General features: G+C 67.0%; 49 protein-coding genes and 1 tRNA gene (1 of these 50 only partly in view). 37 read left to right on the forward strand and 13 right to left on the reverse strand.

The features are described from left to right. Positions 1-4 precede the first annotated feature (4 nt). The 14 genes from AC3WRI_RS20065 to lpxC all read left to right on the forward strand — a co-directional run bounded on the left by AC3WRI_RS20065 (position 5) and on the right by lpxC (position 17781). Positions 5-1810, forward strand: a complete 1806-nt coding sequence (locus AC3WRI_RS20065) for a peptidoglycan D,D-transpeptidase FtsI family protein (RefSeq protein WP_010814775.1) — start codon at positions 5-7, stop codon at positions 1808-1810. Continuing rightward, positions 1807-3369, forward strand: a complete 1563-nt coding sequence (locus AC3WRI_RS20070; protein WP_492293939.1) for a UDP-N-acetylmuramoyl-L-alanyl-D-glutamate--2,6-diaminopimelate ligase — start codon at positions 1807-1809, stop codon at positions 3367-3369. Before AC3WRI_RS20065 ends, AC3WRI_RS20070 begins: the two co-directional genes overlap by 4 nt. After that, complete coding sequence (locus AC3WRI_RS20075; RefSeq protein WP_492293912.1) at positions 3366-4766, forward strand: UDP-N-acetylmuramoyl-tripeptide--D-alanyl-D-alanine ligase; 1401 nt, start codon at positions 3366-3368, stop codon at positions 4764-4766. Before AC3WRI_RS20070 ends, AC3WRI_RS20075 begins: the two co-directional genes overlap by 4 nt. 13 nt (positions 4767-4779) lie before the next feature. Further along, the gene (gene mraY / locus AC3WRI_RS20080) at positions 4780-5949 is read left to right on the forward strand and encodes a phospho-N-acetylmuramoyl-pentapeptide-transferase (RefSeq protein WP_010814772.1); all 1170 of its coding nucleotides are present in this window, start codon (positions 4780-4782) and stop codon (positions 5947-5949) included. A gap of 69 nt (positions 5950-6018) precedes the next feature. Beyond that, positions 6019-7530 (forward strand): UDP-N-acetylmuramoyl-L-alanine--D-glutamate ligase, encoded by a 1512-nt coding sequence (gene murD, locus AC3WRI_RS20085; RefSeq protein ID WP_492293913.1) that lies wholly within the window; start codon positions 6019-6021, stop codon positions 7528-7530. Next, positions 7527-8768 (forward strand): putative lipid II flippase FtsW, encoded by a 1242-nt coding sequence (gene ftsW / locus AC3WRI_RS20090; protein ID WP_010814770.1) that lies wholly within the window; start codon positions 7527-7529, stop codon positions 8766-8768. The genes murD and ftsW overlap by 4 nt, the downstream gene beginning before the upstream one ends. Beyond that, positions 8765-9835 carry an undecaprenyldiphospho-muramoylpentapeptide beta-N-acetylglucosaminyltransferase gene (murG, locus tag AC3WRI_RS20095; protein ID WP_010814769.1) on the forward strand — a complete coding sequence of 357 codons (1071 nt, stop codon included), beginning with the start codon at positions 8765-8767 and terminating at the stop codon, positions 9833-9835. The genes ftsW and murG overlap by 4 nt, the downstream gene beginning before the upstream one ends. Positions 9836-9857: 22 nt before the next feature. Further along, positions 9858-11291 (forward strand): UDP-N-acetylmuramate--L-alanine ligase, encoded by a 1434-nt coding sequence (murC, locus tag AC3WRI_RS20100; protein ID WP_010814768.1) that lies wholly within the window; start codon positions 9858-9860, stop codon positions 11289-11291. Next, a complete protein-coding gene (locus AC3WRI_RS20105) occupies positions 11288-12271 on the forward strand; it encodes a D-alanine--D-alanine ligase (RefSeq protein WP_011616088.1) in 984 nt (327 codons plus the stop codon). Before murC ends, AC3WRI_RS20105 begins: the two co-directional genes overlap by 4 nt. 27 nt (positions 12272-12298) lie before the next feature. Continuing rightward, positions 12299-13213: a cell division protein FtsQ/DivIB gene (locus AC3WRI_RS20110; RefSeq protein WP_010814766.1), complete on the forward strand. Its 915-nt coding sequence runs from the start codon at positions 12299-12301 to the stop codon at positions 13211-13213. Continuing rightward, positions 13210-14442 (forward strand): cell division protein FtsA, encoded by a 1233-nt coding sequence (gene ftsA / locus AC3WRI_RS20115; RefSeq protein ID WP_010814765.1) that lies wholly within the window; start codon positions 13210-13212, stop codon positions 14440-14442. Before AC3WRI_RS20110 ends, ftsA begins: the two co-directional genes overlap by 4 nt. Positions 14443-14622: 180 nt before the next feature. Continuing rightward, positions 14623-15816 (forward strand): cell division protein FtsZ, encoded by a 1194-nt coding sequence (ftsZ, locus tag AC3WRI_RS20120; protein WP_010814764.1) that lies wholly within the window; start codon positions 14623-14625, stop codon positions 15814-15816. A 387-nt stretch (positions 15817-16203) separates the two neighbouring features. Continuing rightward, positions 16204-16710 carry a peroxiredoxin gene (locus tag AC3WRI_RS20125; RefSeq protein ID WP_010814763.1) on the forward strand — a complete coding sequence of 169 codons (507 nt, stop codon included), beginning with the start codon at positions 16204-16206 and terminating at the stop codon, positions 16708-16710. A 153-nt stretch (positions 16711-16863) separates the two neighbouring features. Further along, a complete protein-coding gene (gene lpxC / locus AC3WRI_RS20130; protein WP_010814762.1) occupies positions 16864-17781 on the forward strand; it encodes a UDP-3-O-acyl-N-acetylglucosamine deacetylase in 918 nt (305 codons plus the stop codon). 64 nt (positions 17782-17845) lie between these two features. On the opposite strand, the gene AC3WRI_RS20135 is transcribed toward lpxC, so the two are convergent. Then, positions 17846-18349: a hypothetical protein gene (locus AC3WRI_RS20135; protein WP_010814761.1), complete on the reverse strand. Its 504-nt coding sequence runs from the start codon at positions 18347-18349 to the stop codon at positions 17846-17848. Positions 18350-18654: 305 nt separating this feature from the next. On the opposite strand from AC3WRI_RS20135, the gene secA reads away from it, so the two are divergent. The 5 genes from secA (at position 18655) to AC3WRI_RS20160 (ending at position 26384) form a co-directional block, all read left to right on the forward strand. Further along, positions 18655-21432, forward strand: a complete 2778-nt coding sequence (gene secA, locus AC3WRI_RS20140) for a preprotein translocase subunit SecA (protein ID WP_010814760.1) — start codon at positions 18655-18657, stop codon at positions 21430-21432. Positions 21433-21595: 163 nt separating this feature from the next. Beyond that, entirely contained in the window at positions 21596-22822 is a 1227-nt protein-coding gene (argJ, locus tag AC3WRI_RS20145) for a bifunctional glutamate N-acetyltransferase/amino-acid acetyltransferase ArgJ (RefSeq protein ID WP_492293915.1), read from the forward strand. An 80-nt stretch (positions 22823-22902) separates the two neighbouring features. After that, on the forward strand, positions 22903-23808 hold the full coding sequence (locus AC3WRI_RS20150; RefSeq protein WP_010814758.1) for an ATP-binding protein: 906 nt from the start codon (positions 22903-22905) through the stop codon (positions 23806-23808). After that, positions 23805-24251 carry an NUDIX domain-containing protein gene (locus AC3WRI_RS20155; RefSeq protein WP_011616085.1) on the forward strand — a complete coding sequence of 149 codons (447 nt, stop codon included), beginning with the start codon at positions 23805-23807 and terminating at the stop codon, positions 24249-24251. Before AC3WRI_RS20150 ends, AC3WRI_RS20155 begins: the two co-directional genes overlap by 4 nt. Before the next feature lie 93 nt (positions 24252-24344). Continuing rightward, positions 24345-26384, forward strand: coding sequence for an OPT family oligopeptide transporter (locus tag AC3WRI_RS20160; protein WP_492293917.1), 2040 nt, complete (start codon positions 24345-24347; stop codon positions 26382-26384). Positions 26385-26414: 30 nt separating this feature from the next. Here AC3WRI_RS20160 and AC3WRI_RS20165 read toward each other — a convergent pair whose 3' ends face one another. The 6 genes from AC3WRI_RS20165 to pilB form a co-directional block, all read right to left on the reverse strand. After that, entirely contained in the window at positions 26415-26603 is a 189-nt protein-coding gene (locus AC3WRI_RS20165; RefSeq protein WP_010814755.1) for a DNA gyrase inhibitor YacG, read from the reverse strand. A gap of 17 nt (positions 26604-26620) precedes the next feature. Next, entirely contained in the window at positions 26621-27379 is a 759-nt protein-coding gene (gene zapD, locus AC3WRI_RS20170; protein WP_010814754.1) for a cell division protein ZapD, read from the reverse strand. 226 nt (positions 27380-27605) lie between these two features. After that, positions 27606-28232: a dephospho-CoA kinase gene (coaE, locus tag AC3WRI_RS20175; RefSeq protein WP_010814753.1), complete on the reverse strand. Its 627-nt coding sequence runs from the start codon at positions 28230-28232 to the stop codon at positions 27606-27608. A 63-nt stretch (positions 28233-28295) separates the two neighbouring features. Then, on the reverse strand, positions 28296-29210 hold the full coding sequence (locus tag AC3WRI_RS20180; protein WP_010814752.1) for a prepilin peptidase: 915 nt from the start codon (positions 29208-29210) through the stop codon (positions 28296-28298). Positions 29211-29213: 3 nt separating this feature from the next. Further along, positions 29214-30485 (reverse strand): type II secretion system F family protein, encoded by a 1272-nt coding sequence (locus tag AC3WRI_RS20185; RefSeq protein ID WP_010814751.1) that lies wholly within the window; start codon positions 30483-30485, stop codon positions 29214-29216. A 64-nt stretch (positions 30486-30549) separates the two neighbouring features. Beyond that, positions 30550-32274 carry a type IV-A pilus assembly ATPase PilB gene (gene pilB, locus AC3WRI_RS20190; RefSeq protein ID WP_010814750.1) on the reverse strand — a complete coding sequence of 575 codons (1725 nt, stop codon included), beginning with the start codon at positions 32272-32274 and terminating at the stop codon, positions 30550-30552. A gap of 423 nt (positions 32275-32697) precedes the next feature. Between pilB and AC3WRI_RS20195 the strand changes: the two genes are divergently transcribed. Then, a complete protein-coding gene (locus AC3WRI_RS20195) occupies positions 32698-33018 on the forward strand; it encodes a helix-turn-helix domain-containing protein (protein ID WP_492293918.1) in 321 nt (106 codons plus the stop codon). A gap of 77 nt (positions 33019-33095) precedes the next feature. On the opposite strand, the gene AC3WRI_RS20200 is transcribed toward AC3WRI_RS20195, so the two are convergent. After that, positions 33096-33172 (reverse strand) — tRNA-Pro (locus tag AC3WRI_RS20200). Between the two features lie 130 nt (positions 33173-33302). Further along, entirely contained in the window at positions 33303-34232 is a 930-nt protein-coding gene (gene ispB / locus AC3WRI_RS20205) for an octaprenyl diphosphate synthase (RefSeq protein WP_058698446.1), read from the reverse strand. Positions 34233-34762: 530 nt separating this feature from the next. On the opposite strand from ispB, the gene rplU reads away from it, so the two are divergent. From rplU to proB, 4 genes are all read left to right on the forward strand, one after another. Further along, positions 34763-35074 (forward strand): 50S ribosomal protein L21, encoded by a 312-nt coding sequence (rplU, locus tag AC3WRI_RS20210; RefSeq protein ID WP_006576525.1) that lies wholly within the window; start codon positions 34763-34765, stop codon positions 35072-35074. 39 nt (positions 35075-35113) lie between these two features. Then, complete coding sequence (gene rpmA, locus AC3WRI_RS20215; protein ID WP_010814747.1) at positions 35114-35374, forward strand: 50S ribosomal protein L27; 261 nt, start codon at positions 35114-35116, stop codon at positions 35372-35374. 133 nt (positions 35375-35507) lie between these two features. Beyond that, positions 35508-36605, forward strand: a complete 1098-nt coding sequence (obgE, locus tag AC3WRI_RS20220; RefSeq protein WP_010814746.1) for a GTPase ObgE — start codon at positions 35508-35510, stop codon at positions 36603-36605. Between the two features lie 97 nt (positions 36606-36702). Beyond that, a complete protein-coding gene (proB, locus tag AC3WRI_RS20225) occupies positions 36703-37821 on the forward strand; it encodes a glutamate 5-kinase (RefSeq protein WP_010814745.1) in 1119 nt (372 codons plus the stop codon). A gap of 80 nt (positions 37822-37901) precedes the next feature. Here proB and AC3WRI_RS20230 read toward each other — a convergent pair whose 3' ends face one another. Beyond that, positions 37902-38483, reverse strand: a complete 582-nt coding sequence (locus AC3WRI_RS20230; RefSeq protein WP_010814744.1) for a CNP1-like family protein — start codon at positions 38481-38483, stop codon at positions 37902-37904. Further along, a complete protein-coding gene (locus AC3WRI_RS20235) occupies positions 38476-39159 on the reverse strand; it encodes an RNA pyrophosphohydrolase (RefSeq protein WP_010814743.1) in 684 nt (227 codons plus the stop codon). The genes AC3WRI_RS20230 and AC3WRI_RS20235 overlap by 8 nt, the downstream gene beginning before the upstream one ends. Positions 39160-39351: 192 nt before the next feature. Between AC3WRI_RS20235 and AC3WRI_RS20240 the strand changes: the two genes are divergently transcribed. The 4 genes from AC3WRI_RS20240 to AC3WRI_RS20255 all read left to right on the forward strand — a co-directional run bounded on the left by AC3WRI_RS20240 (position 39352) and on the right by AC3WRI_RS20255 (position 43463). Further along, positions 39352-41073 (forward strand): proline--tRNA ligase, encoded by a 1722-nt coding sequence (locus AC3WRI_RS20240; protein ID WP_011616078.1) that lies wholly within the window; start codon positions 39352-39354, stop codon positions 41071-41073. A gap of 5 nt (positions 41074-41078) precedes the next feature. Beyond that, positions 41079-41822, forward strand: a complete 744-nt coding sequence (locus tag AC3WRI_RS20245; RefSeq protein ID WP_010814741.1) for a lytic transglycosylase domain-containing protein — start codon at positions 41079-41081, stop codon at positions 41820-41822. Continuing rightward, positions 41819-42712 (forward strand): 2OG-Fe(II) oxygenase, encoded by an 894-nt coding sequence (locus tag AC3WRI_RS20250; protein WP_492293919.1) that lies wholly within the window; start codon positions 41819-41821, stop codon positions 42710-42712. The genes AC3WRI_RS20245 and AC3WRI_RS20250 overlap by 4 nt, the downstream gene beginning before the upstream one ends. Positions 42713-42848: 136 nt before the next feature. Continuing rightward, on the forward strand, positions 42849-43463 hold the full coding sequence (locus tag AC3WRI_RS20255) for a LysE family translocator (RefSeq protein WP_492293921.1): 615 nt from the start codon (positions 42849-42851) through the stop codon (positions 43461-43463). Between the two features lie 47 nt (positions 43464-43510). Here the strand turns inward: AC3WRI_RS20255 and AC3WRI_RS20260 are convergent, their stop codons facing one another. Both AC3WRI_RS20260 and ffh read right to left on the reverse strand, forming a co-directional pair. Continuing rightward, complete coding sequence (locus AC3WRI_RS20260; RefSeq protein ID WP_492293923.1) at positions 43511-44053, reverse strand: hypoxanthine-guanine phosphoribosyltransferase; 543 nt, start codon at positions 44051-44053, stop codon at positions 43511-43513. A gap of 56 nt (positions 44054-44109) precedes the next feature. Continuing rightward, positions 44110-45504: a signal recognition particle protein gene (gene ffh / locus AC3WRI_RS20265; protein WP_010814737.1), complete on the reverse strand. Its 1395-nt coding sequence runs from the start codon at positions 45502-45504 to the stop codon at positions 44110-44112. Positions 45505-45645: 141 nt separating this feature from the next. Here ffh and AC3WRI_RS20270 point away from each other — a divergent pair, with 141 nt between their 5' ends. The 9 genes from AC3WRI_RS20270 to AC3WRI_RS20310 form a co-directional block, all read left to right on the forward strand. Then, a complete protein-coding gene (locus tag AC3WRI_RS20270) occupies positions 45646-46584 on the forward strand; it encodes a cytochrome C assembly family protein (protein WP_010814736.1) in 939 nt (312 codons plus the stop codon). Between the two features lie 6 nt (positions 46585-46590). Then, entirely contained in the window at positions 46591-46893 is a 303-nt protein-coding gene (locus AC3WRI_RS20275; protein WP_010814735.1) for a PP0621 family protein, read from the forward strand. Then, on the forward strand, positions 46890-48995 hold the full coding sequence (locus AC3WRI_RS20280; protein ID WP_492293925.1) for a sensor histidine kinase: 2106 nt from the start codon (positions 46890-46892) through the stop codon (positions 48993-48995). The genes AC3WRI_RS20275 and AC3WRI_RS20280 overlap by 4 nt, the downstream gene beginning before the upstream one ends. A 25-nt stretch (positions 48996-49020) precedes the next feature. Continuing rightward, a complete protein-coding gene (locus AC3WRI_RS20285; RefSeq protein WP_193385846.1) occupies positions 49021-50646 on the forward strand; it encodes a sigma-54-dependent transcriptional regulator in 1626 nt (541 codons plus the stop codon). Next, the gene (gene ampD, locus AC3WRI_RS20290; protein ID WP_011616073.1) at positions 50643-51260 is read left to right on the forward strand and encodes a 1,6-anhydro-N-acetylmuramyl-L-alanine amidase AmpD; all 618 of its coding nucleotides are present in this window, start codon (positions 50643-50645) and stop codon (positions 51258-51260) included. The genes AC3WRI_RS20285 and ampD overlap by 4 nt, the downstream gene beginning before the upstream one ends. Positions 51261-51755: 495 nt before the next feature. Further along, positions 51756-54689: a ribonucleoside-diphosphate reductase subunit alpha gene (locus AC3WRI_RS20295; RefSeq protein ID WP_492293927.1), complete on the forward strand. Its 2934-nt coding sequence runs from the start codon at positions 51756-51758 to the stop codon at positions 54687-54689. Between the two features lie 145 nt (positions 54690-54834). Further along, positions 54835-56022: a ribonucleotide-diphosphate reductase subunit beta gene (locus AC3WRI_RS20300; protein ID WP_492293929.1), complete on the forward strand. Its 1188-nt coding sequence runs from the start codon at positions 54835-54837 to the stop codon at positions 56020-56022. A 207-nt stretch (positions 56023-56229) separates the two neighbouring features. Continuing rightward, entirely contained in the window at positions 56230-56751 is a 522-nt protein-coding gene (locus AC3WRI_RS20305; RefSeq protein WP_492293931.1) for a DUF2059 domain-containing protein, read from the forward strand. An 89-nt stretch (positions 56752-56840) separates the two neighbouring features. After that, a protein-coding gene (locus AC3WRI_RS20310; protein WP_492293933.1) for an AAA family ATPase crosses the window boundary here: on the forward strand, positions 56841-57384 show its start. It continues 1376 nt past the right edge of the window; 544 of the gene's 1920 nt are visible here — the first part of the coding sequence; the start codon lies at positions 56841-56843; its stop codon lies off the right edge, out of view.

Below are 57384 nucleotides of genomic sequence, written 5' to 3' on the forward strand. Positions count from 1 at the left end.
GCCGATGAGCATGGCCCGTCCCAACCCGCCCCGCCGTGACCGCAACGGCACCGCCTCGCGCCCGCGCAGCGGGCAGTTCTCGGCCAGCCCGGTGCTGGGCCTGCGCCTGCCGATGTGGCGCTCCAAGCTGGTGGTGTTCCTGATGTTCGCCGCCTTCGGCGCGCTGGCCCTGCGCGCGGCCTGGATCCAGGGCCCCGGCAACCAGTTCTACGAGGCCGAGGGCAAGAAGCGCTTCCAGCGCACGCTGGAGCTGCCGGCCACGCGCGGCAAGATCCTGGACCGCAACGGCCTGGTGCTGGCCACCAGCCTGCCGGTCAAGGCCGTCTGGGCGGTGCCCGAGGACGTGCCCAACCAGGTCGAGGCCGCCAAGATCCGCCAGCTGGCGAAGTTGCTCGGCATGTCCGAGAAAGACCTTGGCAAGAAGCTGTCCGAGGACAAGGGCTTCGTCTACCTGAAGCGCCAGGTGCTGCCTGACGTCGCCGACAAGATCGCCGCGCTGAAGATCGAGGGCATCCACCAGACCCGCGAATACAAGCGCTTCTACCCGGAAGGCGAGGCGATGGCCCACATCGTCGGCTTCACCAACGTGGAAGACCGTGGCCAGGAAGGCGTGGAGCTGGCGCGCGAGCCCGGCCTGGCCGGCCGGGCCGGCGCGCGCCAGGTGATCAAGGACCGCCTGGGCCGCGTGGTCGAGGACGTCGGCGTGCTGAAGACCCCGCGCGACGGCGAGGACATCCAGCTGTCGATCGACGCCAAGATCCAGTACCTGGCCTACAACGAGCTCAAGGCCGTGGTCGAAAAGCACAAGGCCAAGGCCGCCAGCGCGGTGGTGCTCGACGCCCAGACCGGCGAAGTGCTGGCGCTGGCCAACTGGCCCACCTACAACCCCAACGACCGTACCCGGCTGTCCGGCGAGCAGCTGCGCAACCGTGTGCTGACCGACACCTTCGAGCCCGGCTCGATGATGAAGCCGATCACGGTCGGCCTGGCGCTGCAGCTCAAGCGCGTCACGCCGTCCACGGTAATCACCACTACCGGCAAGTACAACTTCGAAGGCGCCACCATCAGCGATACCCACAACTACGGGGCGCTGACGGTGAGCGGCGTGATCCAGAAGTCGAGCAACATCGGCACGACCAAGATCGCGATGATGATGAAGCCGCAGGAGATGTGGGACATGTACACCAGCATCGGGCTGGGCCAGGCGCCCAAGATCGGCTTCCCCGGCGCCGTGGCCGGCCGCGTGCGCCCGTTCAAGAGCTGGCGCCCGATCGAGCAGGCCACCATGTCATACGGCTACGGCCTGTCGGTGTCGCTGTTCCAGATGGCGCATGCCTACACCATCTTCGCGCATGACGGCGAGCTGATCCCGGTGTCGATGTTCCGCACCAGCGGCCCCGCCACCGGCGAGCGCATCCTGTCGCCCCAGGTGGCCCGCGACGTGCGCGCCATGATGGAAACCGTGACCGCGCCCGGCGGCACCGCGCCCGAGGCGCAGGTGATGGGCTACCGCGTCGGCGGCAAGACCGGCACCGCCTACAAGCATGAAGGCCGCGGCTACAACCGCAGCAAGTACCGCGCCTCGTTCATCGGCCTGGCGCCGATGTCGAATCCGCGCATCATCGTGGCCGTCAGCGTGGACGAACCCACCGCGGGCAGCCACTACGGCGGCCTGGTGGCCGGCCCGGCGTTCGCGGCCATCACCGGCGGCACGCTGCGCGCACTGAATGTGCAGCCCGACTCGCCGATCCGCCAGCTGGTGGTCAGCGACAAGGTGCAGGAGAGCGAACCGTGGAGTTCGACCCAATGACGGCCAAGCCACTGCTCCCGCTCGAGGTCACCGCGCAGGCCAGCAATGCGCTGGCCTGGCTGCGTACCAACGTGGCCGCCGCCGCGCAGCTGACCGGAGATACCCGGCGCCTGGCGCGTGGCGATGTGTTCTTCGCCTACGTGCTCGGCAACGCGCGCCTGGCCACCGACGGCCGGCTCTATATCGCCCAGGCGATTGCCGCCGGCGCGGGGGCCATCGTCTATGAGGCCGACGGCTTCGACTGGCCCTTCAGCGACGTCGTGCCGCATCTCGCGGTGAGCCGCCTGCACCAGCTGGCCGGCCCGATCGCCGCCGGCTGGCATGGCAACCCGGTGCGCGGCCTGGCCGTGACCGGCATCACCGGCACCAACGGCAAGACCTCGTGCAGCCAGTGGCTGGCACGGGTGCTGCAGGCCGCCGGCACGCCCTGCGCGACCATCGGCACGCTGGGCACCGGCTTCCCGGGCGCGCTGCAGGCTACCGGCTTCACCACGCCTGACGCGGTGCAGCTGCAGGCCAGCCTGGCGTCCCTGCACGACGCCGGCGCGCGCGCGGTGGCGATGGAGGTGTCCTCGCACGGCCTGGAGCAGGAGCGCGTGGCCGGCACGCATTTCTCTGTGGCGGTGCTGACCAACCTGACCCAGGACCACCTCGACTACCACGGCTCGATGGCCGAGTACGAGGCCGCCAAGGAGAGCCTGTTCCGCTGGGACGGCCTGCGCACCGCGGTGGTCAACCGCGACGACGCCATGGGCCAGCGCCTGCTGGCGGCGGACGCCGCCGCCATTGGCGCGCCGCACGTGATCGAATACGGCATCGACGGCCCCGGCGCGGCCACGGTGCGCCGCCCGCGCGGCGAGTGGCTGCGCGCCACCAACGTGCGCGCCACGTCCACCGGCACCGCCTTCCATATCGACGGCAGCTTCGGCAGCGCCGAGATGGCCACACCGATGATCGGCGTCTTCAACGTCAGCAACCTGCTGGCGGTGCTGGGTGCGGCGCTGGCCAACGGCGTGGCGTGGGACGCGGCCATCGCCGCGCTGCGCGCGCTGACACCGGTCGAAGGGCGCATGGAGTTGTTCGGTGCCGCCGGCGGCCCGGATGCGCCGCTGGCCGTGGTCGACTACGCCCATACCCCGGACGCGCTGGCGCAGACGCTGGCCGCGCTGCGCCCGGTGGCGCAGGCGCGCAACGGACGCCTGTGGTGCGTGTTCGGCTGCGGTGGCGACCGCGACCCGATCAAGCGCCCGCTGATGGGCGCGGTGGCCGAGCGCGAGGCCGACGAGGTCATCCTGACCAGCGACAACCCGCGCAGCGAAGACCCGCAGGACATCCTGGGCGCCATTGCCGACGGCATGGCCGTGCGCGCGCGCGCGCGCCAGATCGAAGACCGCGCCGCCGCCATCCTCTATGCCGTCAGGCACGCGGCACCGGCCGACGTGGTGCTGGTGGCGGGCAAGGGCCATGAGGCCACCCAGGAGATCCAGGGGCGCAAGCGCCCGTTCTCCGATCGCGAACATGTACGACTGGCGCTTGCCACCCGTGGAGTATCGGCATGAGCCAGACCCCAATGACCAACTTGCAGCAAGCCGCCGGCTGGATCGCCGGCGCGCGCGTTTGCGGCGACGGCACCGTGGAGTTTTCGCGCGTGCATAGCGACAGCCGCAGCGTCGAGCCCGGCGACCTGTTCGTCGCCCTCAAGGGCGAGCGCTTCGACGCGCATGACTTTATCGCCGACGTGGTGGCGCGCGGCGCTGCCGCCGTGCTGGTCAGCCGCGAGGTCGATGCCGGCGTGCCGGCCATCGTCGCGCCGGACACGCGCATTGCGCTGGGCGAGCTCGGCGCCGGCTGGCGCCGCCAGTTCACGCTGCCGGCGGTGGCGGTGACCGGCAGCAACGGCAAGACCACGGTCAAGGAAATGATCGCGGCCATCTTCGCCGCGGCGGTAGGCGAGGAGCAGCGCCTGGCCACCGGCGGCAACCTGAACAACGATATCGGCCTGCCGCTGACGGTGCTGCGCCTGCGCGCCACGCACAAGCTGGCGGTGCTGGAGCTCGGCATGAACCATCCGGGCGAGACGGTCTACCTGGCCGGCATCGCCCAGCCCACCGTGGCGGTGATCACCAACGCGCAGCGCGAGCACCAGGAGTTCATGGTCAGCGTGGAAGCCGTCGCCCACGAGCACGCTGCCGCGATTGCGGCGCTGCCTGCCAACGGCGTGGCGGTGTACCCACTCGACGCGGAAAGCGGCGGCGCCTACGCGCCGGTGTGGCGCAATGCCGCGGGCGCGCGCCGTGCGCTGTCGTTCGGCACCTCGCAGCGCGCCGATGTGCACGCCACCGTGACGCTGGTCGACGGCGCACAGGTGATGCAGGTACGCGCGCCTGGCCATGCCTTCGACGTCCGCCTGGCGCTGCTGGGTGAGCACAACGTGCGCAACGCGCTGGCGGCCATCGCCTGCGCGCTGGCCGCGGGGGTGCACGTGCCGGCGATCCAGCGGGGCCTGGCCGGGTTCCAGGCGGTCAAGGGCCGGCTGCAGGTCAAGTACACGCCGGGTGGGACGGTAGTCATCGACGACACATACAACGCCAACCCCGACTCCATGCGCGCCGCCATCGACGTGCTGGCCGGCTTTGCCGCGCCGCGTGTGCTGGTGCTGGGCGACATGGGCGAAGTGGGCGACCAGGGCCCAGCATTCCACCAAGAAATCGGTGCCTACGCCAAGGCGCGCGGCATTGGCACGCTGTGGGCGACCGGTGAACTGGCCGTGCATGCGGTGCAGGCATTCGGCGCGGGTGGCCGGCATTTCGGCACCGCGGAAGCCCTGGCAAAGGCGCTGGAGGAAGACAGCAGGGGCATGGTGGCGCAAGTGGGCGCCGTGCTGGTGAAGGGATCGCGCTTCATGCGCATGGAACGGATGGTCGCGGCGCTGGTCGCAGACACTTCCGCACATTAAATAAGACAACACGATGTTATTGGCTCTGGCCCAGTGGCTGCAAAACGACTACAGCTTCCTCCGGGTCGTCAACTATCTGACTTTCCGCGCGGTGATGGCCAACCTCACCGCGCTTCTGATCGGGCTGGCGTTCGGTCCGTGGGTGATCCGCAAGCTGACCGAGCTGAAGGTCGGCCAGGCGGTGCGCACCATCGGCCCGCAGACCCACTTGGTCAAGGCCGGCACGCCGACCATGGGCGGCGTGCTGGTGCTGGTCTCGATCGCGGTGTCGACGCTGCTGTGGTGCGACTGGGGCAACCGTTTTATCTGGGTGGTGATGCTGGTCACCTTCGGCTACGGCGCGATCGGCTGGGTCGACGACTACCGCAAGGTGGTGTATCGCGACCCGCGCGGCATGTCGAGCCGCGAGAAATTTTTCTGGCAGACGCTGATCGGCCTGGTGGCCGCGGTCTACCTGGCGTTTTCGGTATCGGAAAGCAGCAACGTGCGGGTGTGGGAGCTGTTCCTGAACTGGGTCGAGGGCGGGCTGTCGTTGGACATGCCGTACAAGTCCAACCTGATCGTGCCCTTCTTCAAGGAGATCAGCTACCCGCTGGGCGTGGCCGGCTTCATCGTGCTGACCTACCTGGTGATCGTGGGCTCGAGCAACGCCGTCAACCTGACCGACGGCCTGGACGGCCTGGTGATCATGCCGGTGGTGCTGGTTGGCGGCGGGCTGGGCGTGTTTGCGTACGTAATGGGCAACTCGGTCTACAGCAAGTACCTGCTGTTCCCGCATATCCCGGGCGCGGGCGAACTGCTGATCTTCTGCTCGGCATTGGCCGGCGCGGGGCTGGCCTTCCTCTGGTTCAATGCGCACCCGGCGCAGGTGTTCATGGGCGACGTCGGCGCGCTGGCGCTGGGCGGCGCGCTCGGCACGGTGGCGGTGATCGTGCGCCAGGAGATCGTGCTGTTCGTGATGGGCGGCATCTTCGTGGTGGAAACACTGTCGGTGATGGCGCAGGTGACGTGGTTCAAGATCACCAAGCGCCGCTATGGCGAAGGCAGGCGGCTGTTCCGGATGGCGCCGCTGCACCACCATTTCGAGCTGGGCGGCTGGAAGGAAACCCAGGTCACGGTGCGCTTCTGGATCATCACCATGCTGCTGGTGCTGATCGGGTTGTCGACGCTGAAGTTGCGTTAATGGTTGCGCGGGTCAGGGACTGACGGCGCTTTCTATATAGATACAGGAAAACAAAGGCAGGAAATCGAAGTGTTTGGCGAGCTGCAAAAACCTCATGTGCTGGTACTGGGCCTTGGTGAGTCGGGCCTGGCCATGGCGCGCTGGTGTGGCCTGAACGGCTGCGCGGTGCGCGTGGCTGACACGCGCGAGGCGCCCGCCAACCTTGTCTTCCTGCAGGCCGAGCTGACTTCGGCCGAATTCGTCGGCGGCCCGTTCGCCGACAGCCTGCTCGACGGCATCGGCCTGGTGGCGATCAGCCCGGGCCTGTCGCCGCTGGAAGCCGCCACTGGCGCGCTGCTGGCCGCGGCGCAGGCGCGCGGCATCCCCGTGTGGGGCGAGATCGAGCTGTTCGTGCGCGCGCTGCGCCACCTGGAGGCCGAGTCCGGCTACGCGCCGAAGATCCTGGCGATCACCGGCACCAACGGCAAGACCACCACCACCGCGCTGACCGGCCGGCTGGTGGAGCGCGCCGGCAAGAGCGTGGCGGTGGCGGGCAATATCAGCCCGTCGGCGCTGGACAAGCTGTCGGCCTGCATCGCCTCGGCATCGCTGCCGGAGGTGTGGGTGCTTGAGCTGTCCAGCTTCCAGCTGGAAACCACGCACACGCTGGCGCCCGCCGCGGCGACTGTGCTCAACGTCACCCAGGACCACCTGGACTGGCATGGCTCGATGGAAGCCTATGCCGCGTCCAAGGCGCGCATCTTCGGGCCGGCCGGCAGCGAGTGCGTGCAGGTGCTCAACCGCAACGACCGCCTGACCATGGATATGGCGCGGCCCGGGAGCACGCCGCTGACCTTCGGCACCGACCTGCCGGAAACGCCGGGCAGCTTCGGCATCCTGCGCGAGGGCGGCATGCCCTGGCTGGTGCTGGCCGAACCCGATCCGGACGCGGAAGGGGAGGGCAAGCCGCGCCGCCGCAAGGCCGCCGAGGTGGCCCAGGAAGCCGTGCCGGTGCGCCACAAGCGCCTGATGCCGGCCGACGCGCTGCATATCCGCGGCATGCACAACGCCACCAACGCGATGGCCGCGCTGGCGCTGTGCCGCGCCATCGACCTGCCGATGAACGCACTGCTGCACGGCCTGCGCGAATACCGCGGCGAGCCGCACCGCGTGGAGTGGGTTGCGACCATCGACGATGTCGAGTATTTCGACGACAGCAAGGGCACCAACGTGGGCGCAACCGTGGCCGCGCTGTCTGGGCTGGACAAGCGCGTGGTGCTGATCGCCGGCGGCGAAGGCAAGGGCCAGGATTTCTCGCCGCTGGCCGCGCCGGTGGCGCAGTACGCGCGCGCGGTGGTGCTGATCGGCCGTGCCGCGGGTGAACTGCGCGATGCATTGCAGGGCAGCGGTGCCAGCCTGGTCGACGCCGGCACGCTGGAAGAGGCCGTGACCAAGGCTGCCGGACTGGCCGAGAGCGGCGATGTGGTGCTGCTGTCGCCGGCATGCGCCAGCCTCGACATGTTCCGCAACTACGTGCATCGCGCCGAGGTGTTCCGCGGCGCCGTGGAAGAACTGGCGCTGTCCCGGGGGATCCTGCCATGAGCGAAGCACAGGTCAAGCGCAGCGGCTTTATCGGCGCCACCATCGGCAATGCCTGGGGTGGCCTGCGCGACGCCGTGTCGGGCGTCAAGCCGACCCGCTCGCGCATGATGGAGTACGACCAGCCCATGCTGTGGGTGTCGATCGTGCTGCTCGCGCTCGGCCTGGTGATGGTCTATTCGGCCTCGATCGCGCTGCCGGACTCGCCGCGCTACGCCAACTATCGCGAGAGCCACTTCCTGATGCGCCATGCGTTCGCGCTGGGGATCGGGCTGTCGGTCGGGCTGGCGTCGTTCCAGGTCCCGGTCAAGGTGTGGGACCGCTACGCGCCCAAGCTCTTTATCTTCGCGCTGATCCTGCTGGTGATCGTGCTGGTGCCGTTCGTCGGCAAGGGCGTGAACGGCGCGCGGCGCTGGATTCCGCTGGGCGTGATGAACTTCCAGCCGTCCGAGCTGATGAAGCTGGCGGTGGTGCTGTACGCGGCCAACTACACCGTGCGCAAGCAGGAGTGGATGCAGACCGTGTCCAAGGGCTTTTTGCCGATGGGCGTGGCGGTGGTGGTGGTGGGCATGCTGCTGCTGCTCGAGCCCGACATGGGCGCGTTCCTGGTAATCGCCGCGGTGGCGATGGGCATCCTGTTCCTGGGCGGCATCAACGGCAAGCTGTTTGCCGGGCTGGTGGGCGTGGCAATCGGCGCGTTCGCGCTGCTGATCACGGCTTCGCCCTGGCGGCGCGAGCGGATCTTCGCCTACCTGAACCCGTGGGAAGAGAGCAACGCGCTGGGCAAGGCCTACCAGCTCACGCACTCGCTGATCGCTTTCGGCCGCGGCGAGTGGACCGGGGTGGGGCTGGGCGGCAGCATCGAGAAGCTGCACTACCTGCCCGAGGCCCATACCGACTTCATCCTCGCGGTGATCGGCGAGGAATTCGGCTTTGTCGGCGTGCTGGTGGTGATCGTGCTGTTCTACTGGCTGGTGCGGCGCGCCTTCAATATCGGCCGCACCGCGCTGCAGCTGGACCGCACCTTTGCCGGCCTGGTGGCCAAGGGCATCGGCGTGTGGATCGGCTGGCAGACCTTTATCAATATGGGCGTGAATCTGGGCCTGCTGCCGACCAAGGGGCTGACGCTGCCGCTGGTGAGCTATGGCGGCTCGGGGATCTTGATGAACTGCGTGGCGCTGGCGATCCTGCTGCGCATTGATTATGAAAATCGAGTATTGATGCGCGGAGGGAAGGTATGACCGGACCGCGCACCTTGCTCGTGATGGCCGGCGGCACCGGGGGGCATGTGTTCCCGGGGCTGGCGGTCGCGCACGCGCTGCGCGAGCAGGGCTGGAAAGTGGTCTGGCTGGGCAACCGCACCGGCATGGAAGCCACGCTGGTGCCCAAGCACGACATCCCGATGGAGTTCATCCAGTTCGGCGGGCTGCGCGGCAAAGGCCTGGTGACCAAGTTCCTGCTGCCGCTGAACCTGCTGCGTGCGTTCTGGCAGAGCATAGCCGCGCTGCGCCGGGTGCGCCCGAGCGTGGTGCTGGGCATGGGCGGCTATATCACCTTCCCGGCCGGCATGATGGCGTCGCTGCTGGGGCGCCCGCTGGTGCTGCACGAGCAGAACTCGATTGCCGGACTGGCCAACAAGGTGCTGGCCAAGGTGGCCGACCGCGTGCTGTGCGCGTTCCCGGACACGCTGCCCGGCGGCGAATGGACCGGCAACCCGGTGCGCGAGGAACTGGCGCACCTGGACGCGCCCGAAGCGCGCTATGACCAGCGCAGCGGCCCGCTGCGGATCCTGGTGGTGGGCGGCAGCCTGGGCGCCGCGGCGTTGAACGAGGTGGTGCCCAAGGCCATCGCGCTGCTGCCCGGGGGCGAGCGCCCGGTGGTCACGCATCAGGCGGGCGCGAAGCAGATCGACACGCTGCGCGCCAACTACGCGGCCGCGCAGGTGCCCGCGCAGACCCTGCCGTTCATCGACGACATGGCGCGCGCTTACGCCGATGCGGACCTGGTGATCTGCCGCGCCGGCGCGATGACGGTGTCGGAAGTGGCTGCCGCGGGTGTGGCGGCGATGTTCGTGCCGTTCCCGCATGCGGTGGACGACCACCAGACCACCAACGCGGAATTTTTGTCGAAGCAGGGCGCGGCCCTGCTGGTGCAGCAGAAAGACCTGACGGCCGAGGGGCTGGCGCAAACCATCGCCAGCCTGACCCGGCCGCAGCTGAAAGACATGGCGCGCCTGGCGCGCGGACTGGCCAAACCTGAGGCAACCCGGCGCGTCGCCGAGATCTGCAGTCAGCTGGCCAGGGACTGAAGCCTATATAAGCAGCAATCGAATGAAGCATATCGTTAAGAACATCCACTTCGTGGGCATCGGCGGCGCCGGCATGAGCGGCATCGCCGAGGTCCTGCTGAACCTGGGATACAAGGTCTCGGGCTCGGACGTGGGCAACAATGCCGCCACGCGGCGCCTGGCATCGCTCGGCGCCACGGTCATGCACGGGCATGACGCGGCCAACGTGACCGGCGCCAACGCGGTGGTGGTGTCGACCGCCGTCAGCGGCGACAACCCCGAAGTGCTGGCCGCCCGCAGCAAGCGCATCCCGGTGGTGCCGCGCGCAGTGATGCTGGCCGAACTGATGCGCCTGAAGCAGGGCGTGGCCATCGCCGGCACGCACGGCAAGACCACCACCACCAGCCTGGTGGCGTCGGTGCTGGCCGAAGGCGGGCTGGACCCGACCTTCGTGATCGGCGGCCGCCTGAACTCGGCCGGCGCCAACGCGCGCCTGGGCACGGGCGACTTCATCGTGGCCGAGGCCGACGAGTCGGACGCATCGTTCCTGAACCTGTTCCCGGTCATCGAGGTCATCACCAATATCGATGCCGACCACATGGACACCTACGGGCATGACTTTGCCCGGCTCAAGCAGGCGTTCATCGAATTCACCCAGCGGCTGCCGTTCTACGGCATCGCGGTGCTGTGCGTCGACGACCCCAACGTGCGCGAGATCCTGCCGTTCGTGTCCAAGCCGGTGGTGCGCTACGGCTTTGCCGAGGATGCCCAGATCCGCGCCGTGGACGCGCGCGCGGTCGACGGCCAGATGCACTTCACCGTGCAGCGCCAGCTCAACGGCCATACCGAGCCGCCGCTCGAGATCGTGCTGAACCTGCCCGGCCTGCACAACGTGCAGAACGCGCTCGCGGCGATCGCCATTGCCACCGAGCTGGAGGTGCCCGATGCCGCCATCGTCAAGGCACTGCGCGAGTTCCATGGCGTGGGCCGGCGCTTCCAGCGCTACGGCGAGGTGGCCACGCCCGACGGCGCCGGCACCTTCACCCTGGTGGACGACTACGGCCACCACCCGGTCGAGATGGCGGCCACGCTGGCCGCCGCGCGCGGCGCGTTCCCGGGGCGCCGCCTGGTGCTGGCGTTCCAGCCGCACCGCTTTACCCGTACGCGGGATTGCTTTGAGGACTTCGTCAAAGTGCTGGGCACCGTCGATGCGCTGCTGCTGTCCGAGGTCTACGCCGCCGGCGAAGCCCCGATCGTGGCCGCCGACGGCCGTGCGCTGACCCGCGCGCTGCGCGTGGCCGGCAAGGTCGAACCTGTTTTCGTGGAGCAGATGGAAGAAATGCCGCAGGCCATCCTGGATGCCGTCCGGCCGGGCGATGTGGTCGTGACGATGGGCGCGGGCTCGATCGGGGCCGTGCCGGGGCAGCTGGTGTCGCACCAGCAATCGACGCAATCAACGCAGGGAGGCCAGGCATGAGCTTCGTCGCCCATCCCAATATCGATCCCAAGTCGCTGGGCAAGGTCGGCGTGCTGCTGGGCGGACGCTCGGCCGAACGCGAGATCTCGCTGATGTCTGGCAACGGCGTGCTGGCCGCGCTGCAGTCGCGCGGCGTGGACGCGCACGGCTTCGACCCGGGCCTGCAGAGCGTGGCCGAGCTGGCCGCTGCCGGCTTTGACCGCGTCTTTATCGCACTGCATGGCCGCTATGGCGAGGATGGCACCATCCAGGGCCTGCTCGAGCAGCTGGGCGTGCCGTACACCGGCAGCGGCGTGCTGGCATCAGCCATGGCCATGGACAAGCAGGCCACCAAGCGCTTGTGGATGACCTATGGCCTGGCCACGCCGCGCTTTGCCATGCTGCATGCGGACACTGATTTTGATGCCGTGGCGGCCGACCTGGGCCTGCCGCTGATCGTCAAGCCGGCGCGCGAGGGCTCGTCGATCGGCCTGACCAAGGTCACTGCCGCCGACCAGATGCGCGCGGCGTTCGAGAAGGCCGCGGCGCTGGACAACGACGTCATTGCCGAGACCTTTATCGACGGCGCCGAACTGACCTGCCCGATCGTGGGCGAGGGCGACAGCGCCGAAGCGCTGCCGGTGATCCGCATCGTTGCACCCGAAGCCAACTACGACTATCAAAATAAGTACTTTACTGACGATACCCAGTACTTGTGCCCGTCGGGCCTGGATCCCGAAGTCGAACGCGAGGTCCGGGCGCTGGCGGTGCAGTCCTACCGCGTGCTGGGCTGCCGCGGCTGGGCGCGTGCCGACCTGATGCTGCGCGCCGACGGCAAGCCTTTCCTGCTCGAGATGAATACCTCGCCCGGCATGACCGGCCATTCGCTGGTGCCGATGGCGGCGCGCGCGGTTGGCATCAGCTACGAGGACTTCGTGATGCAGGTGGTGGCCGCGGCCACGCTGGACCTGCATCCCAACGAGCATTGGAAACCCGAATAACGCAACCGAACAGGACCGTACCGGACCATGTGGCATAACGCACGCCTGCTCAACCTGATCGCCTCCGCGCTGTACGCGCTGGTGGTGCTGATGGCGCTCGCGGCAGGCCTGCTGTGGCTGGCGCAGCGGCCGGTGTTCGCCATCACCCATGTGGAGATCGGCCCGCTGGACGGCGGCGCCCTGCGCCACGTGAACGCGCCCAGCGTGCGTGCCAGCGCGCTGGGCAAGCTGACCGGCAATTTCTTCACGCTGGACCTGAACGCGGCCCGGCAGGCATTCGAGTCGGTGCCCTGGGTGCGGCGCGCCAGCGTGCGGCGCGAATGGCCCAACGGCCTGGCGGTCGAGGTCGAGGAACACGAGGCGCTGGGCACCTGGGGCACGCCCGACAGCGGGCGCCTGATCAATACCTATGGCGAGGTCTTTGTCGCCAACACCGCCGAGGCGGAAGAAGACGCACAGCTGCTGGCGCTGGACGGGCCGCCGGACAGCGAGGGCGATGTGATCGAGAAGCTCGAGGTCATGCGCCAGTGGTTCAAGCCGCTCAAGGCCGAGCCGCTGGCGGTGGCCCTGTCTGGCCGCTATGCCTGGCGCGCGAAGCTGTCCAACGGCATGGAGGTCGAACTGGGCCGCGAGCAGAACGATGAGGATCGCGTGGCGATGGACCAGCGGGTCCGGCGCTTCGTCGCGGCCTGGCCGCAGGTCACCCAGCAATGGGGCAGCCAGATCGAGTATGCCGACTTGCGTTATCCCAACGGCTTTGCCATCCGCGCCGCCAATGCCCGCTTCCTGACCGAGGCGCAGATCGCAGCGGCGGTCAGGGCGGAGAAGGCGGCGAAAGCAGCGAAGGCGGCCAAGCCGGCGCCGGCGGCAGCAGCGGTTTCAGGTACTTCCAACAACAATCCGACGCGACTGAAGAGCAAGAACGCGGAGAAAACCCGATGAGCAAGGAATACAAGGACCTGTTGGTCGGTCTCGATATCGGCACCTCGAAGGTGGCGGCGGTGGTCGCAGAACTGCGCCCCGACGGCAGCTACGAGGTGATCGGGATGGGCCAGTCAGAGTCCAAGGGTCTGAAGAAAGGGGTCGTGGTCAATATCGAGGCCACCGTGCAGTCGATCCAGAAGGCGCTGGAAGAGGCCGAGCTGATGGCCGACTGCAAGATTTCGGAGGTCTTCACCGGCATTGCCGGCAGCCACATCCGCAGCTTCAACTCCAGCGGCATGGTGGCGATCAAGGACAAGGAGGTCACGCAGACCGATGTGGCGCGCGTGATCGAGACCGCCAAGGCGGTCAATATCCCGACCGACCAGCAGATCCTGCACATCCTGACGCAGGAATTCATCATCGACGGCCAGGAGGACGTGCGCGAGCCCATCGGCATGAGCGGCATCCGCCTGGAAGTGAAGGTGCATATCGTCACCGGCGCGGTCAGCGCCGCGCAGAACATCGTCAAGTGCGTGCGCCGCTGCGGCCTGGAAGTGCACGACCTGATCCTGCAGCCGCTGGCTTCGAGCCTGGCGGTGCTGACCGAGGACGAGAAGGAACTGGGCGTGGTGCTGGTCGACATCGGCGGCGGCACCACCGACATCGCCATCTTCAGCGAAGGCGCGATCCGCCATACGGCCGTGATCCCTATCGCCGGCGACCAGATCACCAACGACATCGCGATGGCGCTGCGCACGCCGACGCCAGATGCCGAGGACATCAAGATCCAGTACGGCATCGCCAAGCAGGCGATCGCCGACCCGGACGACATGATCGAAGTGCCGGGCGTGGGCGACCGTGGCACGCGCACGCTCAGCCGCCAGGCGCTGGCCGCGGTGATCGAGCCGCGCATCGAAGAGCTGTACTCGCTGGTGCACCAGGTGGTGCGCGAGTCGGGCTATGAAGAACTGTTGTCGTCCGGCGTGGTCATCACCGGTGGTACCGCGATGATGCCGGGCATGGTCGAGCTGGGCGAGGACATCTTCCTCAAGCCCGTGCGCGTGGGTGTGCCGGAGTACCGCGGCAACCTGCACGAGGTGGTGAAGAGCCCGCGCTACGCGACCGTGATGGGCCTGCTGCTGGAAGGCCGTGTGCAACGCATGCGCGGACGCAAGGTGGCGGTGCAGAGCGGGTCGGTCAAGCAGGTGTGGACCCGCATGAAGGAATGGTTTGTCGGCAATTTCTGATCAATGCGGAAATTGACGCGCTGACGATGCAACGGCGCGCAGGCAGGGCGGTCTACCGGACAGGCCTGTGTGCCGAGTGGAAGTTTTCTGGTTTTCTTTTTATTGGTTTCTTGTTCAGAAACCAGGGGTTGCGGCGGGGAGGCTGCATCGTCTGGGGACTGATTTTTCTCGGAGGCAGTGATGGACTTTGACATGATCGAAACGGAAGTGCAGGACGGCACCATCATCAAGGTGGTCGGCGTGGGCGGTGCGGGCGGTAACGCCGTGCAGCACATGATCAGCCGCGGCGTGCAAGGCGTCGAATTCATCTGCATGAACACCGATGCCCAGGCGCTCAAGCGTTCGAGCGCTTCGCGCGTGCTGCAACTTGGCAATACGGGCCTGGGCGCTGGCGCCAAGCCGGAAGTCGGCCGCAACTGCGCCGAATCGGCCCGTGATCAGATCGCCGACTCCCTGCGCGGCGCGCACATGGTCTTCATCACTGCCGGCATGGGCGGCGGCACCGGCACGGGCGCCGCGCCGATCGTCGCGCAAGTGGCCAAGGAGATGGGCATCCTGACCGTGGGCGTGGTCAGCAAGCCGTTCGACTTCGAAGGCGCGCGCCGCGCCAAGGTGGCCGAACACGGTTCCAGCGAGCTGGAATCAAGCGTCGACTCGCTGATCGTGGTGCTCAACGAGAAGCTGTTCGAAGTGATGGGCGACGACGCCGAGATGGACAAGTGCTTCCAGTGCGCCGACGACGTGCTGCACAACGCGGTGGCCGGCATTGCCGAGATCATCAACGTTGACGGCCTGGTGAACGTCGACTTCGAAGACGTGAAGACGGTGATGGGCGAGCAGGGCAAGGCCATGATGGGGACGGCCACCGTGTCGGGCGTGGACCGCGCCCGCCTGGCAGCCGAGCAGGCCGTTGCCAGCCCGCTGCTGGAAGGCGTTGACCTGTCCGGCGCGCGCGGCGTGCTGGTCAACATCACCGCCAGCCGTTCGCTGAAGCTGTCGGAAACCAAGGAAGTCATGAACACCATCCGCAGCTACGCGGCGGAAGATGCGACCGTGATCTTCGGTACGGTGTACGATGACTCGATGAGCGATGCGCTGCGCGTGACGGTGGTGGCCACGGGCCTGGGCCGCTCGGCCAAGAAGCAACAGCCGATGACTCTGCTCAAGACCGGCACGGACAACATGCCGGTGCAGATGATGGCCAACATGACCGCCGCCGCGGCCACGCACAGCTCGCCGGACTACAGCAACCTGGATACGCCGGCAGTGTGGCGCAGCTCGCGTGAGTCGGCGTCGGCTCACGTGGCGGCGCTGCAGGAAAAGGGTGTGGATACGTACGACATCCCGGCCTTCCTGCGCAAGCAGGCAGACTGAGCCCTGCCTGGCGCGGCATCGGTGCCTCCACCGGCCGCCTGACGGAACGCGTCGCCTTGTCGCGATGCACGTGCGCTCCCCATCCGCGCGTGCCTTGCATGGACTGACGTGAACCGCCGGGCTGCTGGCGGCGCCGCGCCTGCGCCGGACTGAGCTTCACCCGCATCCCGCCGGGACTGGCGTGCCGCTGGCCGCCTCCCCGGACTGGTTTCCCGCCTTCCCGGTCGGGATGTATCAGCGTCCGCGCCGGATGTCACCGGATGTGACCCGGCTTTGGCGATGCGGGCAAGGCGCCTATGATCTTGAGATTGCCCGTCTGACTGAGTGCGGGCGTCTGCGCCCCGGCATCCGGACTATTCTTCAGAAAACCCAGAAGGACCACGACTCATGATCACTGTCGGTTCCCGCGTCCCCGACGCCACGCTGCAGGAATTCTTCGAAACCGAAGGCAACGGCTGTGCGCTCGGCCCCAATGCCTTCAAGGTGGCGGACCTGGTCCGCGGCCGCAAGATCGTGGTGTTCGGCCTGCCCGGCGCTTTTACGCCGACCTGCTCGGCCAAGCATGTGCCGGGCTTTGTGCAGCACGCCGCGGCGCTGCGCGAGGCCGGCGTCGACGAGGTCTGGTGCGTGTCGGTCAACGACGCCTTCGTGATGGGCGCCTGGGGCCGTGAACAGCAGACTGGCGGCACGGTGCGCATGATGGCCGACGGCAGCGCCGAGTGGACCCGCGCGCTGGGCCTGGACCAGGACCTGGGCGCGCGCGGCATGGGCGTGCGCTCCAAGCGCTACGCGATGGTGATCGACGACGGCGTCGTCACCCGGCTCGACGTCGAGGCACCGGGCGAATTCCGCGTCAGCAGCGCCGAAGCAGTGCTGGCGGCGTTGCGTGGCTGACACAGTCATCCGGGTAAACGTGGATAATACGCAACTTGTTAAGGGGATGTTAACAGCCGGAAACAAAACCCGGCTGCAGCGCCCCTGAGGTGGTGGTAAAATCCCTTAATCATAAAAGCTGCCCGATAGATTTTTATAATAGTTGAGGCTGTCATGCTCAAACAGCGCACCATCAAATCCCTGGTAAAGACCGTTGGCATCGGCCTGCACTCGGGACGCAAGGTCACGTTGACCCTGCGTCCCGCGCCGGCGGACACCGGCATCGTCTTTACCCGCGTCGACCTGCCCGAGGCCGTCGAGATTCCCGTGGCCGCGTCGGCCATCGGCGACACGCGCCTGGCATCGGTGCTGCAGAAGGATGGCGCGCGCGTTTCGACCGTCGAGCACCTGATGTCGGCCTGTGCGGGCCTGGGCATCGACAACCTCTATGTCGATGTCGACGCCGAGGAAATCCCGATCATGGACGGCAGCGCCGCGTCCTTCGTGTTCCTGCTGCAGTCGGCCGGCATTGAAGAGCAGAACGCGCTGAAGACCTTTATCCGCGTCAAGAAAGCGGTGGAAGTGCGCGAGGGCGACAAGCTGGCGCGGCTGGAGCCGTTCTTCGGCTTCAAGCTGTCGTTCACCATCGACTTCCGCCACCCGGCGGTCGACAAGACCGGCCAGACTTTCTCGATCGACTTTGCCGACACCAGCTACGTGCGCGAGATTGCCCGCGCCCGCACCTTCGGCTTTGCGCACGAGGTGGAAGCCCTGCGCGAGATGGGCCTGGCGCGCGGCGGCAGCCTGGACAACGCGATCGTGCTGGACGAGCACCGCATGCTCAACAATGAAGAGCTGCGCTACGGCGACGAGTTCGTGCGCCACAAGATCCTGGATGCGATCGGCGACCTGTATGTGGTGGGCCACCCGCTGATCGGCGCCTATGTGGCGAACAAGTCGGGCCACGGCCTGAACAACCAGCTGCTGCGCGCGCTGCTGGCCGACCAGGAAGCCTACGAACTGGTCACCTTCGACCGCGTCGAGGAAGCCCCGGTCGCGTTCCTGCCGCAGGCGCAGCCGGCGTTTGCCTGATCCTGGCGAACTGGCGCAGAAAAAAGCCGACCCGAGGGTCGGCTTTTTCGTGTTCGGCAACGGGCTAGCGGTGATGGGCGAGCAGCGTATTGAGCGCGTCGCGCAGCGGCGAATCCGGCAGGCTGCGCGCCAGCTGGTCCAGATTGGCGAGTCCCGTGGGCGTCATGCGGCCACCGGTGCGCTGGCGTTGCACGGGCTCCACTTCCCAGTCCGCGTGGCGCGACACCTCCGGCTGCACCCGCACCCGGATCGCGGTGATATGCGAGCCGCGCTGCTGCAGCCGTGCCAGCAGCGTCGGCACTACCTGGCGCACGCGGGCAGCGGCGGCGCCGTGCGCGGCCAGCAACAGCAGCACCTGGGCGTTCGGGTCGGTGGCGTCACGCTTGACCCCGGCCACGGCCAGGCCGTCGCGCATGCCGGCGGGCAGCAGTGCCAGCACCTCGGCCTCGAGCACCGACAGCTGGCGCGCGGTCTGCATCAGCGTCGAAACCGGGCCGGCCTTGGCCAGCCAGTCGTTGAGCGGCTTGGCGGCGGGGGTCTGCAGGGCGTGATGGGTGAAGCGGCGCATGCATGCATTCTAGCAAGGGGCGCGCTGGCCGCCTTGCCCGACTGTGGATTGAAGCTGCGGCGGCCGCCCCAAACTGTGGCCAATGGGCGCACGGGCAATCACGCGGGCAATCTGCGGACCACACGCGTGGCCGACATCCGGCAGGCTTGCCTGCCCTTGCGGGACGGGGCCAGGCGCGTTCCGGCCGTGACCCCGGCACATGATAAACTCGGCGTTTTGCGCCAATCTATCCATTCCTCGCCCGGCCGCCGGAGCAGCCCGCATCCCTGGGGTGCCGCCCGGTTCCGCGCAGGTGAAAGCAATCGATGATCACCGGCCTTCTCAAGAAAGTCTTCGGCAGCCGCAATGAGCGGCTGATCAAACAATATCGCCGCACGGTGGCGCAGATCAATGCGCTGGAGCCGAAGTTCGAGCAGCTCTCGGACGACGAACTGCGCGGCATGACGGAGACCTTCCGGCAGCGCCACGCCGGCGGCGAATCGCTCGAGGCGCTGCTGCCCGAGGCCTTCGCCGTCTGCCGCGAGGCCAGCAAGCGTGTCATGAAGATGCGCCACTTCGACGTGCAGCTGATCGGCGGCATGGTGCTGAACGACAACAAGATCGCCGAAATGCGCACCGGCGAAGGCAAGACGCTGACCGCGACGCTGGCCGTGTACCTGAATGCCATCACCGGCCAGGGCGTGCACGTGGTGACCGTCAACGACTACCTGGCGCAGCGCGATGCCGAGTGGATGGGCCGGCTGTACAACTTCCTGGGCCTGTCGGTGGGCGTGAACCTGTCGCAGATGCCGCACGACGCCAAGCAGGCGGCGTACAACTCGGACATCACCTACGGCACCAACAACGAGTTCGGCTTCGACTACCTGCGCGACAACATGGTCTACGACCCGTCGCAACGCGTGCAGCGCCCGCTCAACTACGCCATCGTCGATGAAGTGGACTCGATCCTGATCGACGAGGCCCGCACCCCGCTGATCATCTCCGGCCAGGCCGAGAACCAGACCGACCTGTACCAGCGCATGAACGGCATCCCCAAGCTGCTCGAGCGCCAGATCGGTGAAGAGAAGGCCGACGGCACCGGCGTCGAGAAGCCGGGCGACTACTACGTCGACGAGAAGGGCCACCAGGTCTACCTGACCGAAGCCGGCCACGAGAAGGCAGAAGAGATCCTGTCGCAGCAAGGCCTGATCGGCGAGGGCGAGTCGCTCTACGCGCCGCAGAACATCACGCTGATGCACCACCTGTACGCCGCCCTGCGCGCGCACAGCCTGTTCCATCGCGACCAGCACTACGTGGTGCAGAACGACGAAGTCGTGATCGTCGACGAGTTCACCGGCCGCCTGATGACCGGCCGCCGCTGGTCCGACGGCCTGCACCAGGCCGTTGAGGCCAAGGAAGGCGTCACCGTCCAGCAAGAGAACCAGACGCTGGCGACGATCACCTTCCAGAACTACTTCCGCATGTACAACAAGCTGGCCGGCATGACCGGCACGGCTGACACCGAAGCGTATGAGTTCCAGGAGATCTACGGCCTGGAAGTGGTGGTGATCCCGACCAACCGCCCGGCCCAGCGCAAGGACCAGCAGGACCAGATCTACAAGACCGGCAAGGAGCGCTACGACGCCGTGGTGCGCGATATCCGCGACTGCTACGAGCGTGGCCAGCCAGTGCTGGTGGGCACCACCTCGATCGAGACCTCGGAATACCTGTCGGGCCTGCTCGATCGCGAGCAACTGCCGCACCAGGTGCTCAACGCCAAGCAGCACGCGCGCGAAGCCGAGATCGTGGCCCAGGCCGGCCGCCCCAAGATGATCACCATTGCCACCAACATGGCCGGCCGCGGTACCGACATCGTGCTGGGCGGCAATGTGGAGAAGCAATCCGGCTTTATCGAGGCGGACCCGAACCTGTCCGACGCCGAGAAGGCCGCACGCATCAAGCAGCTCGAGGATGAGTGGCATTCGCTGCACGAGCAGGTCAAGGCCGCCGGCGGCCTGCATATCGTCGGCACCGAGCGCCATGAGTCGCGCCGTATCGACAACCAGCTGCGCGGCCGTGCCGGCCGCCAGGGCGACCCGGGTTCGTCGCGCTTCTACCTGTCGCTGGACGACCAGCTGCTGCGCATCTTCGCCGGCGACCGCGTGCGCGCCATCATGGAACGCCTGAAGATGCCCGAGGGCGAGCCGATCGAAGCCGGCATCGTCACGCGCTCGATCGAATCGGCGCAGCGCAAGGTCGAAGGCCGCAACTTCGACATCCGCAAGCAGCTGCTGCAGTACGACGACGTCGCCAACGACCAGCGCAAGGAAATCTACAAGCTGCGCAACGACGTGCTGGAAGCCCAGGATGTCGGCGACATGGTGACCAACCTGCGCGAGAGCGTGCTGGTTGAGCTGTTCCGCGACCACGTGCCGGCCGACACCATGGAAGAGCAGTGGAACATCTCCGGCCTGGAAACGCGCCTGCGCGAGGACTGGGGCCTGGAAGTGCCGCTGGCGCAGACCATCGAGGGCGCGCAGAGCATCGAGGACGAAGAGCTGCTCAACCTGATCATGAAGGCGGCCGCGGAGCGCTACGATGGCAAGGTCGCGATGGTCGGCCGCGAGTCGTTCGCCGGCTTCGAGCGCTCGGTCATGCTGCAGAGCATCGACACGCACTGGCGCGAGCACCTGGCCGCGCTGGACCACCTGCGCCAGGGCATCCACCTGCGCGGCTATGCGCAGAAGGATCCCAAGCAGGAATACAAGCGCGAGTCGTTCGAGCTGTTCGCGCGCCTGCTGGACCTGATCAAGAACGAAGTCACGCGCGTGACCTTCAACGTGCAGATCCAGTCGCCGGAAGAGCTGGAGCAGGCTTCGGAAGAGATCGAGGAAGGCCTGTCGCACCTGGAGAACATCCAGTACAAGCACGACGAGTTCGCCGAAGGGCGCGAGCCGGTCGAGGAAGCGCCGTCGCCGCGCACCGGTGCGGCCATGGCCGCCGCCGAGCTGGCGCTGGCGGGCATGCCCAAGGTCGGCCGCAACGATCCGTGCCCGTGCGGCTCGGGCAAGAAGTTCAAGCAGTGCCACGGCAGGCTCAGCTGAACTGAGCCCGGCCGGGTACCCGGCATGACGTCGTTCCCGCTGTCTGGGGAGTGACGCGCAAGGAAACGACATGCCCGCCCTCCGCGGGCATGTTCGTCTGATGACAAGCAAGTTGCGAGCAGAAGCCGCAAGCAGATAACGCAAGCAGGAACGAGGAGTCCACATGCCCGTCAATCTTCCGCTGCCCCAGGCAGAGAACCTGAAATCCGTCGCCGGCGTGGAGCTGGGCTGGGCCGAGGCGGGCATCCGCAAGGCCAACCGCAAGGACGTGCTGGTGGTGCGCGTGGCCGAAGGCAGCACCGTGGCCGGCGTCTTCACCAGCAACCGCTTCTGCGCGGCGCCGGTGCAGGTCTGCCGCGAGCACCTGGCCGCTGGCAAGGGCATCCGCGCGCTGGTGGTCAACACCGGCAATGCCAACGCCGGCACCGGCGAACCGGGCCTGGCCAGTGCCCGCGCCAGCTGCGACGCGCTGGCAGCGCAACTGGGCATCGCCGCCGAGCAGGTGCTGCCGTTCTCGACCGGCGTGATCCTGGAGCCGCTGCCGGTCGACCGCCTGGTGGCCGGCCTGCCCGCCGCCATCGCCAACGCGAAGCCGGACAACTGGCTGGCCGCCGCCGAAGCCATCATGACCACCGACACGCAGCCCAAGGCCGCATCGCGCACGGTGCAGATCGACGGCAAGACCGTGACGCTGTCGGGCATCAGCAAGGGCGCCGGCATGATCCGCCCGAACATGGCGACCATGCTCGGCTTTATCGCCATGGACGCCGCCGTGGCCCAGCCGGTGCTGCAGGCGCTGGTCTCCTACGCCGCCGACCATTCGTTCAACAGCATCACCATCGACGGCGATACCTCGACCAACGACTCGTTCGTGCTGATCGCCACGGGCAAGTCGGGCGCCGTGGTCGAGCGCGCCGAAGGCCCGGCCTTCGAGGCGCTGCGCGACGCGGTGACCGCGCTGGCGCAGGAACTGGCGCAGATGATCGTGCGCGACGGCGAAGGCGCCACCAAGCTGATGACCATCCGCGTCGAAGGCGGCAAGGACGTGGCCGAGTGCCGCCAGATCGCCTATGCGGTGGCGCATTCGCCGCTGGTCAAGACCGCGTTCTATGCGTCGGACCCCAACCTGGGCCGCATCCTGGCCGCGGTCGGCTACGCCGGCGTCGATGACCTCGACGTCGGCAGCGTCAACCTGTGGCTGGACGATGTCTGGGTGGCCCGCGACGGCGGCCGCAACCCCGACTACCGCGAGGAAGACGGCCAGCGCGTGATGAAGCAGGCCGAGATCACCGTGCGCATCGCGCTCGGCCGCGGCAAGGCCGAAGCGACGGTCTGGACCTGCGACCTGTCGCACGACTACGTGTCGATCAACGCCGACTACCGCTCCTGAGCTTTCCGTCCTTCCCGTGCATGCGGGAAGGGCATCGATTCCCCTGCCAGCCGATACCGCGCCCCTAGCGCGCCCCTGCCATGTCTGACCTCGCCGCCCGCCTCGACAACTTCCTTGCCCGACTCGAACAATGGCTGCCGCCGCAACTGAGCGACGCCGACTGGCAGGAGGCCGTGGCGTTCCGCTGGCGCAAGCGGCAGAGCCTGTTCGGCAATATCGGCTACCTGCAGCCGGTGCGCCAGCTGCCGCCGATCCACCTGGACGACCTGAAGAACATCGAGCGCCAGAAGGATGCCATCGTCGCCAACACGCGCCAGTTCGTGAGCAAGCTGCCGGCCAACAATGTGCTGCTGACCGGCGCGCGCGGCACCGGCAAGTCGTCGCTGATCAAGGCCTGCCTCAATGCCTTCGTCAGGGACGGGCTGCGGCTGGTTGAGGTGGACAAGGATGACCTGGGCGACCTCGGCGATATCGTCGAGCTGGTTGCGCAGCGCCCCGAGCGCTTCGTGATCTTCTGCGACGACCTGTCGTTCGAAGAGGGCGAGTCGGGCTACAAGTCGCTCAAGTCGGCGCTGGACGGCTCGGTGGCGGCGCAGTCGGACAACGTGCTGATCTACGCCACCTCCAACCGCCGGCACCTGCTGCCGGAGTACATGAAGGACAACGAGACCTACCGCCACACCGACGATGGCGAGATCCATCCCGGCGAAGTGGTGGAAGAGAAGATCTCGCTGTCCGAGCGCTTCGGGCTGTGGCTGTCGTTCTACCCGCCCAAGCAGGACGAATATCTGGCCATTGTCGGCCACTGGCTCAGGCACTTTGGCTGCACCGACGAGGACATCGCCGCGGCGCGCGGTGACGCGCTGGTGTGGGCGCTGGAGCGCGGCTCGCGCTCGGGCCGCGTGGCCTGGCAGTTTGCGCGCGATTGGGGCGGCAAGCATGGCAAGCCCTATATTGCCGATGTCGCCGGAGACGCCAAGGCATGAGCGCGGCCACGCAGAACCCCGCGCAGACCGGCGCCAACCCGCCGCGCAAGGTGACCGAGGTGGCGGTCGGCGTGCTGGTGCAGCCCGACGGACGCTTCCTGCTGGCGCAGCGCCCGGCCGGCAAGCCCTACGAGGGCTATTGGGAATTCCCCGGCGGCAAGCTGGAGCCCGGTGAGTCGGTGGAGGCAGCACTGGCCAGAGAACTCCATGAAGAGCTGGGCCTTGATGTAACGCAATGCGAGCGTTGGCACATTCTGGAACATGACTATCCGCACGCCTATGTGCGGCTGTATTTCTGCAAGGTCACCGACTGGCGGGGCGACCCCGTCGGCCGCGAAGGCCAGGCCTTCTCGTGGCAGCGCACGCCGGTGACGGTGGGGCCGCTGCTGCCGGCCACCATTCCCGTGGTGGAGTGGCTGGCCGAGGAATCGGGCAACGGCTGACCCTGCCTTCCCGCTGTCGGGCAAGCGGCCGCGGCGCCCGCTTGCGCGCCGCCAGGGCCTGACCAGGCCCTGATCCACAGGAAAGGAACCTGCATGCTACGTGTCGATCGTATCGCCGACGACGTTTCCCTGCCTGAACTGACCCTGCGCGGCATCATCCTCGGTGCGCTGATCACGGTCGTGTTCACCGCCTCCAACATCTACCTGGGCCTGAAGGTCGGCCTGACCTTCTCGTCGGCGATCCCGGCGGCCGTGATCTCGATGGCCGTGCTGCGGCTCTTCCCCGGCGCCAACATCCTGGAAAACAACATGGTGCAGACGCAGGCCTCGGCCGCGGGCACCCTGTCGTCGATCATCTTTATCCTGCCGGGCCTGGTCATGCTGGGCCACTGGCAGGGCTTCCCGTTCTGGCAGACGCTGGCGATCTGCGCGGCCGGCGGCATGCTGGGCGTGCTGTTCAGCATCCCGCTGCGCCACGCGATGGTGGTGCAGAGCGAGCTGCCCTACCCGGAGGGCGTGGCCGCGGCGGAAATCCTGCGCGTGGGCAGCGCCGCGCCAGACCAGGCCGCGCCGGGGCAGAAGCCCCAGGCGACCGGCCTGGCCGACCTGATGGCCGGCGGCCTGGTGGCGGGGCTGTTCAGCTTTGCCGCCGGCGGGCTGCGCCTGCTGGCCGAGGGCGCCAACTTCTGGCTGTCGGCCGGGGCCTCGGTGGTGCGGCTGTCGATGGGGTTCTCGCTGGCGCTGGTGGGCGCGGGCTACCTGGTCGGAATCGTCGGCGGGCTGGCCATGCTGCTCGGGCTGGTGCTGACCTGGGGCGTCGCGGTGCCGTGGCTGACGGCCATCACGCCGCGCCCGGACGGCGCCACGCTGTCGGCCTTCGGCGTCATGGTGTGGAGCCAGCAGGCGCGCTTCATCGGTGCCGGCACCATCGGCATTGCCGCGATCTGGACGCTGCTGTCGCTGGCCGGGCCGATGCTGTACGGCATCCGCGCCTCGTTCGGCGCGCTGCAGGGCGGGCCGGCGGGGCAGGGCAAGATGCCGCGCACGCAGCAGGACATGCCGGCCAGATGGATCGGGCTGGTGATGCTGGGGCTGCTGGCGGTGCTGGTGACGGTATTCGCCTGGTTCCTCGCGCCGGCGCCACTCGATGGCGGCGCACGCTGGCGCCTGGTGATCTACGCGGTGGTGTTCGCCTTTATCTTCGGCTTTCTGGTGGCGGCGGCGTGTGGCTACATGGCCGGGCTGGTGGGCTCGTCGGCCAGCCCGATCTCGGGCATCGGCATCATCGCGGTGATCCTGGTGTCGCTGCTGATCCTGCTGGCGGGCAAGGCCGACGGGCTGCTGGCCACGCCCGAGGGCAGAAACTTCGCGATTGCGCTGGCGATCTTCACCACCTCGGCGGTGGTGGCGGTCGCCTCGATCGCCAACGACAACCTGCAGGACCTGAAGACCGGCTGGCTGGTCGGTGCCACGCCGTGGCGCCAGCAGGTGGCGCTGCTGATCGGCTGCGCGGTAGGCGCGGCGGTGATTCCGCCGGTGCTGGACCTGCTCTACAGCGCCTATGGCTTCGCCGGCGCGCTGCCGCGTGCGGACATGGACCCCAACCAGGCGCTGGCCGCGCCGCAGGCGACGCTGATGACCGCGATCGCCACCGGCATCTTCACCCGCCAGCTCAACTGGACCATGATCCTGATCGGCATCGGGCTGGGCGTGGTGCTGATCGCCATCGACGAGGTGCTGCGCCGCCGCCGCGGCGCGGCGCGGCTGCCGGTGCTGGCGGTGGGCATCGGCATCTACCTGCCGCCGACCATCAGCTCGGCGCTGGTGGTCGGCGCGGTGCTGTCGTGGCTCCTGCTGCGCAGCGAGCGCCGCCGCGCCAGCGCGCGCGGCGACGACGTCAAGCTGGCGCTGGAACATGCCGAGCGGCGCGGCACGCTGCTGGCCTCGGGCCTGATCGTGGGGGAAAGCCTGGTCGGCGTGATGCTGGCCGCGGTAATCGGCCTGTCGGGCAGGGATGCGCCACTGGCGCTGGCCGGGCCCGGGTTTGAAGCGACCGCGCAGTGGCTGGGCCTGGCGGTGTTCGCGCTGGTATGCGTGGGCTTCTACCGCCGCGTGCTGGCGGCGGCGCACTGAACCGCGAGGGACGCTGAAGGCGAGGGCGCTTCAGTCGTCCTCGTCTTCAGTCTGGTCGGCGGAGGTCTCGCCCGGCTTGCCGCCGATCACGTATTTCTCGGACGCCCAGGCGCCGAGATCGATCTGCTTGCAGCGCTCGGAACAGAAGGGGCGGAATTTGTTGTCGGGCACCCAGGCCACCTCGGTGCCGCAGGTGGGGCATTTGACGACAGCAGGCATAGCGTTCAGCGCAGGCTTCAGAAATTGCAGAGTTTCAGCAGGAACGGGATATCCGCATCGACCGAGCGTGGGCGCAGGTCGCCGTCCTGCTGCGTGAAGCGCACCCACAGCATGTACTTGTTGGCGCTCATCTCGGGGATGAAGGCCAGCAGCGAGTCATCCAGGTAGACCTGCATCAGCTGGTAGCTGCGTCCGGACAGCATTTGCTGGTAGCTGCCGCCGGTGGCGATCACCTTGCCGCTCTGGCCGGCTTCGCGCAGCAGGCGCAGCACGATGGTGGTGCCCATGCGCAGCGACAGCAGCGGACGTACCCACTTCAGGATATCGGCGCGGCGGTCTTCGGCGGGGCGGTGCTGCCAGGCATAGTAGGCCGGCAGGTCGAACTCGCAGGTGCCGCCGGGGATGATCGCGCGGCTGCGGATGCTGGTCAGCCACTCGTTGTCGGCCAGCAGCTGGCCGGCCTTGCCCACGGTCTGGTTGAGCATGGCGATGCCTTGCTCGATCTCGCCGATGACGGCGTCCAGCGCCTCCTGGTCGATCTGCGGGCTGGCGCGCAGCGGCGCCAGTGCCTGGCGCTGGCGTTCCAGTTCCTTGATCAGGTCGGTCTTGAGGTCGGCGCGGCCGGCGACGTCGATGATCTCGAACAGCGTGGTCAGCGCGACATGGTGCTGGTGGGCATGATCCTGGCCGAGAAAGTATTCCAGCCGATCGAACAGGTCCTCCAGGCGCAGGAGTGTCCTGATGCGTTCGTTGAAAGGGTATTCGTACAGAATCAAGTGCAATGTCCGTGCAGGGCGTCGGGCGCTTTCAGGAGCGGCCCGGTGCAGAATGAGGCCCGGTGCAGAATGAGGCCCGGGAAATGCCGGAAGGGGCGATATATGGCGGGCGGTTGCCGCCAGTATGCGGTGATTTCCCCGCATATTCCAGCGCATTCTATGCGAGACACGGGCCGAGGACAATGTCGCGTGCATGATGCCATGCGCTGGCGCGCCGGGTTGCGCGTTATGGATGGACCCTGGCCGCCGCCGACAGTTCACGATAGTAGCGGTCGAGCCGGTCGACCTGGTCCACCAGCGCCTCCACCGGACCGTCGTTGTCGATGACGTCGTCGGCACATGCCAGGCGCTCGGCGCGGGTGGCCTGTCTGGCCATGATGGCCTGCACCTGCTCGCGGCTGAAGCCGTTGCGCGACATCACGCGCGCCACCTGGGTGGCCTCGGTGCAGTCCACCACCAGCACGCGGCCCACGCGCTCGCGCCATGAGCCCGATTCCACCAGCAGCGGCACCACGTAGATCAGGTAGGGATGGTCGCCGGCATCGCGGATCGCGTGGGCGCGCTCGGTGGTCAGTGCACGGATCAGCGGGTGGGTGATCGCTTCAAGCCGCGCCTTGGCTGCGGGGTCGGCAAACACCAGTGCGCGCATCGCGTCGCGGTCCATGGCGCCGTCGGGACGCAGGCAGGCCGGGCCGAAGGCCTCGACCAGCGCCGGGATGGCGCGCCCGCCTGGGGCGGTGATCTCGTGCGCGAGCAGGTCGGTGTCGATGATCGCGGCACCGCGCGCGGCAAACATGTCGGCCACGCGGGTCTTGCCGCTGCCGATGCCGCCGGTCAGTCCGATTTCCAGCATGTGAGGCTCTGTTGACGATGTTGCCGCAACGATACCAGCTTCAGCGGAGATCGTCGGACACCGTCATGGCCATGCAAACAGCGGCAGCACGCCGGGGCCGAACAGCAGCACCACCACGCCGGCGAGCGCGATGAAGGGCCCGAACGGGAAGGGCGTGTCGCGTTCCTGCCGGCGCAGCGCGATATTGGCCAGCCCGAACAGCACGCCGACCACCGACGACAGCAGCACCAGCGCCGGCAGCGCCTGCCAGCCGAGCCAGGCGCCCAGCGCCGCCATCAGCTTGAAGTCGCCAAAGCCCATGCCTTCCTTGCCGCGCACCAGCCGGAACAGCCAGTAGGCCGTCCACAGCACCAGGTAGCCGGCAGCCGCGCCGATCACGGCGTCGGGCAGCGTCACGAACACGCCGCCCAGGTTCAGCAGCAGGCCCAGCCACAACAGCGGCAGGGTGATCTGGTCCGGCAGCAGTTGCGTATCGGCATCGATCATGGTCAGCGCCAGCAGCGCCCACACCAGCACCAGCGCGGCCAGGGCCTGTCCGCCGGGGCCGAAGCGCCACGCCGCCAGCGCGCTCAGCACGCCACAGGCCAGCTCGACCAGCGGATAGCGCACACTGATCGGCGCCTGGCACGCCGAGCAGCGCCCGCGCAGGAACAGGTAGCTCAGCACCGGCACGTTCTCCCACGGCGCAATCGCGTGGCCGCAATGCGGGCAGGCCGAGCGCGGCACCATCAGGTTGTAGCGGCCGGGGTAGGGCAGCGGGTCGCCGCGCAGCTCGGCGATATAGTTGGCCTCGTCGCGCTCCATCATGCGCGGCATCCGGTGGATGACCACATTGAGGAAGCTGCCGACCACCAGCCCGAGCAGCGCGGCGGCCGCCACCAGGAAGGCGGGCGGCAACGCCGCCAGTGCCTCCACCAGCGGCGCGCCGCCGGTGGAGGCCGACGAAGGGTAGGGGGAAGCAGACCACGAAGACAACATCGCTTACACCACCTGTCCCAGCTTGAAGATCGGCAGGTACATCGCCACCACCATGCCGCCGATCAGCACACCCAGCACCACGATGATCAGCGGCTCGATCAGGCTGGAGATCGCGGCCACGGCATCGTCGACCTCGCGCTCGTAGAACTCCGCCACCTTCAGCAGCATGTTGTCCAGCGCGCCGGACTCCTCACCGATCTGCGTCATCTGCAGCACCATGTTGTCGAACACATGGGTGGCCTGCATCGCGTTGGTCAGGCTGGTGCCGATGCGCACCGATTGCTCGATCTCGCGCGTGGCGTCGTAGTAGACCCAGTTGCCGGCCGCGCCGGCCACGGACTCCATTGACTCCACCAGCGGCGTGCCGGCGGCGAACATGGTGGCCAGCGTGCGGGTCCAGCGCGCGATCACGGCCTTGCGGAACAGGCTGCCGAAGATCGGCAGCTTCAGCAGCGCGCGGTCGGTGGCGCGCTGCACCTTCTCCGATTTCTTCAGCGCGCGCAGGTAGAAGGAGATGCCGGCCACCGGCGCCCCGATCACCAGGTACCAGTACTGGACAAAGAAGTCCGAGATGGCGATCACCAGCAGCGTCGGCGCCGGCAGGTTGGCGCCGAAGCTGGAGAACACGCCCTTGAACGCCGGGATCACGAACAGCATCAGGATCACGGTCACGGCAAAGGCCACCGTCAGCACCGCGATCGGGTAGATCATCGCCGACTTGATCTGGCCTTTCAGCGCGATGGTCTTTTCCATGTAGAGCGACAGGCGCTCCAGCAGCGAATCCAGGATACCGCCCTGTTCGCCGGCATCGATCAGGTTGCAGTACAGCGTATCGAAGTACTTCGGATGGCGCCGGAATGCCGCGGCCATGCTGCTGCCGGCCTCGATGTCGAAGCGGATGTCGGACAGCAGCTGGGTGAAGTTGGGGTTCACGTGGCCACGCGCGATGATGTCGATCGATTGCAGCAGCGGAATGCCGGCCTTGAGCATGGTCGACAGCTGCCGGGTGAAGTAGGCGATGTCCTTCTCGGTGATCTTGCGCCCGCGCGCGGCCTTGCGCTTCTTCAGCTTGACGATGGTCAGGCCCTGCTTGCGCAGCGTGGCGGTGACCTCGGCCTGGTTCTCGGCGCGCAGCTCGCCGGTGAAGGTCTTGCCCTTGCGGTCCTTGCCTTCCCACTCAAAGATATACTGGGTGGGTGCCTTGCGCCCCTTCCCTGATTTCGCCCGTGACGGTGCCGCCGTCCGGGCGCTCGCCGCTGGTGCACGCGTCGCCATGATATTGACCCCCGATGTAAATGACGCTTGTTCTGCGTCTTGTATTTACGTTTGTCCTGCTTCCCTAAGTATTCGTAGTCGCCAGCACTTCTTCGAGTGACGTGACGCCCTGCCTCACCTTCAGCAGCCCCGCTTCGCGCAACGATAGCACGCCGTCCTTGCGCGCCTGCTCGGCGATCTGCAATGCCGTTCCATGCGTCAGGATGATCTCCTGCATGGCCTCGGTGATCGGCATGACCTGGTAGATGCCGCAGCGGCCCTTGTAGCCGGTGCCGTTGCAGCGCTCGCAGCCGACCGGGTGGTAGGGCTGCCAGCTGCCGTCCAGGTCTTGTTCGCGGAAGCCCGCCTCCAGCAGCGCCTCGCGCGGGATCTCGCCCTCGCGCTTGCAGGTGCACAGCCGCCGCGCCAGCCGCTGCGCGGTGATCATCAGCACGCTCGAGGCAATATTGAAGGCCGCCACGCCCATGTTCATCAACCGCGTCAGCGTGGTCGGCGCATCGTTGGTGTGCAGCGTCGACAACACCAGGTGGCCGGTCTGCGCGGCCTTGATCGAGATGTCGGCGGTTTCCAGGTCGCGGATTTCGCCGACCATGATGATGTCCGGATCCTGCCGCAGGAACGAACGCAGGGCCGCGGCAAAGGTCAGGCCCGCCTTGTCGTTGACGTTGACCTGGTTGATGCCGGGCAGCTGGATTTCGGCCGGGTCTTCCGCGGTGGAGATATTGATGTCGCCCTGGTTCAGCAGGTTCAGGAAGGTGTACAGCGACACCGTCTTGCCGCTGCCGGTGGGGCCGGTCACCAGCACCATGCCATAGGGGCGCTTGATCACGTCCAGCAGCAGCGCCTTCTGCTCGGGCTCATAGCCGAGCTGGTCGATGTCGAGCTTGTCGGACGAAGATTCCAGGATCCGCATCACGATCTTCTCGCCGAACAGCGTCGGCAGCGTCGACACGCGGAAATCCACTGCCCGCTCGACCGTCTCCTTGGCGTCCTTGTCCTTGGGCAGGGCAATCAGCAGCTTCATGCGGCCGTCCTGCGGCACGCGCTTTTCAGAAATATCCAGGCGCGACAGCACCTTGATGCGGGTGGCGATCTTGTCGCGGATATCCAGCGGTGGGCGCGCGACCTCCTGCAGCACCCCGTCCACGCGGAAGCGGACGCGGTAGAAAGTCTCGAACGGCTCGAAGTGCAGGTCGGACGCGCCGCGATGGAAGGCCTCGGTCAGCAGCTTCTGCAGGAAGCGCACCACCGGGGCGTCGTCGATATTGTCGGCGGTGGTGCGGTTGCGCTGGTTGCCGGCCGCGGCCACCGGATCGTATTCGATCATCTTGCGCTCGGCCTGCACCGGCGAGATGTTCTTCAGCGTGCCCAGGGCCTCGCCGGCGGAGCGCACGTGCTTCATCAGCTTGTCGTGCTCGACCACCACCGCTTCGACCGGCAGCTTGTACTTTTCCTTGATCGCATCCAGCCCGGCCTGGTTGGACGGGTCGGACATCGCCAGCACCAGCCGGTTCTCGCGCCGGCCCAGCGGCAGCAGCCGGTGCGCGTGGAATTCACGGTTGCCGGCCAGTGCCGGCGGCACCTTGTTCAGGTTGTACTGGGCCAGGTCCAGCAGCGGCAGCTGGTATTTGTCCGCGGCAAACAGCGCCAGGTCGTGCGCGCTCATGGTGCCGCTGCCGACGATCTCGTCGATCAGCTGCGACTGCTTTTCACGCGCGGCCTGCTCCAGCTGAGCAAGCAGGGCGGGCGCGATACGCCGGCTCTGGGCCAGGGCAAGACCGAGTGTCATGGCAGGTGCGCTGTGCGGTGCGGTTAGGCGGTGGCGGATGCCACGCAGGCGGGGGCGGACGGACCCACGTCCCCGGATCGGGGCAGTTTGCCGCCGGGGTCACTTTTTGTAAAGCCGGCGCGGGCGCGGTGTTGGCGTTTGCGCGACACGGGCGCAACCCTACTTGCGCGGGGAAGAAGCGGCGTTTCAGGCAGCTTCCTTGCGCGCGGGACAGGTGCCCTTTTGAGAGGAGTCCCTGTCCCCGCCCATGTTTGCCTTGGCCTTTTCCCAACGGGAGACGCCACGTCATTTTTGATCCGATATAGAATCAAAAGTGCGTGCATAACACTGCGTGATGCCAATTTGCAGGAAGCCCTTCATGCAGTTCATCAAGAAGGCGCACAAGCCGCTGCACCTGGCGATCGAGGATGAAGAGAGAAAGGGATGACCATCATGACCGCAGAAGACCTGATGAAGGCCGTCAGCAAGATGCCCGCGCAGGAGCGCATCAAGTTTTTCACGCTGGTGGGCGAGCAGGCTTTCAAGGACGAGGACTTCTCGCACGAGGAAGTCTTTGGCCACCTCGCGGAAGCAGATTTCACCGCCGCGGAGGCGGCCGAATACCTCGAAGTTTCAATTGCCACCTTCCGGCGGCTGGTGCGCGACGGCAAGCTCGCGCCCCATGCAGTAGTGGGTCGTAGCCAGCTGTTTTCCGCGGCCGACCTGGAGGCATTCAAGCGTCAGCGCAAGGCGATCAAGGGATGAGTTGCCGGAGGATCGGGGAGGGGGGGGCAGAAAGACAAAAGGCCGAACCAACTGACGTTGATTCGGCCTTTTAAATCTGGTCGGGGTGAGAGGATTCGAACCTCCGGCCTCTACGTCCCGAACGTAGCGCTCTACCAGGCTAAGCTACACCCCGATTTGGTTTGCTGGCAAACGTCTGACCGTCTGCAGCAAAGAACGTAAGTTTAGCAGCGTTTTTTGGGGAATGGAAGAGGGCGAGGAAAATCGCCGTTCTGCCCGCTTCCGCTGCCTTCCCCGCGGTTGCGTCAGGACTGCCGTTGCAATGAGAACGCGCAGAGCTGGATCAGGGTTTCCTTCAGTTCCGACGGCGGGAACTGCCGTGCCGCCTGTTCGGCGGCTTCAGCCTCGCGCCGCGCGGCTTCGAAGGTGACGTCCAGCGCGCCACTGGCGTGGATCGCGGCAAACACGGCATCGAAATGCTCGGTGCCGCCTTGCACGATGGCGTCGCGCGCGAGCTGGCGCTGCTCGGGCGTGCCGTGTTCCAGCAGGTGCAGCAGGGGCAGGGTGGGCTTGCCTTCGCGCAGGTCGTCGCCGGCGTTCTTGCCCATCTGCTCGGCGCTGGCGGTGTAGTCCAGCATGTCGTCGATCAGCTGGAAGGCGGTGCCGATGCGGCGGCCATACTCTGCCGCCGCTTCTTCCATCCGGGCGTCGGCGCCGGCCAGCACGGCGCCGAGTTGCGCCGCGGCCTCGAACAGCTTGGCGGTCTTGTAGCGGATCACCTGCAGGTAGCGCTCGACGGTGACGTCGGGGTCGTGCATGTTCAGCAGCTGCAGGACCTCGCCCTCGGCGATCACGTTGGTCGCGTTGGACAGGATCTCCATGATGCGCATGCTGCCGGCATCGACCATCATCTGGAACGCGCGCGAATAGAGGAAGTCGCCCACCAGCACGCTGGCGGCGTTGCCGAACACGGCATTGGCGGTATCGCGCCCGCGCCGCAGCTCGGACTCGTCGACCACGTCGTCGTGCAGCAGGGTGGCGGTGTGGATGAACTCCACCACGGCGGCCAGCTCATGGTGGCGGTTGCCGTCGTAGCCCATCGCGCGCGCTGTCAGCAGCAGGATCACCGGGCGCAGGCGCTTGCCGCCGGCACCGATGATGTATTCGCCGATCTGCTCGATCAGGGGGACTTCAGAAGACAGCCGCTGGCGGATAACAGCATCGACCGCGCGCATGTCTGCAGCGACCGGGGCAAGCAAGGCAGTGGCGGAAGGCTGGGACAAGATGATCACCGTTACGCAAAACCGGACGATTATATGCGATGCGCGTGGCGTTCCACGTATGGCGCGCTTCTAAAGATTCGCGCTCAGGGTATGCGCTCAGGGTGTTCGCAAGGCGCGCAACTATAATGCAGCCATGAACAAGCCCGTGCCTCGTCGCCACCTGCGCCGCACCGCCCTTTGGGTGGCGTTTGCGGCACTGGCGGGATTCCTGCTCGCCGACCTGACCTGAGCCAGGGCGCGGTTGCATTGTGGCGATGCCGCCGCACACAGGCTATGTGCCTGTTTTCTTTGCCCTTTTCCCGGATCTCATTTATAATTCTCGGTTTCCTCCGGTAGCTGCGCTCGCTTTGCGGGTTCTGACCGGCGGGAGATAACCGGGCCGCATTGAGCCCGCCCAGGCGCCAGGCCGTGCAATTGACCGGCCGCGCAGGGCGCGCCAGTGCCGGCATACGGCGTTTTATTCACATCCGAGAGGTTCGACAATGTACGCGGTCGTAAAAACCGGCGGCAAGCAATACAAGGTTGCTGCTGGCGAAAAACTGAAAGTAGAACAGATACCGGCAGACATTGGCGCAGAAATCACGCTCGACCAGGTGCTCGCAGTGGGCGCCGGCGACCAAATCAAGTTTGGTACGCCGCTGGTTAGCGGGGCTTCCGTCAAGGCTACCGTTATCTCCCAAGGTCGTCACGACAAAGTGAAGATCTTCAAGATGCGCCGTCGCAAGCACTACCAGAAGCGTCAGGGCCATCGTCAGAATTACACCGAACTGCGCATCGAAGCGATCGTTGCCTGATCGATCGAGCGTAACCAGGTAAAGCGACAGGAGTAAGACATGGCACAGAAAAAAGGCGGCGGTTCCACGCGGAACGGCCGTGATTCCGAATCGAAGCGTCTGGGCGTGAAGGTGTTTGGTGGCCAGGCCATCAACGCCGGCGGCATCATCATCCGCCAACGCGGTACCCGCGTGCATGCCGGCGACAACGTCGGCGTGGGCAAGGACCACACGCTGTTTGCCCTGGTGGACGGCCACGTGCAGTTCGCCGTCAAGGGCCCTGCCAAGAAGCAGCAAGTCAGCGTCGTTCCGGCGGCCTGATAACAGCCTTTGCAGGATGAAGGCCCCGCAACGCTTGCGGGGCCTTTTCTTTTCTGGCGACAATGTCAGTTCGCCAGCCCGGTCGGAGGCTTCCAGCCGCTGATCCGCCGATCCATCACGGAAACCCATCATCATGAAGTTCATAGACGAAGCCCGAATCGAAGCCATCGCCGGCAACGGCGGCAATGGCAGCGCCTCGTTCCGGCGCGAGAAGTTTGTGCCCTTCGGCGGCCCGGATGGTGGCGATGGCGGCCGCGGCGGCAGCGTGTTCGCCGTGGCGGACCGCAATATCAATACGCTGATCGACTTCCGCTACGCCAGGAAGCACGTTGCCCGCAACGGCGAGAACGGCCGCGGCTCCGACTGCTACGGCGCGGCGGGTGAGGACATCACGCTGCGCATGCCGGTGGGCACGCTGATCACCGACATGGACACCGGCGAAGTCATCGCCGACCTGACCGAGCACGGCCAGCGCGTGTGCCTGGCCGAAGGCGGCATGGGCGGCTGGGGCAACCTGCATTTCAAGTCCAGTACCAACCGCGCGCCGCGCCAGCAGGTGGACGGCAAGCCGGGCGAGCGCCGCATGCTCAAGCTCGAGCTCAAGGTGCTGGCCGACGTCGGCCTGCTGGGCATGCCCAACGCCGGCAAGTCGACCTTTATCTCGCATATCTCCAACGCGCGCCCGAAGGTGGCGGACTATCCGTTCACTACCCTGCACCCGAACCTGGGCGTGGTGCGCGTGGACCACGAGCAATCGTTCGTGGTCGCCGACATTCCCGGCCTGATCGAAGGCGCCGCCGAAGGCGCGGGCCTGGGTCACCAGTTCCTGCGCCACCTGCAGCGCACCGGCCTGCTGCTGCATATTGTCGACCTGGCGCCGTTCGACGAGGCAGTCGACCCGGTGGCCGAGGCCAAGGCCATCGTCAACGAGCTGAAGAAGTACGACGAAACCCTGTACGACAAGCCGCGCTGGCTGGTGCTGAACAAGCTCGACGTGGTTCCCGAGGACGAGCGCGCGGCCCGCGTGAAGGATTTCATCAAGCGCTACAAGTGGAAGGGGCCGGTGTTCCAGATTTCGGCGCTGACCGGCGAAGGCTGCCGCGAGCTGATCTACGCGATCAAGGACCACCTGCAGGCGATCAAGGCCGAAGAAGCCGCGGCGCTGGCCGAGCCGGACATCCGGCTGGACGAGCGCCTGCACAACGTCGACCAGGGGCAGGGCGAGGCATAAGCCGGGGCCGCCGCTGGTGCCCCACCACAGAAGAATACCCACGGACAATTCGGGCGCGGCGCCCGCCGCCGGCTGCCCGGGAGACAGGATTCCCGTCATGCAATCGGTCATCGCGCAGGCAAAGCGCATCGTCGTCAAAGTCGGCTCCAGCCTGGTCACCAACGACGGCAAGGGGCTGGACCACGACGCCATCGCCCGCTGGGCGGCCCAGATCGCCAAGCTGCGCGTGGCCGGCAAGGAAGTGGTGCTGGTCAGCTCCGGCGCCATCGCCGAAGGCATGCAGCGCCTGGGCTGGGTGCGCCGCCCGAAGGAAATCCATGAGCTGCAGGCCGCCGCCGCCGTCGGCCAGATGGGCCTGGCGCAGGTCTATGAAAGCCAGTTCGGCCGCTACGGCATCCGCACCGCGCAGGTGCTGCTGACCCACGCCGACCTGGCCGACCGCGAACGCTACCTCAACGCCCGCTCGACCCTGCTCACGCTGCTGTCCCTGGGCGTGGTGCCGATCATCAACGAGAACGACACCGTGGTCACCGACGAAATCAAGTTCGGCGACAACGACACGCTGGGCGCGCTGGTGACCAACCTGATCGAAGGCGACGCGCTGGTGATCCTGACCGACCAGCGCGGCCTGTACACCGCCGACCCGCGCAAGGACCCGGCCGCGCAGTTCGTGGACGAGGCCCTGGCCGGCACCCCCGAGCTGGAAGCCATGGCCGGCGGCGCCGGCACGTCGATCGGGCGCGGCGGCATGCTGACCAAGATCCTGGCGGCCAAGCGCGCAGCCAAGTCCGGCGCCCATACCACCATCGCCTCCGGGCGCGAGGCCAACGTGCTGGAGCGCCTGGCCGCGGGCGAGGCCATCGGCACCCAGCTGCTGGCGCCGACCGGGCGGCTCACGGCGCGCAAGCAATGGATGGCCGACCACCTGCAGCTGCGCGGCCGGGTCGTGATCGACAACGGCGCGGTCGAGAAGCTCACCAGCGGCGGCAAGTCGCTGTTGCCGATCGGCGTGACGGAAGTGCAGGGCGAGTTCGCCCGCGGCGAGGTGATCGCGTGCGTCGACGCGCAGGGCAAGGAGGTGGCGCGCGGCATCACCAACTATTCCAGCGCCGAGGCGCGGCTGATCGCGCGCAAGCCCTCATCCGAGATCGAGTCCGTGCTGGGGCACCTGAACGAGCCCGAACTGATCCATCGCGACAACCTGGTGCTGGTCTGACGGGCGTACAGGCCGGGCGCAAACAAAAACGGCGGGGCTGCCAGGCAGTCCCGCCGTTTTTTATGTCGACGCCGCGCGCTTCAGCGCTTGCGCGGCGCTCGCGATTGCAGGTCGCGCACCATGGCGTCGGCGGTGCCGGCCACGGTACGGCCCTCGCAGAAGAAATCGATCGCCAGCGTGGCGGCATAGGCATTGCGCACGCCAGTCTCCATGCGGTGCCAGGTCTCGCCGTAGTCGCTGCTGTTGGGCACCCACTCGGTGGCGCCCTTGGGCAGCGTGGCGTAGAGCTTGCGCTCGAACGCATCGCAGCGCAGGCCTTCGAAGGTCACGTTGCGCGCGCCGCTCTGGCTGGTGGTGACGACCGTGTAGCGCACCACGTTGTCCTTGCCGACCGAGACCGACTTGCCGTCCACCGCGAATGACAGCGAGCCGGTGCCCGACACCGAGAACGGGATCAGGTTGGCGTCCTGAGGCGGTGCCGGCAGCATCGCCTTGGCCTCATCAAAGGTCTTGGGCGCGAACGGGTTGAGCCAGGTGCTTTCTTCCTCCGCCATCTCCTTGCCGGTGGTCTTGCAGCCGGCCAGCGCAAGGCTGGCCGCGGCAATCAGCATGCCGGCAGCGGTCAGGCCGCGGCGGCGGCCCAGGCCGGTGAAACTAGTCATCAGTGCTCCGTGAGGTGGAAACCGGCGTTGCCGGTGAATCGTGCTCGGTCGCATGCGCGGCCTCGGCATTGCAGTCGGCGTCGGCCTGCTGCGCCTGCTGGGCGCGGCTGAGCGCCTGGCTGCGCGGCCCGCCATGCCGGCCATGCATGCCGTGGGGGCCGTGCGTGCCGTGTGTGCCATAGGGACTCAGCGGCACACGCGCGTGCCGGTTCAGGAAGCGTGACAACTCCGTCAGCGCCAGCTGGTAGACATCGCGCTTGAACTCGATCACCGCCTCCAGCGGCACCCAGTAATGACTCCAACGCCAGGCGTCGAATTCAGGGTGCTCGGTGGCACGCAGATGGATATCACAGTCCCTGCCGGCCATGCGCAGCAGGAACCAGATTTGTTTCTGGCCCTTGTAGTGGCCGCGGATCTCGCGGCGGATGAACTTGTCCGGCACCTCGTAACGCAGCCAGTCGCGCGTGCGACCGACGATCCTGACGTGCTCCGGAAGCAGGCCGATTTCCTCATGCAGTTCGCGGTACATGGCCTGTTCAGGCGTTTCGCCGTACTTGATGCCACCTTGCGGGAACTGCCAGGAGTGTTCGCCGATTCGCTTGCCCCAGAAAACCTCGTTTCGTGCGTTGAGGAGGATGATGCCGACGTTCGGGCGAAAGCCTTCACGATCGAGCATGACTGCACCTCGAATCCTTTAGAATTACGCTGATTATAAAGGAAGCGCGCAGCCGGGCCCGGACCGGGGGATGCTGGTTTTCCCCGAGCGGAAGGGCAGTTTCAGGCGCGTGCCCACAATTCAGTGCCGCCGGCCCCCGGATTTTGCCGGGACGGGTTTTCCCGAGCCCGGCGGCCCAGAGAGAAATTACGGATGAAAGCCTCGCAATTCTTCATTTCCACCCTCAAGGAAGCGCCCGCCGACGCGGAAATCGTTTCGCACAAGCTGATGATGCGCGCCGGCATGATCAAGAAGCTGGGCGCCGGCATCTACAACTACATGCCGATCGGGCTGCGCGTGATCCGCAAGGTGGAGAACATCGTGCGCGAGGAAATGAACCGCGCCGGCGCGGTGGAGCTGTCCATGCCGGTGATCCAGCCGGCCGAGCTGTGGCAGGAAACCGGCCGCTGGGACAAGATGGGCCCCGAGCTGCTGCGCCTGAAGGACCGCCATGAGCGCGACTTCGCGGTCCAGCCGACCTCGGAAGAGGTAGTGACCGACATCGCCCGCTCGGAAATCCGCAGCTACAAGCAGCTGCCGGTCAATTTCTACCAGATCCAGACCAAGTTCCGCGACGAGCGCCGGCCGCGCTTCGGCATCATGCGCGGGCGCGAGTTCACCATGAAGGATGCCTATTCCTTCGACCGCGACACGGACGGCCTGCGCAAGTCCTACGAGAACATGTACGACGCCTACGTGCGCATCTTCCGCCGCTTTGGCCTGGAATTCCGCGCCGTGGCGGCCGACAACGGCGCCATCGGCGGCTCGGGCTCGCATGAGTTCCATGTGATCGCCGACACCGGCGAAGACGCCATCGTCTACTGCCCGACCTCGGACTACGCCGCCAACATGGAGGCCGCCGAGGCGCTGCCCCTGCTGGCCAGCCGCGCCGCGCCGGCCGAAGACCTGGTCAAGACCGCCACCCCGGAAAAGGCCAAGTGCGAGCACGTGGCCGAGTTCCTGGGCATCCCGCTGCAGCGCACCGTCAAGTCGATCGTGCTGGCCAAGGACACCGAGGCCGGCGCCGAGATCTGGCTGCTGCTGATCCGCGGCGACCATGAGCTGAACGAGGTCAAGGCGTCCAAGGTGCCGGGCCTGGCCGACTTCCGCTTCGCCACCGAGAACGAGATCGTCGATGCCTTCGGCTCGCCGCCGGGCTACCTGGGCCCGATCGGCGCGAAGAAGCCGGTCAAGGTGGTGGCCGACCGCACCGTCGCCAACATGAGCGATTTCGTCTGCGGCGCCAACTACCGCGACTACCACTACACCGGCGTCAACTGGGGCCGCGACCTGCCCGAGCCGGTCGTGGCCGACCTGCGCAACGTGGTCGCCGGCGACGCCTCGCCGGACGGCCAGGGCACGCTGGAAATCTGCCGCGGCATCGAGGTGGGCCACGTGTTCATGCTGGGCACGCGTTACTCGGAATCGATGAACGCCACCTTCCTGGACGAGAACGGCAAGACCCAGCCGATGCAGATGGGCTGCTACGGCATCGGCGTCACCCGTATCCTGGGCGCGGCGATCGAGCAGAACTTCGATGAGCGCGGCATCATCTGGCCGGCCGCGATCGCGCCGTTCGCGGTGGTGATCTGCCCGGTGGGCTACGACCGCTCCGAAGCCGTCAAGGCCGAGGCCGACCGCATCCATGCCGAGCTGCTGGCCGCCGGCGTGGACGTCATCCTGGACGACCGCGGCGAGCGCCCGGGCGTGATGTTTGCCGACTGGGAGCTGATCGGGGTGCCGCACCGCGTGGTGGTGGGCGACCGCGGCCTGAAGGAAGGCAAGGTCGAGTACCAGGGCCGGCGCGACGCGCAGGCCACCGCCGTCAGCGTGGCCGACGTGGTCGGCCACGTGCGCAGCCAGCTGGCGAACTGAGCCCCATGCGCGCCGCCCGCGGCATGACCGGTGCCGCCCGCCGCTGCGCGGGCGGGCTGCTGCTGGCCGTCGCGGCCATGGCAGCCCACGCCGGCGCGCAGAAGGAAGAAGACCTCGCCGATTCCGTGCGCGGCGCGCTGGCCGCCGCCATTGCCGATGACCGGCCCACGCGGCCGGTATTCGCGTCCGGCGGCGAGCGCCTGGCCTACCTGAAATGGCTGGGCGAGATGTCCGCCCGCCTGGCCTCGCGCATCCCCGAGCCGCAGGTGCGCGTGGAACTGATCGAGGTGGCCTACTACGAGGCCAAGCGCGCCGGGCTGGAGCCCGCGCTGGTGCTGGGCCTGGTCCAGGTCGAGAGCAACTTCCGCAAGTACGCGATCAGCTCGGCCGGTGCGCGCGGGCTGATGCAGGTGATGCCGTTCTGGGTGCGCGCCATCGGCGACAGCGACCCGCGCAAGCTGTTTCACCTGCAGAGCAACCTGCGTTACGGCTGCACCATCCTGCGCTACTACCTGGACCGCGAGCAGGGCGACCTGTACCTGGCGCTGGGCCGCTACAACGGCAGCCGCGGCCGCCCCGAATATCCGAACGCGGTGCTGGCGGCGTGGAAGCGCTGGCAGTATTCCGAAGCCACGGTCACCGTGGCCGGCGAGCCCGAGATCGCGCCGTCGCGCCCGCGCGCACCGGTGTCCGAGCCGCCTGCCCGCAACCCGTTCTCGTCGCAGCGCGTCGCCGCCAATCCGTCATGATCCGCGAAGCATCCGTTGCCGGCGGCAAGACCGGCTACACCGAATCCTCGCCCGAACTTGAACAATGGCTGGCCCGGCATATCGCCCAGGGCTTTGCCGCCGATGCGCTGGTGTTGTCGATGCTGCGCTCGGGCTATGACGACGCCTTTGCGCGCCAGGCCGTGGCCGCGGCATTTGCACAAGATGCCTATGGTGCCGCGCCGGCCCGGCCTGCGCCGGCGCGCTCCGCAGCTGCAGCCGGCACGCCCGCGGTCTACGCGGCCGATGGCGGGGACCGCCTGGTCCCGATCCTGTTCCGGCTGGCGTCGCCACAGGTCCAACTGTTCCAGCAGCTGCTGACCGACGACGAGTGCGATGCCCTGGTGGCGCTGTCGCGCGGCCGCCTGGCGCGCTCGCCGGTGGTCAACCCGGACACCGGCGACGAGAACCTGATCGATGCCCGCACCAGCATGGGCGCGATGTTCCAGGTGGCCGAGCACCCCCTGATCACGCGCATCGAGGCCCGCATCGCCGCCGTCACCGGCGTGCCGGCCGAGCACGGCGAAGGCCTGCAGATCCTCAACTACAAGCCCGGCGGCGAGTACCAGCCGCACTTCGACTACTTCAATCCGCAGCGCCCCGGCGAGGCGCGCCAGCTGTCCGTCGGCGGGCAGCGCATCGCCACCCTGGTGATCTACCTGAACACGCCCGAGGCGGGCGGCGCCACCGCGTTCCCGCGCGTGGGGCTGGAGGTGGCGCCGGTCAAGGGCAATGCGGTGTACTTCAGCTACCTGCTGCCCGACGGCGCGCTGGACGAGCGCACCCTGCACGCGGGGCTGCCGGTGGCCTTCGGCGAGAAGTGGATCGCCACCAAGTGGCTGCGCGAACGGCCGTACCGCAGCGACGCCTGATTGTGTTTCGCAGGAGCGCACTGCGCGGTACTGATCCCGTGCCCGGCGCCGTATCGGCATTAATTCCAAAAATTGTACCGGTACTGTACCGCTAACTGACCGTAGACTGATTTCCCTGAACGCCCTGGAGTCAGTCATGGAAGTGTCCCAACTCGCCGCCGGAACCGGTGTCTTCGCCGCGTTTGCCGGCTTTGCGCTGGTGTCGTCGATCACCCCCGGTCCCAACAACACGATGCTGCTCGCCTCGGGCGTGAATTTCGGCTTCGTGCGCACGGTGCCGCACCTGCTCGGCGTCAGCATTGGCTTTGCGCTGATGGTGGGGCTGGTCGGGCTGGGGCTGGGATCGCTGTTCCACGCCTTCCCGTGGACCTGGCAGGTGCTGCGCGTGGTGGCGACGGTCTACCTGATATGGCTGGCGTGGAAGCTGGCCACGGCCGGCGGCGTGCAGGACCAGCAGGTCAAGCGGCCGATGGGCTTCTGGGCCGCGGCGGCGTTCCAGTGGGTCAATCCCAAGGCGTGGGTGATGGCGGTGGGCGCGTGCAGCACCTATGTGCTGCACGGCAACCTGTGGCTCAACGTGCTGCTGCTGGCGGGGATCTTCGGGGTGGTGAACCTGCCCAGCGTGGCGATGTGGGCACTGTGCGGCTCGGCGCTGCGGCGCTGGCTGGCGCGTCCGCGGGTGCTGCGCGCCTTCAATATCGGCATGGCCGTGCTGCTGCTGGCCTCGCTGTGGCCGATCCTGGGCGCCTGAGGATGGCGCCGGGGCAGGCACCCGGGCGGGTGCCTGTATTCAACTGATCAAACCAGCGCGCGGATCGAGTCCAGGTTGCGCCAGTAGCCCTTGGCATCCATGCCGCACCCAAACACATAGCGGTCCGGCACGGCAAAGCCGCAGAAGTCCGGATGCATGGGCTTGATCTTGGTCAGCGTCTTCTCGCACAGCACCGCGGCGTGGAATTCCTTGGCGCCCATGTCCATGATGCGCTCGCGGATCGCGGCCATGGTCTCGCCTTCATCCAGGATGTCGTCCAGCACCAGCACCACGCGGTCCTTGACCGACTCGCGCGGGGCCACGCGCCACTGCATCTCGCCGCCCACGGTCTTGTTGTTGTAGCGCGAGAGGTGGATGTAGTCGAACTCCAGCGGGAAGGCCAGCTTGGGCAGCAGCATGCCGGTGAAGACCACCGCGCCGCCCATCACCGACAGCACCAGCGGGAAGGCATCGCCCATCTTGGCGGTGATTTCCGCGGCCATGCGGTCCAGCGACTCCTGGACTTCCGCGGCGGAGACGATTTCCTCGGAGTTGGCCCACAGCTCGCGGGCCTGTACGGCACTCATCATGATGTCTTTCCTGTTCTTTTGCGGGGGGAGGCAAGTCGGGGTGCGACGGACGGATTCTAGCGGTTGAAGAGGCCCTTCATGCCGCCCTTCATCGCGCCCATCTGGCGCATCATCTTCATCATGCCGCCGCCCTTGAGCTTTTTCATCATGGACTGCATCTGGTCGAACTGGTTGAGCAGGCGGTTCACTTCCTGCACCGGCACGCCGGCGCCCGCGGCAATGCGGCGCTTGCGGCTGGCCTTGATCAGCTCGGGCTTGGCGCGCTCGGTGGGCGTCATGCTGTTGATGATGCCTTCCATGCGGGCCACCTGCTTCTCGGCCTGGTCCATGTTGGCGCCCTGCGCCTGCTGGGCGAACTGCGCCGGCAGCTTGTCGACCAGGCTGCCCAGGCCGCCCATCTTCTTCATCTGGCCGATCTGGGCCTTGAAGTCTTCCAGGTCGAAGTCACCGGTCTTCTTGATCTTCTTGGCCAGCTTCTCGGCCGCTTCCATGTCCACGCCGCGCTGGGCTTCCTCGACCAGCGCGAGGATGTCGCCCATGCCCAGGATGCGCTGGGCCATGCGGTCGGGGTAGAAGGGCTCCAGGCCGTCCAGCTTTTCGCCGACGCCGACAAACTTGATCGGGCGGCCGGTGATATGGCGCACCGACAGCGCCGCGCCGCCGCGCGCATCGCCGTCCAGCTTGGTCAGCACCACGCCGGTCAGCGGCAGGGTGTCGTTGAAGGCCTTGGCGGTGTTGACCGCGTCCTGGCCCAGCATGGCGTCGACCACGAACAGGGTTTCGGCGGGCTTCAGCTCGGCGTGCAGGGCGGCGATTTCCTGCATCATCAGCTCGTCGATACCGAGCCGGCCGGCCGTGTCGACGATCAGCACGTCGTGGTAGTGCTTGCGCGCCCAGTCCACCGCCGCGCGGGCGATGTCCGCCGGCTTCTGGTCCGGCTGCGACGGGAAGAAGTCAGCGCCGACTTGCTCGGAAACTGTCTTGAGCTGGGCGATAGCGGCGGGGCGGTAGACGTCGCACGAGACCGTCAGCACCTTCTTCTTTTTGTTTTCCTTGAGCCACTTGGCCAGCTTGCCCACGGTGGTGGTCTTGCCGGCGCCCTGCAGGCCCGCCATCAGGATGATGGCGGGCGGCTGCACGGCCAGGTTCAGCTCGGCTTCCTTGTTGTTGCCGCTGGCCGCGTCGGCGCCGCCGATCACGGCGGTCAGCTCGCGCTGGACCACGCCGACCAGGGCCTGGCCCGGGGTGAGGCTGCTGACAACCTCCTCGCCCATGGCCTTTTCCTTCACGCGGGCAACGAATTCGCGCACGACCGGCAGCGCCACGTCGGCTTCGAGCATGGCAAGGCGCACTTCGCGCAGCATCTCGGCGGTGTTGGCCTCGGTCAGGCGCGCCTCGCCGCGCATGGTCTTGACCACACGCGCCAGGCGTTGAGTGAGATTGTCCAGCATGGCAGGAATCGGGGGAGAAGTCGGAGCAGGGCTCGGGGCTGAAATCGGAGGCAGTCTTGCACACGGGGCGGGCCTGGAACACCTGTTACACCGGTTCAAGCGGGCCGCCACCGTCCGTGGGCACTAAGGTAAACTGCGTAAATGGTCATTGTACTGTATGCCCTGACGGCACTTCTCTATTGCGGCCTGGCCTTTCACGGCTGGGCCACGCGCCACCCACGCCTTGCCACCGCTGCCGGCCCGGCAGGGGGGGCGACCTCGGCCGTGCTGGTGGCCGGCGGCGGCCCCATCCCCCCGGCGGGCGGCGCGCACGGCGAAGGGCGCCCGGCCTGGTGGCACGTGCTGATGCTGGCGGCGCTGGCCAGCCACGGCATGCTGCTGCATGAAACCATCTTCCCGGCCGAGCGCATGATGTTCGGCTTTGCCTTCGCACTGTCGGCCATGCTGTGGCTGGGCGTGGGCATCTACTGGATCGAAAGCTTCTTCTTCTCGCTGGCGGGCCTGGGCCTGATCGTGATCCCGGTGGCGCTGGTGGCCAGCCTGATGCCGCTGGCCTTCCCCGGCTCGCAGATCCTGGGCTACGCGGCGCGGCCGCTGTTCAAGCTGCATTTCATCATCGCCAACGTGGCCTACGGGCTGTTCACGCTGGCGGCGTTCCACGCCTTCCTGATGCTGCTGGCCGAACGGCGCCTGCATGGCTTCCGGCACGCGCCGGCGCGGCCGCCGGAGCAGCAACCCAGCGAATGGCTGGGCCGCTGGCTGGACCTGCTGCCGCCGCTGCTGACGCTGGAGAAGCTGCTGTTCCGGCTGATTGGCGCCGGCTTTGTGCTGCTGACGCTGACCATCGGCTCGGGCCTGCTGTTCTCTGAAGACCTGTTCGGCCGCGCCTTCCGGCTGGACCACAAGACGGTGTTCGCGCTGATCTCGTGGGCCATGTTCGGCGGCATCCTGGCCGGGCGCATCTTCCGCGGCTGGCGCGGCAAGGTGGCGCTGCGCTGGGTCATCGCCTCGTTCGGCATCCTGCTGCTGGCCTATGTCGGCAGCCGTTTCGTGATTGAAGTCGTCCTGCATCGCCTCTGATTCCCCATGGCACGTATCCTGATCCTGCTGGCCGTGGTGCTGGGCGTCATCTGGTGGCTGCGCGCCCGCGCCGAGGCGCGGCTGGCTGAACACCGCGCACGCCAGGCCCGCGAGGCCAGCGAGCGCACTGCCGCCGCCGGCCCGGCCGACGCCACCGCCGAACCCATGGTCCAGTGCGCCCAGTGCGGCGTGCACCTGCCGCAGGGCGAGGCCATTGCCTGGCGCGGCCTGCACTACTGCCGCCGCAGCCACCTGCCTGACGAAAGCCGGGCCGAGGGCAGCGACAGCAGCAGCGGCCCCCGCCCATGACAGAGCCGGCGTCGTCGGGCTGGCAGCGGCTGAACGCCTGGCGCGGCCTGGCCCAGCTGTGGCGCCAGCCCGAACCGCCTGACTTTCACTGGCGCCTGCTGCGCTATTTCTGCTGGACCCGTGTGGCCGTGGGCCTGCTGCTGGTCGGTTTTGCGCTGATGCGGCGCGGCGAGCCGGCCTCCGTCACCGCCATCACGAATGCGATCCCGCCCGTGCCGTTCGACCTCGGGGCCCTGGGCGGCATCGAGCACGCGGCGGCCATGACCATCGCCGTGCCCTATCTTGGCATCGCCCTGGCGATGCTGGCCGGCACGCTGTGGCGCCGGCACTTCCATCTGCGCGTGCGGGTGCAGGTGCTGGCCGACCTGGCCCTGCTGGCGCTGGTCTTCAGCGTGCTGGGGCGGGGCGGGCAGGCCGAGGGCCTGGCCATGATCTTCCTGCTGCCGGCACTGGAAGCCGGCGCGCTGACCAGCCTGCTGTTCGCGCTGTTTGCCGCGTCGATCTCCGCGCTGGTGGTGATGAGCGGGCCCTTCATGCACACCATCCTGCTGCGCCAGGCCGATGCCGGGCTGCTGGGCTCGGGCCTGTTCGGCCTGGTGTTCATGATCGCGGCGCTGCTGATGTATATGCTGGCCAACCGCCAGATCGCGCAGGAGCGCCTGGCGCTGGCGCGCGAGCAGGAGCTGCGCCTGCAGCAGCTGGTCAACCGGCTGATGGTCAACGACATGCAGGACGGCGTGATGCTGGTGCGCGCCAACGGCGCGGTGGTGGCGGCCAACCCCGCGGCGGTGGTGCTGCTGGGCGTGCAGCCGCATGAGCGCATCTACTCACGCCGGCTGGGTGGTGCGGCAGGTCAGGGCGGAGAAGCAGTGCTGTTCGACCTGCGCCGCATCCCGCGCCTGCAGCCGCTGATGGAGATGCTGCGCGACTGGCTGCACAGCAAGGACGACGTGCCGCGCATCCTGCAGCTGCTGCCGATGGCGTCCGGCACCGCGCTGGCCGACGGCACCATGCAGCACACCCGGCTGCGGCTGCGCTTTGTGCTGCCGGGGCTGGCAGGATTGCGCTCGACCATGGCGCATGGCCGCACCGTGCCGGCCACGCTGGATACCGCCGCCTGGAGCGAACTGTCGCCCGAAGCCGCCGGCCGCCTGCGCCTGGCCATCGCCCAGAACGAGGCCATGGCCTGGTCGCAGGAGGATGAGGCCCTGTTGCGCAACGAGATGCGCGACACCGTGCTGGTCCATATCGAAAGCTGGGAACGCATCGCCGAGCAGGTGCAGCAGGAAAAGCTGGCCGCCATGGGCCGGCTGGTGGCCAGCATCGCGCACCAGATCCGCAACCCGCTGGCGGCAATCAGCCAGGCCAGCGAGCTGCTGGGCGATTCCGGCCGGCGCGATCCCGCCGCGCAGGACCATGGCGGCGCCGATGTCGATATCGACGCCCGCCTGCTGCGCATCATCAACGACAACGTGCGCCGGCTGGACCAGGTGGTGTCAGACGTGCTGCAGATGTCGCGCCGCCCGCGCACCGGCCGCAGCACCGTGCACCTGGCGCAGGCGCTGCCCGAGATCGTCGAGCGCTGGCGCGCCGAAATGCGCTCGCGCCGCCCGCGCGCCGGCGAGACCCGCCCGGCGGGCCGGGCCGACATCAACGCCAATGCCATCCGGCTGACCGTGGACGTGGCCCAGCCGGTGGTGTTCGACGCCTCGCAGCTGCAGCAGGTGCTGGGCAACCTGCTGGACAACGCCTGGCGCTACTGCAGCCGGCTGCCGGGATCGATCCGGCTGCTGGCGCATGCGCTGGACCAGCACCATGCCGAGCTGATCGTCTGGAACGACGGCGCCGAAGTCGCGCGCGAGCACCAGCGCAGCCTGTTCGAACCGTTCTTCACCAGCAACGCCCAGGGCACCGGGCTGGGCCTGTTCATGGCGCGCGAGCTGTGCGGCGCCAATGACGCCCAGGTGCGCTACGGCGCCATCGCCTTGCCGGCGCTGCTCGAGCGCACCGGCATGCTGGCCGCCGCCGCGCGCGATACACTGCCGGCCAAGGCTTTCGTGCTGACGCTGCGCATCGAGAGTGCCGATGCGGCCGCCGCCTGACCTGTCCCAACCCAGCCACCACCCCATGCCACCCCGAATGTCCCGAGCGCCCGATCCCATCCTGGTCATCGACGACGAGGCCGACCTGCGCGAGCTGCTGGACATCTCGATCCGCCGCATGGGCCATGACGTGGTGCTGGCCGGCTCGCTCGCCGAGGCGCGCGAGAAGCTGGCGCAGCGCCGCTACAGCCTGGTGCTGACCGACATGCGCCTGGGCGACGGCCTGGGCATCGAGATCGTGCGCCAGCTGTCGGCCGCGCCGGAACGCATCCCGGTGGCGGTCATCACCGCCTACGGCAGCGCCGACAACGCCGTGGAAGCACTCAAGGCCGGCGCCTTCGACTACATCGCCAAGCCGGTATCGCTGGAGCAGCTGCGCAGCCTGGTGCTGAACGCGCTGGGCCGCCAGCAACGCGACAGCACCGATGCCGAAGCCGCCGCGGCCGAGCAGGCCGCCGACCGAGCCGCCGCCCTGCTGCCCGGCCATTCCGCCGCCATGCTGGAGGTGCGCCGTTCGCTGTCGCGGCTGGCGCGCAGCATGGCGCCGGTGGTGATCAGCGGCGAATCCGGCAGCGGCAAGGAGCGCGCCGCGCGCGCCATCCACGCGACCAGCGGCCGGGCCGCGCATCCGTTTATCGCCGTCAACTGCGGCGCCATCCCCGAGAACCTGATGGAGTCCGAGTTCTTCGGCCATGTCAAAGGCGCCTTCACCGGTGCCGACGGGGAGCGCGGCGGCTTCTTCCAGGCCGCCAACGGCGGCACGCTGCTGCTCGACGAGGTGGCCGACCTGCCGCTGCCGATGCAGGTCAAGCTGCTGCGCGCGCTGCAGGAGCGCCGCGTGCGCAAGATCGGCGCCAGCCGCGAAGACGCCGTCGACGTGCGCGTGATGTGCGCCAGCCACAAGGACCTGGCGGCGATGGTGTCGGCCGGGCAGTTCCGGCAGGACTTGTACTACCGCCTGAACGTGCTGGCGCTGCGCATGCCCACGCTGCGCGAGCGCGGTGAAGACATCCCGGTGCTGGCGCGCGCCATCCTGGACCACCTGGCGGTGCGCTACGGCGACCCGCGCCCCAAGCGGCTGTCGCCGGCGGCGCTGCAACGGCTGGTGGCCTATCCGTTCCCCGGCAACGTGCGCGAGCTGGAGAACCTGCTGGAGCGCGCCTACGCCTTTGCCGAGAGCGAAGAGATCGAGCTGGCCGACCTGGGCCCGCTGGACGCCGGCGCCGAGCGCGCCGGGCTGATGCATGCCCCCGCGCCGGCGATGGCGCCCACCAACTATTCCGCCCCCTGGGGCGCCGCAGGCATGTGGGCGCCGGTGCCGCCGGCCGCCGCGCCCGCGCCGGCCCCGGCAGAGCCGCCGCCCGTGGTGCCCGCCCCGGCCAGCGCGCCCGAACCCGAGCCCGCCGGCGATCCCGCCGAACGCGCCTGCCGCGGCATCGTCTTCCCGATCGACCTGCAAGCCAGGCTGGAAGCCGTGGAGCGCGAGCTGATCCTGCAGGCGCTGGCGCAGACCAACTTCAACCGCACCGCGGCCGCGCCGCTGCTGGGCCTGAACCTGCGCCAGCTGCGCTACCGTATCCAGCAACTGGGCATCCGCGAGGCCATGGACGCCGCCGAACGCAGCACCGTGGAAGGCGAGGGCACGTCATGAGCAAGCCCGAGCACCGCTATCTGCCAGAGGCCGACGGCTGGGTCCCCGCCGCGCGCCGCGTGCCGTCACCAAACTTTGACGAGCGCCCGGCCGGCATGCCGGTGGACCTGGTGGTGCTGCACAACATCAGCCTGCCGCCCGGCCAGTTCGGCAGCGGCGACATCGAGGCCTTCTTCCAGAACCGGCTCGATCCCAACAAGCACCCGTACTTTGCCACCATCCACCAGGTGCAGGTGTCCGCGCACTTCCTGGTCACGCGCGAGGGGGAGCTGGTGCAGTTTGTCCCGTGCACGCAGCGGGCCTGGCACGCCGGACAGTCCGACTTCTTCGGCCGCGCCCGCTGCAACGATTTCTCCATCGGCATCGAGATCGAGGGCTGCGACGACCTGCCGTTCACCCTGGCCCAGTACGACACCGTGGCCGCGCTGGTGCCGGCGCTGCTGGCCGCCTACCCGGTGCGCGCGATTGCCGGCCACAGCGACATCGCCCCGGGGCGCAAGACCGATCCCGGCCCGCATTTCGACTGGGCACGCTTTGCCAGGCAGGCCGGCGTGGCGCCCGGCATGTTGCCCTACCAGTGCCCTGGCGCGGCTGGCCAGGTGACGAATCCTTAACCTCATTCCCCATCCCCGTGCGCCCCGTTCCGGCGCACATGCCCTGCCTCGGGGTGGGGCTATCGCAACCTCGCAACAATCAAAAAAATTTTTGTGAAATGTGCAGTTGCGAACGGTCTGGCGAAAACCCTTGCGAGTATTAGGCTTGCGGGCATGTGGCGCTGCCGCATCGGCGCAACCGCCCCCGAAATAGCGCTTGTCAAGACTGGTCATTCGGATTCGTTTCACTATACTTAGCCCAGTTTCACGCGTCACACACTATATCTAGTAGTCCAACCGGGGAGCCGGCCCCAAGGGTGAGTCAGGGATCACGAAGTTCGTGCATCGTCTCGAAACCGCCCGCTAAGGCCAGCGAATCACAAGAGTCCCTGGCGAAATGTTCACGTAAAGGCAGTCTGTCCGCCCCCGACCTCACGCCGGGAGGGACGTTCTTTTCGCCGCATTTCGCCAGGGACTCTTTTGTCTCTTATTTCCAGGGTAAAAACAGGAGTTCTCATGCAAACGGCCCAGAACGAAATCACCACGGGTGGCGCCGCCGCCGGTATTGCACCGACCGCGCAGCAGACCCCCGCCAACGCCGCCAATACGAACTACCCGGATCACAAGATCATTCGACGCAACGGCGCCGTGGTGGCTTTCGAGCCGTCCAAGATCGCCGTTGCCATGACCAAGGCCTTCCTCGCCGTGAACGGCGGGCAGGGCGCCGCGTCCGCGCGTGTGCGCGAGATCGTCGAGCAACTGACTGACAACGTCGTGCGCGCACTGGTGCGCAGCCGCCCCAACGGCGGCGCCATCCATATCGAAGACGTGCAGGACCACGTGGAACTGGCGCTGATGCGCTCGGGCGAGCATGAAGTGGCCCGCGCCTACGTGCTGTACCGCGAGAAGCGCAAGGACGAGCGCGCCCAGGCCAACGCCCAGGCCGTGGCCCGCGTGCAGGAAGGCGGCATCTCGGTCAACGTGACCGATGGCGGCGTCACGCACGTGCTGGACATCGCCGCGCTGCATGACCTGATCGACAACGCCTGCAGCGGCCTTGGCAACGCAGTGAGCGCCGAGCCGATCCTGAAGGAAACCCTGAAGAACCTGTACGAAGGCGTGCCGATGACGCAGGTGTACGACTCCGCCATCCTGGCCGCGCGTACCCTGATTGAAAAGGACCCGAACTACAGCCAGGTCACCGCCCGTATCCTGCTGCACACGATCCGCAAGGAAATCCTGGGTGCCGAAGTGACCCAGGGCGAGATGTCCAGCCGCTACGCCGAGTACTTCCCCAAGTTCATCGCCCGCGGCATCGAAGCCGAGCTGCTGGACGAAAAGCTGGCCACCTTCGACCTGGCCCGCCTGGGCGCCGCGCTGGACGCCGGCCGCGACTTCCAGTTCAACTACCTGGGCCTGCAGACCCTGTACGACCGCTACTTCCTGCATATCGATGAAACCCGCATCGAAATGCCGCAGGCCTTCTTCATGCGCGTGGCCATGGGCCTGGCGCTGAACGAGAAGGACCGCGAAGCGCGCGCCATCGAGTTCTACCAGCTGCTGTCGTCGTTCGACTTCATGTCGTCCACGCCGACCCTGTTCAACTCCGGCACCCGCCGCTCGCAGCTGTCGTCGTGCTACCTGACCACCGTCTCCGACGACCTGGAAGGCATCTACGAAGCGCTGAAGGAAAACGCGCTGCTGTCCAAGTTCGCCGGCGGCCTGGGCAATGACTGGACCAACGTGCGCGCACTCGGCTCGCACATCAAGGGCACCAACGGCAAGTCGCAAGGCGTGGTCCCGTTCCTGAAGGTGGTCAACGACACCGCCGTGGCCGTGAACCAGGGCGGCAAGCGCAAGGGCGCCGTCTGCGCCTACCTGGAAACGTGGCACCTGGACATCGAAGAGTTCCTGGAACTGCGCAAGAACACCGGCGACGACCGCCGCCGCACCCACGACATGAACACGGCCAACTGGATCCCGGACCTGTTCATGAAGCGCGTGATGGAAGGCGGCGAATGGACCCTGTTCTCGCCCGCCACCTGCCCGGACCTGCACGACAAGGTCGGCAAGGAATTCGAGAAGGCCTACCTGGGCTATGAAGCCAAGGCCGCCAGCGGCGAACTGAAGCTGTTCAAGAAGCTGCCCGCGCTGCAACTGTGGCGCAAGATGCTGGGCATGCTGTTCGAGACCGGCCACCCGTGGATCACCTTCAAGGATCCGTGCAACATCCGCAGCCCGCAGCAGCACGTGGGCGTGGTGCACAGCTCCAACCTGTGCACGGAAATCACGCTCAACACCAATGAGAGCGAGATCGCCGTCTGCAACCTGGGCTCGGTCAACCTGGTCGCCCACATGGCGAAGCAGGCCGACGGCACCTACGCGCTGGATCACGCCAAGCTGCAGAAGACCGTGCGCACCGCCATGCGCATGCTCGACAACGTGATCGACATCAACTACTACGCCGTGGACAAGGCGCGCAATTCCAACCTGCGCCACCGTCCGGTCGGCATGGGCATCATGGGCTTCCAGGACTGCCTGCACGTGCTGCGCACGCCGTATTCCAGCGACGCCGCCGTCAAGTTTGCCGATACCTCGATGGAAGCGGTGTGCTACTACGCCTACCAGGCTTCGACCGAGCTGGCCGAAGAGCGCGGCCGCTACAGCACCTATGAAGGCTCGCTGTGGGATCGTGGCATCCTGCCGCAAGACTCGCTCAAGCTGCTGGCCGAAGAGCGCGGCGGCTACCTGGAAGTGGACCTGTCCAGCACGATGGACTGGGACGCGCTGCGCGCCCGCATCAAGCAGCACGGCATGCGCAACTCGAACTGCATCGCGATCGCCCCGACCGCGACCATTTCGAACATCATCGGCGTGTCGGCCTGCATCGAGCCGACCTTCCAGAACCTGTACGTCAAGTCCAACCTGTCGGGCGAGTTCACCGTGGTCAACGACTACCTGGTGCGCGACCTGAAGGAACGCGGCCTGTGGGACGAGGTGATGGTTGCCGACCTGAAGTACTTCGACGGCTCGCTGTCGCGCATCGACCGCATCCCGCAAGACCTGCGCGACATCTACGCCACCGCGTTCGAAGTGGAGCCGACCTGGCTGGTGGAAGCCGCCAGCCGCCGCCAGAAGTGGATCGACCAGGCCCAGTCCCTGAACATCTACATGGCCGGCGCCTCGGGCAAGAAGCTGGACGATACCTACAAGCTGGCCTGGCTGCGCGGCCTGAAGACCACCTACTACCTGCGCACCATGGCTGCGACCCACGTGGAGAAGTCCACCGTGTCGCGCGGCTCGCTGAACGCAGTGTCGTCGGGCAGCGACAGCGGCTCCGCCCTGGACGCAGCCGCCGCATCGGCCCCGGCTATGCCGGAAGCCGAAGGCGCGGTCTGCACGATGCGCCCGGGCGACCCCGGCTTCGAAGAGTGCGAAGCCTGCCAATAACGTAAGAGAGTAAAAGCCACCCTCGGTTTGCTCCCCTCTCCCGCTTGCGGGAGAGGGGCGGGGGTGAGGGCCGGCGCCACCACGAAGTGAAGCGTCAAATCCGACCAAACCGCCGCCCCCAAATCGAATCACGGAGAACCACATCATGCTGAGCTGGGACGACGACGTTCAAGCCACCCCGCAGGCCGCACCGCAGCCTGCCCTGCAACCCGCTGCTGCTGCCGCCACGGCCGACCAGCAAGGCGTTCTGCCGCCGGCCGCCACGCAGCCCGGCATCCTGGGCAACAACCCCAACGCCGCCGCCGCGCAAAGCAACCGCCGCGTCAACGCCGCCGACAAGCGCGTGATCAACGGCTCGACCGACGTCAACCAGCTGGTCCCGTTCAAGTACAAGTGGGCGTGGGAAAAATACCTGGCCGGCTGCGCCAACCACTGGATGCCGCAGGAAATCAACATGTCCCGCGACATCGCCCTGTGGAAAGACCCCAACGGCCTGACCGAGGACGAGCGCCGCATCATCAAGCGCAACCTCGGCTTCTTCGTCACCGCCGACTCGCTGGCCGCCAACAACATCGTGCTGGGCACCTACCGCCAGATCACCGCGCCGGAATGCCGCCAGTACCTGCTGCGCCAGGCCTTTGAAGAGGCCATCCACACCCACGCATACCAGTACATCGTGGAGTCCCTCGGCCTGAACGAAGCCGAGATCTTCAACGCGTACCACGAAGTGCAGTCGATCCGCGACAAGGACGAGTTCCTGATCCCGTTTATCGACACGCTGACGGATCCGTCGTTCAAGACCGGCACGCCGGAAAACGACCAGAAGCTGCTGAAGAGCCTGATCGTGTTCGCCTGCATCATGGAAGGGCTGTTCTTCTATGTGGGCTTTACGCAGATCCTGGCGATGGGCCGGCAGAACAAGATGACTGGGGCTGCTGAGCAGTACCAGTACATCCTGCGTGATGAGTCGCTGCACTGCAATTTTGGTATCGACCTGATCAACCAGATCAAGCTGGAGAATCCGCATCTGTGGACGGCGGAATTCAAGGCTGAGATTACTGAGTTGTTCAAGAAGGCGGTGGACCTGGAGTATCGCTATGCGGAGGATACGATGCCGCGTGGGGTGTTGGGGTTGAATGCGCCGATGTTTAAGGGGTATCTGCGGTTCATTTGCAATCGGCGTTGCCAGCAGATTGGGTTGGATCAGTTGTTCGCGAATGAGGAGAATCCGTTCCCGTGGATGAGCGAGATGATTGACTTGAAGAAGGAGCGGAACTTCTTTGAGACGCGGGTTATTGAGTATCAGACGGGTGGGGCGTTGAGCTGGGATTGAGGGTGGTTGGATTGTGAGAAAAATGGGAGCCGATGGGCTCCCATTTTTTTTGCATTTTCAGGACTTGATACCACTTTCGGGGGATGACGGTACCCGTCTGGGAATGAAAGAATACTCCTTGCTCGTGCAGGTATTCCAACAAATAAGAATCCACTGGAATCAATTTGGGCCACATCGGCCTGATTGGCAGTAGAGAAGAGGGGTCAAATGATTTCAGTAGCCCGGTTCTGCAACAGGCCGGAGCGATTCAACACGCTCCTGGCCGCGTTCCTCACAGTACTTTCCATCACGACGGGCACGCCGGCATCCGCTCTCGCCAGGGAGGCCAGCGACGCCGCAATGGTGCTAGTCCAACAGCGGCAACTAGGCGATGGCATGACGGCGCTTGCCGAGGCAGTCGCGAAGAAGACTGTCACCTATGCCAGTATCGAGAAATCAGTTGGCGCCTCCAAGGCGCAATCGTTGCTGTCCGCTGAACTGCGGAAGCTACAGTCGAAATATCAGCCGCAATGGAACCAGAATCTGGCGCAAACCTATGCGGAGACTTTCTCCGCCGATGAGTTGCGCTCGCTGACGGCTGACGGCAGGTCGTCAAAGGTCTTCGTCAAGCTGACGGAGAAGCAGAACGATATTGGCCGCAGTGTGCGTGCGCGGTCTTCGGATCTGCTTAAGAGCTTTGTGTCGGAGGCATTGTCGGCGGCGCTTAGCCAAGCGTCGGCGAGTTCCTGAGTTTGGGCGCCGGGTTGTGGAGGAGGCGGGACCCGTGCAGCACGGAGCCCCATGCTGCTGCGGTTGCTGATAGGCAGAGAGAGAATACGATGAAGATCAAGAGTGTACGGATCGAGAACTTTCGCAGTTTCCAGGACGCAACTGTTGTGCTTAACCGGTACTCATGTTTCGTAGGGCCGAATGGCGCGGGCAAATCCACGATATTGGCGGCCCTAAATGTGTTCTTTCAGGAGCGTGCCACTTCGGCTACTGACATTAGTAAGCTCATCGACGAGGACTATTTCTGCAAGAACACCGCTGCTCCAATTAGGATTACGCTGACCTTCGACGACTTGAACCAGGCAGCACAGAGTGATCTGGCTGCCTACGTCCGACAGAATGAACTCGTCGTCACGGCGGAAGCCATATTCGATCCTGCCAGTGGCGCTGGTGTGGTAAGGCACTATGGACAACGGCTCGGCATGGATGAGTTTCGCGCCTTCTTCGAGGCGGACAAGGCCGGGGCGAAGGCGCCTGAGTTGGGCCAGATCTATGATGAGTTGCGGGCCAGATTTGCTGAATTGCCAAATGTCCGTTCGAAAGACGATAAGGCGCAAGCCCTGCGGAGCTACGAGGCTGATCACGCGGGGCTAT

The sequence above is a fragment of the Cupriavidus sp. FW305-27 genome (assembly GCF_058787995.1).

Excerpts from the sequence above, each read along its gene's own strand:
- AC3WRI_RS20065 (WP_010814775.1), top strand. The coding sequence starts at position 5 with ATGAGCATGGCCCGTCCCAACCCGCCCCGCCGTGACCGCAACGGCACC.
- ftsW (WP_010814770.1), top strand. The coding sequence starts at position 7,527 with ATGAGCGAAGCACAGGTCAAGCGCAGCGGCTTTATCGGCGCCACCATC.
- secA (WP_010814760.1), top strand. The coding sequence starts at position 18,655 with ATGATCACCGGCCTTCTCAAGAAAGTCTTCGGCAGCCGCAATGAGCGG.
- AC3WRI_RS20295 (WP_492293927.1), top strand. The coding sequence starts at position 51,756 with ATGCAAACGGCCCAGAACGAAATCACCACGGGTGGCGCCGCCGCCGGT.
- AC3WRI_RS20180 (WP_010814752.1), bottom strand. The coding sequence starts at position 29,210 with ATGTTGTCTTCGTGGTCTGCTTCCCCCTACCCTTCGTCGGCCTCCACC.
- AC3WRI_RS20195 (WP_492293918.1), top strand. The coding sequence starts at position 32,698 with ATGACCATCATGACCGCAGAAGACCTGATGAAGGCCGTCAGCAAGATG.
- AC3WRI_RS20275 (WP_010814735.1), top strand. The coding sequence starts at position 46,591 with ATGGCACGTATCCTGATCCTGCTGGCCGTGGTGCTGGGCGTCATCTGG.
- AC3WRI_RS20135 (WP_010814761.1), bottom strand. The coding sequence starts at position 18,349 with ATGCGCCGCTTCACCCATCACGCCCTGCAGACCCCCGCCGCCAAGCCG.
- ftsZ (WP_010814764.1), top strand. The coding sequence starts at position 14,623 with ATGGACTTTGACATGATCGAAACGGAAGTGCAGGACGGCACCATCATC.
- mraY (WP_010814772.1), top strand. The coding sequence starts at position 4,780 with ATGTTATTGGCTCTGGCCCAGTGGCTGCAAAACGACTACAGCTTCCTC.
- AC3WRI_RS20150 (WP_010814758.1), top strand. The coding sequence starts at position 22,903 with ATGTCTGACCTCGCCGCCCGCCTCGACAACTTCCTTGCCCGACTCGAA.
- murG (WP_010814769.1), top strand. The coding sequence starts at position 8,765 with ATGACCGGACCGCGCACCTTGCTCGTGATGGCCGGCGGCACCGGGGGG.
- AC3WRI_RS20070 (WP_492293939.1), top strand. The coding sequence starts at position 1,807 with ATGACGGCCAAGCCACTGCTCCCGCTCGAGGTCACCGCGCAGGCCAGC.
- obgE (WP_010814746.1), top strand. The coding sequence starts at position 35,508 with ATGAAGTTCATAGACGAAGCCCGAATCGAAGCCATCGCCGGCAACGGC.
- AC3WRI_RS20185 (WP_010814751.1), bottom strand. The coding sequence starts at position 30,485 with ATGGCGACGCGTGCACCAGCGGCGAGCGCCCGGACGGCGGCACCGTCA.
- AC3WRI_RS20240 (WP_011616078.1), top strand. The coding sequence starts at position 39,352 with ATGAAAGCCTCGCAATTCTTCATTTCCACCCTCAAGGAAGCGCCCGCC.
- AC3WRI_RS20235 (WP_010814743.1), bottom strand. The coding sequence starts at position 39,159 with ATGCTCGATCGTGAAGGCTTTCGCCCGAACGTCGGCATCATCCTCCTC.
- AC3WRI_RS20245 (WP_010814741.1), top strand. The coding sequence starts at position 41,079 with ATGCGCGCCGCCCGCGGCATGACCGGTGCCGCCCGCCGCTGCGCGGGC.
- AC3WRI_RS20230 (WP_010814744.1), bottom strand. The coding sequence starts at position 38,483 with ATGACTAGTTTCACCGGCCTGGGCCGCCGCCGCGGCCTGACCGCTGCC.
- pilB (WP_010814750.1), bottom strand. The coding sequence starts at position 32,274 with ATGACACTCGGTCTTGCCCTGGCCCAGAGCCGGCGTATCGCGCCCGCC.
- argJ (WP_492293915.1), top strand. The coding sequence starts at position 21,596 with ATGCCCGTCAATCTTCCGCTGCCCCAGGCAGAGAACCTGAAATCCGTC.
- AC3WRI_RS20280 (WP_492293925.1), top strand. The coding sequence starts at position 46,890 with ATGACAGAGCCGGCGTCGTCGGGCTGGCAGCGGCTGAACGCCTGGCGC.
- rpmA (WP_010814747.1), top strand. The coding sequence starts at position 35,114 with ATGGCACAGAAAAAAGGCGGCGGTTCCACGCGGAACGGCCGTGATTCC.
- murC (WP_010814768.1), top strand. The coding sequence starts at position 9,858 with ATGAAGCATATCGTTAAGAACATCCACTTCGTGGGCATCGGCGGCGCC.
- AC3WRI_RS20255 (WP_492293921.1), top strand. The coding sequence starts at position 42,849 with ATGGAAGTGTCCCAACTCGCCGCCGGAACCGGTGTCTTCGCCGCGTTT.
- lpxC (WP_010814762.1), top strand. The coding sequence starts at position 16,864 with ATGCTCAAACAGCGCACCATCAAATCCCTGGTAAAGACCGTTGGCATC.
- proB (WP_010814745.1), top strand. The coding sequence starts at position 36,703 with ATGCAATCGGTCATCGCGCAGGCAAAGCGCATCGTCGTCAAAGTCGGC.
- AC3WRI_RS20155 (WP_011616085.1), top strand. The coding sequence starts at position 23,805 with ATGAGCGCGGCCACGCAGAACCCCGCGCAGACCGGCGCCAACCCGCCG.
- AC3WRI_RS20300 (WP_492293929.1), top strand. The coding sequence starts at position 54,835 with ATGCTGAGCTGGGACGACGACGTTCAAGCCACCCCGCAGGCCGCACCG.
- AC3WRI_RS20260 (WP_492293923.1), bottom strand. The coding sequence starts at position 44,053 with ATGATGAGTGCCGTACAGGCCCGCGAGCTGTGGGCCAACTCCGAGGAA.
- AC3WRI_RS20285 (WP_193385846.1), top strand. The coding sequence starts at position 49,021 with ATGCCACCCCGAATGTCCCGAGCGCCCGATCCCATCCTGGTCATCGAC.
- AC3WRI_RS20110 (WP_010814766.1), top strand. The coding sequence starts at position 12,299 with ATGTGGCATAACGCACGCCTGCTCAACCTGATCGCCTCCGCGCTGTAC.
- ftsA (WP_010814765.1), top strand. The coding sequence starts at position 13,210 with ATGAGCAAGGAATACAAGGACCTGTTGGTCGGTCTCGATATCGGCACC.
- AC3WRI_RS20160 (WP_492293917.1), top strand. The coding sequence starts at position 24,345 with ATGCTACGTGTCGATCGTATCGCCGACGACGTTTCCCTGCCTGAACTG.
- AC3WRI_RS20075 (WP_492293912.1), top strand. The coding sequence starts at position 3,366 with ATGAGCCAGACCCCAATGACCAACTTGCAGCAAGCCGCCGGCTGGATC.
- AC3WRI_RS20270 (WP_010814736.1), top strand. The coding sequence starts at position 45,646 with ATGGTCATTGTACTGTATGCCCTGACGGCACTTCTCTATTGCGGCCTG.
- ispB (WP_058698446.1), bottom strand. The coding sequence starts at position 34,232 with ATGCGCGCGGTCGATGCTGTTATCCGCCAGCGGCTGTCTTCTGAAGTC.
- ampD (WP_011616073.1), top strand. The coding sequence starts at position 50,643 with ATGAGCAAGCCCGAGCACCGCTATCTGCCAGAGGCCGACGGCTGGGTC.
- ffh (WP_010814737.1), bottom strand. The coding sequence starts at position 45,504 with ATGCTGGACAATCTCACTCAACGCCTGGCGCGTGTGGTCAAGACCATG.
- AC3WRI_RS20305 (WP_492293931.1), top strand. The coding sequence starts at position 56,230 with ATGATTTCAGTAGCCCGGTTCTGCAACAGGCCGGAGCGATTCAACACG.
- AC3WRI_RS20125 (WP_010814763.1), top strand. The coding sequence starts at position 16,204 with ATGATCACTGTCGGTTCCCGCGTCCCCGACGCCACGCTGCAGGAATTC.
- AC3WRI_RS20165 (WP_010814755.1), bottom strand. The coding sequence starts at position 26,603 with ATGCCTGCTGTCGTCAAATGCCCCACCTGCGGCACCGAGGTGGCCTGG.
- coaE (WP_010814753.1), bottom strand. The coding sequence starts at position 28,232 with ATGCTGGAAATCGGACTGACCGGCGGCATCGGCAGCGGCAAGACCCGC.
- AC3WRI_RS20250 (WP_492293919.1), top strand. The coding sequence starts at position 41,819 with ATGATCCGCGAAGCATCCGTTGCCGGCGGCAAGACCGGCTACACCGAA.
- AC3WRI_RS20105 (WP_011616088.1), top strand. The coding sequence starts at position 11,288 with ATGAGCTTCGTCGCCCATCCCAATATCGATCCCAAGTCGCTGGGCAAG.
- rplU (WP_006576525.1), top strand. The coding sequence starts at position 34,763 with ATGTACGCGGTCGTAAAAACCGGCGGCAAGCAATACAAGGTTGCTGCT.